Below are 56,570 nucleotides of genomic sequence, written 5' to 3'. Positions count from 1 at the left end.
CCTAACGGTCACCAGGGTGGCCGTTATTTCGCGATGCGGAGCGGGTGTTCGGAGGACGGAACGACGACGGGCCGCCCCACGGTGTGTGGGACGGCCCGTTCGGTGCGGCGTTCAGCGGTGCGTCACGGCTGCTGGTTGTTCACCGTGGCGGTCGTGAGGGCACCGGCGGAGAGGTCGTGCTTCGCCAGGATCTCGGCGTACGTGCCGTCGTCGATGATGCTCTGCACCGCGGCCTGGTAGGCCCGCACCATCTCGACGTCGCCCTTGAGGAACCGGAACCCGAGCGGCGTCGGGTTGATGATCTCGGTGTTGGCCACCTGGAAGATGTCGCCCGAGCCGACCTGCTTGGCGTTGTAGGCACCCGTCGACCACTGGGTGAGCTCCGCGTCGGCCTTGCCCGCCTGGACCTGCGCGAGCGCGTCGGCGTCGGTCTCGAACGTCAGCACGTTGACCGGCTTGGCCTGGCACTGGTTGGCGTTCAGCGCCGCCAGGGCCTCCGCCTGCGTGGTCTCGACGAGGACCGCGACCGGACGGCCGCACAGGTCCTTCAGGTTCTTGATGCCCTCGGGGTTGCCCGCCGGGACCATGATCGCGTCGCTGTCGTTGTAGTAGTCGACGAAGTCGGAGTCGGCCTGCCGCTCGGGGGTGTCCGACATCGCAGCCGCCACCACGTCGACGTTGCTCGCGTACAGCTCGTCGACCAGCGAGTCCCAGGGCATGTCCACGAAGTTGTACTTCAGGCCCAGGCGCTTCGACGCGGCGTCGAACAGATCGATCTCGAAGCCGACGATGCGGCCGGCCTCGTTCGTGTACTCGAAGGGCGGGTAGCCCGACTCCGTACCGACGGCGATGCGGGCCGACTCGGCCCGCAGCTCGCCCGGCAGCAGGGCGCGCAGCTCCGGGCGCACCTCCACCGCGGTGCTCTCCGCCGACTCGGCAGAATCGGTCGCGCAGCCGGTCAGCAGGCCGCCGAGCGCGGCCAGCGCCGCGATCGAGCCGGTGACCGCGCGTGCACGGTGTCCACGCACGCGATGTCCGAGTGCCATGCGGTGTCCTCCACGAAACGACATGATGAGCGGGTTACGCGGGTGGAGCCTATACGGTCCGGGTGAGTTGCTGTGAATTCGAGTTTCACCTATCCCACGGACGCGAGGCCTGGGGTCACGAGCGTGTGCCGACCTTAGCGGCAGCCGCCACGTCCGCCAGAATCACCGCGTCGATGAGGCCGCGGGCCCACTCCAGCACCTCGGTCCCGCGCAGCGGGCGCCCGCCGATCCGCGCCGTCGTCGGGAACGGCACGAGGATGGCCCGGATGGCCGGCTTGAGGATGGTGCCCGGGTAGAGCCGCTTGAGCCGGAGCTGCGCCGACTCCGGCAGGTTGACCGGCGCGAACCGGATGTACTTGCCCTGCGCCGTGATGTCCGAGAGCCCGGCCTCCCGCACGTGGTTGCGGAAGTCGGCGACGTCGAACAGCGCGTCCGCGACCTCGGGCAGGACGCCGTAGCGGTCGGTGAGCTCGGCGCGGACCTCCGCGAGCGCCCCGGCGTCGTGGGCGGCGGCGATCTTCTTGTACGCCTCCAGCCGCAGCCGCTCGGTGGCGATGTAGGCCTCGGGCAGGTGCGCGTCGACGGGCAGCTCGATGGTGACCTCGGGTGCCTCCTCCTCGGTGTCGCCACGGAACGCTGACACGGCCTCGCCGACCATGCGCACGTAGAGGTCGAAGCCGACGCCGGCGATGTGGCCGGACTGCTCGCCGCCGAGCAGGTTGCCCGCACCGCGGATCTCGAGGTCCTTCATGGCGATCTGCATGCCCGCGCCGAGGTCGGTGTGGGCGGCCATGGTGGCGAGTCGGTCGTGGGCCGTCTCGGTGAGCGGCTTCTCGGGCGGGTACAGGAAGTAGGCGTAGGCGCGCTCGCGCCCGCGGCCGACGCGCCCGCGGAGCTGGTGGAGCTGGGACAGGCCCAGCATGTCGGAGCGCTCCAGGATCAGGGTGTTGGCGTTGGAGATGTCCAGGCCGGTCTCGATGATCGTGGTGCACACCAGCACGTCGAGCTCCTTCTCCCAGAAGGCGCGGATGACCTGGTCGAGCTGGTGCTCGCTCATCTTGCCGTGGGCCACGCCGATCCGGGCCTCGGGCACGAGCTCGTTCAGGCGGGACGCGGCACGCTGGATGGTCTCCACCTTGTTGTGCACGTAGAAGACCTGGCCCTCGCGCAGCAGCTCGCGGCGCAGCGCGGCCGCGATCTGCTTCTCCTCGTAGGCGCCCACGTAGGTGAGCACGGGGTGGCGCTCCTCCGGGGGCGTGGCCAGCGTGGACATCTCGCGGATGCCGGTCACCGCCATCTCCAGCGTGCGCGGGATCGGGGTGGCGGACATGGCCAGCACGTCCACGTTGGTGCGGAGCTGCTTGAGCGTCTCCTTGTGCTCGACGCCGAAGCGCTGCTCCTCGTCGATGACCACGAGGCCCAGGTCCTTGAAGGCGACGGACCCGGTGATGAGGCGGTGGGTGCCGATCACGATGTCGACGCTGCCGTCCTTGAGCCCGGCGAGCGTCTCCTCGGACTCCTTGGCCGACTGGAAGCGGCTGAGCGCCCGCACGGTCACGGGGAACCCGGTGTACCGCTCGGAGAAGGTCTCGAAGTGCTGCTGCACCAGGAGCGTCGTGGGCACCAGCACGGCGACCTGCTTGCCGTCCTGCACCGCCTTGAAGGCGGCCCGGATGGCGATCTCCGTCTTGCCGTACCCGACGTCGCCGCACACCAGGCGGTCCATCGGCACGGACTTCTCCATGTCGGCCTTGACCTCGTCGATGGTGGCGAGCTGGTCGGGCGTCTCGACGTAGGCGAACGCGTCCTCCAGCTCGCGCTGCCACGGGGTGTCGGGGCCGTAGGCGTGGCCCTCGGTCGCCATGCGCGCGCTGTAGAGCCGGATCAGCTCGCTCGCGATCTCGCGCACGTGCTTGCGGGCCTTGGCCTTGGTGTTCTTCCAGTCGGCGCCGCCCATCTTGGAGAGCGACGGCGACTCGCCGCCCGTGTACTTGGTGACCTGGTCGAGCTGGTCGGTGGGCACGAACAGCCGGTCGCCCGGCTGGCCGCGCTTGCTGCTCGCGTACTCGATCACGAGGTACTCGCGGGTGGCCCGGTTGCCGCCGGTGCCCATGGTGCGCTGGGCCATCTCGACGAACCGGCCGACGCCGTGCTGCTCGTGCACCACGTAGTCGTCGGCCTTGAGCTGGAGCGGGTCCACGACGTTGCGGCGCCGGCTCGGCATCCGGCGCATGTCGCGGGTGTTCGCGCCGGCGCGTCCGGTCAGGTCCTGCTCGGAGAAGACGGCGAGCTGGAGCTCGGGCGCCACGAAGCCCTTGCCCACGCCGCCGGCCAGCACGTGCACGACGCCGGGCTCGGGCTCCTCCTCCAGCGACACCGCCAGCCGGGCCGCGGTGCCGGCCGCGGAGAGCTGCTCGGTCATGCGCTTGGCCGGGCCGTGGCCCTCGGTGGTCAGCACGAGGCGCCAGCTCGCGACCTGCAGCCCGTGCACGTCGTCCAGCGCGCGGGCGAGGTCGCCGCGGTAGGACTCGACGTCGCGCGCGCTGATCGTGAACACGGACTCGCCGACGCCCGACGACGCGTCGTCCGACTCCTCGGTGAGCTCCGTGTCCTGCGTGAAGGAGGAGAGGGTCCACCAGCCCAGGCCGCGCCGGGCCGCGATCTCGCGCACCTCGGCGAAGGTCTCGAAGGACGCCGCGGACAGGTCGATGGGCGCCGCTCCGCCGGCGACCGCGCCGGTCCAGGCCGCGGCGAGGAACTCCTCGGTGGTCGCCACGAGGTCGTGCGCGCGGCGGCGCACGCGCTCGGGCTCGTTGACCACCAGCAGCGCGTCGTCGGGCACTAGCTCCAGCACGGGGACCATGCGGTCCACCAGCACCGGGGCGAGCGACTCCATGCCCTCCACGGCGACACCGGCGGCGAGCTTGTCGAGCATCTCGACCGCGCCCGGCAGCGTCTCCACCAGCTCCGCCGCGCGGGCCCGGACGGCGTCCGTCAGCAGGATCTCGCGGCACGGCGGCGCCCAGACGCCGTGCTCCGCGATCTCCAGGCTGCGCTGGTCGGCCACGGCGAACCAGCGGATCTCCGTGACCTCGTCGCCCCAGAACTCGCACCGCAGCGGGTGGTCCTCCGTGGGCGGGAACACGTCGAGGATGCCGCCGCGCACCGCGAACTCGCCGCGCCGCTCCACCATGTCCACCCGGGTGTAGGCGGCGGCGGTGAGCCGCTCGGCCACGTCGGTCAGGTCGGCGGTGGTGCCGGTCTCGAGCTGGACCGGCTCCAGCTCCCCCAGGCCCTCGACGACGGGCTGGAGCAGGGCCCGGACCGGCATCACCAGCAGCCGGACCTCGCTCGCCTGCCCGTGCCCCTCGGCCGGGTGCGCGAGCCGGCGGAACACCGCCAGGCGCTTCGCGACGGTGTCGGCGCGCGGGCTGAGCCGCTCGTGCGGCAGCGTCTCCCAGGCGGGGAGCACGGCGACCTCGTCGCCCCGCTCCTCCGGGAGGTAGCCGCGGAGGCTCGCGGCCAGGTCGTCGGCCTCCCGGCCCGTCGCGGTCACCACCACGAGGGGACGCCGCTCGGCCGCGGCCACCAGCAGCGGCGGACGGACCCCCACCGGGCCCACCACGTCCGCGAAGCCACGGGTGCGCACGTGCTCCACGGCGGCGGAGGCGCCGGGATCGCGCAGGAGAGTGGGGAGGAGGCCGGTGAGGTTCATAGATCTGTTCCTTCGAGGGCGCACGACGACGGGCCCTTCACAGGCATGACCCGGGGAGGGTCAGGGGGTGAGGGGCTGGGTCCCAGGCTACTCCTGGGCACTGACACCGCAGTTTGCGGTGCCTTCCGTCCCGCTCTGTCCTACGATGACCGGCAATGTTCACCCCCTCCGGTCCCCCGCGGCACGGCACGCCCGCGGTGCGGGACGCCGCTCTCGCGCGCCGCGGCGCCTTCCGCCTCGCCTGGCCCGACGCCGCGCGCGGCCTGGCCATCTCACTGGTCGTGCTCTACCACGCGACCAACTGGACGTGGTCCACGGGGTACGAGGTGAGCGTCCTGCGCGAGGTCAACGAGACGCTGCGCAGCCTGCGCATGCCGCTGTTCTTCGCGGTCGCCGGCATGTTCGCCGGCAAGTGGACGGCGGTGCCGTGGTCCCGGCTGGCCCGCGGCAAGCTGCTCCACTTCGCCTGGGTCTTCGTGCTGTGGGAGCCGGTCTCCCTGGTGGTGCGCCTGCTCACGGGCTACTACCAGGTGGCGGACGCCGACTGGGGCACCCTCGCGCACGACCTCGCCTGGTCGCTGCTGGTCCCCCGTTCGGAGCTGTGGTTCCTCTGGACGCTGGCCGCGTTCTTCGTCCTCGCGCGCCTGCTGCGCCCGGTCCCCGTGCCGGTGCAGCTGCTGGCGGCGGCGGCCGTGAGCGGGTGGGCGCTGGCCGGCTGGGAGCCGGAGAGCATCGCGTGGCGCGGCACGGCGCAGTTCGCGGTGTTCTTCCTGGCGGGCCTGCACCTGCGGCCGCTGCTCGAACGGTTCGCCGAGCGCGTCACCTGGCTCTGGGCGCTCCTCGCCGTCGGCCTCTGGCTCGGCATCCAGATCGCGGTGCGCGACCTCGGCCTGGCCGACATCCCCGGGCTGTACCTGCTGGCCAACGTCGCCGGCGTGCCGGCCGGGGTGGCGGTGAGCGTGCTGCTCTCCCGGGTGCCCGGCGCGCTCGGGCTGCGCTGGATCGGCGCGCGCACGCTGCCGGTCTTCGTCACGCACACGTCGGTCGTCCTCGCGCTGCTCTGCCTGCTGTACCGCAACGCGGTCTGGGTCCCGGCGCCGCAGTCGCAGTGGCTGCCCGTGGTCCTCTGGGCGGCGGCGATCGGCGTCGGGCTGGGTCTGGGCGCGCTCGCGCCCCGGATCGGCGCGCGCTGGCTGTTCGCGCCGCCGCGCTGGCTGGCCGGGTCAGGAAGGGTGCCGACGTCGACCCGCCGGGCAACCGCCTCACCCGGGTGAGAAACCCAGTTCACCCCTGCCTGACCGGTCGTGACCCGGGGCCCCGGTCGTAGCCTGAGCCACATGTCAGGGCTCCTCCGCGCTGCTCCGGGAGGGACCGGCACACCGACCGGAACTCCGTCCCCCGAACGGCCGGGCACGCGACCAGCCGCCCGGTCGGACGCCGCGCGCCGCCGCGCCGGGCGGGTCTCCTCCACGGTCGTGACGCTCGGCGTGGTGAGCTTCCTGACGGACGTCTCCTCCGAGGCGGTCACCGCGATCCTGCCCCTGTACGTCACCGCCGCGATGGGCCTGTCGGTGGTCGCGTACGGGGTGGTCGACGGCCTCGTCCAGGGCGCCGGCGCCCTGGTCCGGGTCGCCGGCGGCTGGGCCGCGGACCGGACCGACCGGCCCAAGTGGGTCGCCGCCGTCGGCTACGGGCTGTCCGCCCTGACCCGGGTCGGCCTGCTGTTCGCCGCGGGCCTCCCGGCCATCGCGAGCCTCGTCGTCACCGACCGGATCGGCAAGGGCGTGCGCACGGCCCCGCGCGACGCCCTCATCGCGGCGTCCGCCAACCCGCGCAACCTCGGGCGCTCCTTCGGGGTGCACCGCGCGCTGGACACCGCGGGGGCGGCGCTCGGCCCCCTGCTCGCGTTCGTGGTGCTCTGGGCCATCCCGGACGGGTACACGACGGTCTTCGTGATCTCGCTCGGCGCCGCGGTGCTCGGCGTCGGCGCCCTGGTGCTCCTCGTCCCGGACCTCCGGCCCCGGCAGGCCGCCTGGCTGAGGACCCACCGCACCCGCGAGTCACGCGGGCTGCCCAAGTGCAAGGGCTGCTCGTGCGAGGCGCCGGGCGGCCTGGAGCTCGCCGGGCGCCCGTTCTCGTGGAGCTTCCTGCGCGGCGGCGCCACGGTGCGCCTCCTCGTCGTCGCCGGGCTCCTGGGCCTGCTGACCGTGGGCGACGGGTTCGTCTACCTCGCGCTCCAGGACCGCGACGGCTTCGCGACGCAATGGTTCCCGCTGCTGTACGTCGGCACCAACGCCGTGTACATGCTGCTCGCGGCGCCCGTCGGCCGGTTCGCCGACCGCTTCGGCCGGGCCCGCGTGCTGGTCTGGGGGCACGTGCTGCTCGCCGCCGCGTACGTGTGCGCGGCCGCGCCGTTCGCCGGCACGACGACGACGGTGGTCGCCCTGGTCCTGCTCGGCGCCTTCTACGCCGCGACCGATGGCGTGCTGTCCGCGCTGACCAGCGCGCTGGTCCCCGCGGCCGTGCGTGGCACCGCGATCGGCACCGCCCAGACGGTCACGGCCGTCGCGCGGATGGTCGCCTCCGCCGGGTTCGGCGTGCTCTGGTACGCGACCGGCCGGGTCGACGCGCTGTGGATCGCGACGGCGGCGCTCGCGCTCGCCGTCCCGGTCTGCGCCTACCTGCTGCGGAAGTCCCCCGCATGAGCCCGCACGCGACCCGGCGCACGGCGTTCGGCGCGCTGGCCGTGGTGGTGCTGGCCGGCACCGGCTGGTACGTCACCACCGAGGTGCTGCGCGCCCGGGCCGAGCAGGCCGCCCCCAGCGCGGTCGAGGTGGCCGAGGACGTGCTGGACGGCCCGCACGTGCTGTTCCGCGGCACGGCGCCCGGCGAGCTGTACGGCCGGGTGTCCGCCGTCGCGCTCGACGACCTCTCCGGACCCCGCGAGGTGACGCCGGCCGTCTGCGACCGCGTCGACTCCGACGGCGAGACGACGGTCTGCCTGCACACCCGCCGCGGCGTCGTCACCACCTACGAGGCCGAGGTGCTCGACGACGCGTGGGAGCCCACGGCGAGCTGGCCCCTGCCCGGCGTCCCCAGCCGCACGCGGCTGTCGCCGGACGGCCTGGTGGCCACCACGGCGTTCGTGACCGGCCACTCGTACGCCACGACGGGCTTCTCCACGGAGACGACGGTGCACCGCGCCGACGGCTCCGACGTGTCCGGCAACCTCGAGGACTTCACGCTGCTCGTCGACGGCGAGCCCGTGGCACCCGTGGACCGGAACGTGTGGGGCGTGACCTTCGTGGACGAACGGACCTTCTACGCGACGGTCCAGTCGCAGTCGCTCGGCCGCACCTGGCTCGTCCAGGGCGACCTGGACGACCGCACCCTCGTCACGCTGCTCGACGGCGTGGAGTGCCCCTCGCTGTCGCCGGACGGGACCCGCCTGGCGTTCAAGCACGACGCCCGGGAGCCCGGCGCGGCCACGCCGCACTGGACCCCGGCGGTGCTCGACCTCGACACGATGGCGGTCACCGTGCTGGACGGCGAGGAGCGGAACGTCGACGACCAGATCACCTGGCTCGACGACACGACGATCCTGTACGGGCTGCCCCGCGCCGACGCGCCGGGCACCACCGACGTCTGGGCCCTGCCCGCGGACGGCTCGACGGCTCCGGCCGTCGCGATCCCGCAGGCCTGGTCCCCGAGCGTGGTCAGGGGATGACACCATGCGCACGAACCGTAGGAGCACCGCGGCCCGGAGTACTGCGGCCAGGAGTACCGCGGCCGCCGCACCGCTGCTGGCCGCGGCCCTGGTCCTGACCGGCTGCACCGGCACGCCCGAGGCGAGCCGGACACCCGACGACGGCACGGCCTCCGCGACGAGTCCCGGCACGGCCTCGGCCACGCCGTCGGACGAGCCGGACGACGCGGGCACCGGGTCGGCCGAGCCCAGCACGGAACCGGGCACGAGCGCGGGGCCGAGCACCGAACCCGAGACCGAGCCGACGAAGACGGGGGCCACTGCGCCCATGCCGGACGGCGGCAGCGACGGGCAGAGCGGCGGCGACGGCAGCGAGGTGATCCCGCCCGTGGCGCAGGACGGGTCGCCGGCGAACGGCCTGGGCAACGCCACCGGACCGGCCGCCGGCCGGCTCGGCGGCGGCCAGCGGACCGGCAGCGCCGCCGGCCTCGTCGCGGGCTTCCCCGACGACGTCGTGCTCGTGCCGAAGGGGGCCGACGTCGAGTCGAGCTCCGTGACCGGGGCGGACGGCCGCTTCCAGGTCACGCTCGACGCGACCGTCGACGCAGCGTGCACCGACGTGCTGCTCGACTACCGCTCCTGGTTCACCTCCGGCGGCTTCGCCGAGAAGGACACGACGAACCGGCCCCGCCGCACCGTCGTCGACCTGAACCGCAAGGGCGACAGCGTGGTGCTCACCACCGTCCGCGCCGGCGACGGGTGCGCGGTCACGGTGTTCGCCACGCTGACGGCGCGCTGAGCCCGGCCCGCTGAGCCGCCCGCACGAGAGAGGCGGACGCCGCCCGCACGGCGGCGTCCGCCTCTCCGGCGTCGTCCCTACTGGTCGGTGAACACCGGGTCCACCCAGTACCCGGAGCTCTGCCAGGTGTACTGCGGGAACCCGCCGCCGTAGAGGTAGGTACCGGCGTTGGCGGGCGCCGTCAGCGGGCCGACGGTGCGCGCCTGGGAGAAGTAGCCCGACCCGGCCGCGTAGCCGCCGTTCGGCGCGAGGTAGGACACGGTGTAGGTGCTCCCGGCGGTGACCGCCACCCGCTGCGCCAGCGTGACCGTCTGCCAGCCGTCGCTCCCGCCCGACGCCGCCTGGGCCGTCGCCAGGCGCGTGCCCGCGGAGTTCCACACCGACACCGTCTGGGTGCCCGTGTTCGCCGGCCCCCGGTAGAAGCGCACGGCCGTGACGAAGCCGCTGCGGCTCGCGGTGAACCGCGTGCCGAGCTCCACGGCCGCGCCGTCGTCGGCGGACGCGAGCGGCGGCACGTCGGCGCCGAAGATGGTGCACGGGCACTGACCGTCGGCCGCCTTCGTGGTGAACGACCACGACGTCGGGCCGAGCGTCTGCCCGCCGGTCGTCTTCCCGGTGAACGCGGCCGTGTAGGACGCGCCGGCCGTCAGGGCGCTCCCGGGCGTGAACGTCACCGTCGTGCCGGAGACGGCCAGCGTGCCGGTCACCGCCGCCCCGCCGGGGCCGGTCAGCGTCAGCGTCGTGCCGGAGGTCGCGAGCGTCTGCGAGGCCGTGACCGAGACCTTGGTGCTCGTCGCCACGTCGACCGCGGAGGCGGACGGAGTCCGAGACGTGATGGTCGGGGCCGCGGCGGCCGGCTCGAACTGCACGTCGACGAGGTAGGACGAGGACGTCTGGGTCGTCGGGCGGCCGGAGCCGTAGAGGTACACGCCGGCGTTCTGCGGCGAGCTCAGGTCCCCGACCGTCCGGGTGGCGCCGAGCGCACCGAGCGTCACCGGGTAGCGGCCCGTCGGCGCGCGGTAGCCCACGGTGTACTCCTGGCCGCCGGTCACGTCGGCGGGCGTGTCGAACGTGACGTCCTGCCACCCCTGCGGCACCGGGTCCGAGACGGTCTTCTGCGCGACGACCTGCCCGTTGCTCCCCCACAGGGTGGCCACGAACGGCCCCGCCATCTGGGTCGACTTCCAGAACTGCAGCCCGGAGACCTTGCCGGACACGCGCGGCGTGAACCGCATGCCCAGCACGACGGCGGCGTTGTCGGCCGCGGCCGTGACGCCCGGCACCATCGTCTCGTCGAACAGGCCGCACGGGCACGTCGTGGACGGCGGGCGAAGCGTCCGGAAGCTCCAGGTGCCGCCGTCGGACAGGGTGGTGCCGTCGGCCGTCTTGGCGGAGGCCACCATCTTGTACGTGGCGAACCCGGCCAGCGGCGACGACGGCGTGAAGGTGGCCGTGCGGGTGGCCGCGTCGTAAGACACGGTCCCGGGGGCCGCCGTGCCGGCCTGGTCGGTCAGCGCCATGGTGATCGACGACGCCACGACGCTCTTGGAGAACGTGATCCGCACCGGGGCGTCCAGCCGCACGCTGACCTCGCCGGGGACCGGGGTCCGCGAGGAGGCGACCAGCGGCGAGCTGTCGTTCGTCGTGTAGACGGCGTCCACCCAGTAGTTGGCGTTGTCCCAGTTCTGGTTCGGGACCGTGCCGGGCGAGCCGTACAGACCGGCCGGCGGAGCGCTGAACCCGCCCGGGACCGTGAGCGGCCCGGCCTCGCGCCCCGTGGTCTGGAAGGCCCACGGGGTCGACGTGTACCCGCCGTTGGGCGCGGTGTAGGACACCGTGTACGCCTGCCCGCCGACGACGGGGACGGGAGTCGTGAACGACGCCTCCTGCCAGCCGGTCGATGTCTCACCGGTGAACTGCACCCGGGCGAGCTGCTCGCCGGACGCGCTCCACAGCGCGCCGAAGTGCGTGCCCGTGTTCGCCGCCGTCTTGTGGAACCGCACGCCGCTCACGTAGCCGCTGTCGGTGGGCACGAACCGCATGCCCAGCTCGACGGCCGACGAGTCGTCGGCCGGGCCGGTCGGCGGCGTGGTGGTGCCGAACACTGTGCACGGGCAGGTCACCGTCGCGCCCACCGTCGCCACCGCCCCCATGTTCGCGGAGTCGTCGATCGCCCGGGCGCGGAGCTGCGTCGCGCCGGACCCGAAGGCCTGGCCGGTGTACTTCCAGCTCGCGCGGCCCTCGGCAGGGTGCCAGGACTTGCCGCCGTCGAGCGACACCTCGACGCCGGCCACCTTGCCCGCAGCGTCCGTGGCCGTGCCCGTGACGGTCACGCTCGCCCCGCCGCGGTAGGTCTGCCCCGCGGCCGGGCTCGTGATCTGGGTGGTCGGCCCGGTGGTGTCCGTCGTCTTGCTCGCCGGGGTGATGCCCGAGGCCAGGGTGCCCGGCTGGATGCCCATGTCCGCGAAGAGGTTGACCGTCGCCTGGCGCATCCGCGAGTCGGCGGGCGCGCCGTTGCCGTCGTGCTCCTGGTCCAGGCCCCAGGCCCACTGCACCGTGCCGGCGGAGAACACCAGGGCGCCGCTCGTGGCCTTGTACAGGGTGATGGTGTGCTTCGTGACGCCGGGCGCCACCGTGTTGCCGAAGTCCTGCAGGTACTCGGGGACGTTCCCGACGGTCGTCGACATGCGGATCAGGCCCGCCGGTCTGAAGCCGTTGTCGAGGTCCTCGTTCGACTCGTACCCGACCGTGTGCTGCGCGAGCGCCTGCGAGGTGCCCGCGGGCAGGCTGTTCAGCGTCGTGCCGCGCCAGATGCGCAGCTTGCCGTCCTCGGACGTCACCGTGAGCGGCAGGTCCGAGTAGTTGGTCGTGTACAGGGTGCCGATCACGCCGTTCTCGGGCTTTCCGGCGCCCGCGGCCGAGCTCGCGTACCGCGGGTCGCGCCAGGTCCCGGTCCACTCGCTGGACGGGTCGATCTTGGCCCGGCCCCAGGTCTCCTTGTAGGACACCAGGGTGCGGTGGTCGGACGGCGTGCCGACGGCGGACGGCTCCCAGCGCGTGTGCCAGTACATGTCGTTCCCGGCGAAGAAGCCGAGGTGCACCCCGGCGTCGCGGGCCCGTTCGACGGCGGTCCGCTGCGCGGCAGACCAGTACTCGTCGTGCCCCACGGACAGGAAGGCCTTGTGGTCGAGCAGCCGGGCCCCGTCGCGGTCGGTGTCGACGCCCGAGATATAGGTGACGTCGTAGCCGTTCTGCTCCATGAACCGGACCATCGCGTACTCGGCGCTGAAGTAGAAGTCGCGGCCGTTCTCCAGGCCGCGGGTCGCGAAGGGGCGGTTGTAGCTGAGCTTGTAGGCGCGCCCGTTGGCGCCGCCGGTGTAGAAGCTGGACCCGCCGTAGGTGTTGTACGCCTGCCACGTGGTGTCCGACGTCTGGAAGACGACGTCGGAGGTGGACCCGTCGTCGCGCACGACGAACGTGATGTGGCTCTGGCCGCCGGTGTCGGTCCGGGTCAGCAGGGCGATGTACACGCCGGACACCGCCGTGGTCGGCACGTCCCAGCCCGCGGAGACGCCCCAGCCGCCGCAGTCGACCAGCTCGGTGGTCACGTCCCAGGCGCACTCCGGCTGCCGCTGCGGCAGCGTGGCGCTCGGCGTGACCGACGCGATCTTGCGCGCGCCGAGCCCCTGGTACCAGCCGGTGCGGTAGATGTCGATCGTGTAGGCCCGGGCGTCGGTGTCGATCTTGAACGAGACCCGCTTGCCCGTGTCCACGCTCATCTCGGTGGCGAAGCCCTGGATGCTGGCGTCGCCGGACCGGTCGATGTCCCACACGTCGGGGGACGTCCCCGGCTTCGAGTTCTCGCACATGACCGGGTTGCTCCCGGGTGCGCACGGGTCGGCCGCGGACGCCGCGGGAACCACCGCCAGCAGTGCTGACGAGGCCGCGAGGACGGCGACGACGAAGGCCGCGAGGGGCCGACGGCCCCGGCGGGTCCGGTGTGACGAAAGTGCGAAGGTGCTGCCCACATCGCCACCCTAGGAGCGCCCGTGCCGGTTGGGCCCGGCCAGGACGGCATGATCACCCGCGGTTCACCCGGTTGCCTACAGCGCTGTCAGAACCCGCCGGGAACGACGGATCCCCAGGTCAGCGAAGCGACCTGGGGATCCGGAGACACGCGGTGCGGGACGTGCGGCGCGGGCGGGCTCAGGCCTTGGCGACGTGGTACTTGCCCTGGGCCGCGAGCAGCCCCTCGGTGAGCAGCATCTCGACGGCGTCGGCGGCGTCGTCCACGAGGATCGGCAGGTCCTTCTTCTCCGTGCCGCTGAAGTCGCGCAGCACGTAGTCCGCCGTGTCCATCCGCCCGGGCGGGCGGCCGACGCCGACGCGCACCCGGTGGTACTCCTTGGTGCCGAGCGCCTTGGTGGTGTCGCGCAGGCCGTTGTGGCCGCCCTCGCCCCCGCCGACCTTGAGCTTGATGGTGTCGAACGGGATGTCCACCTCGTCGTGCACCATGACCACGTGGTCGGGCTCGACGTCGTAGTACTTCGCGAGCGCGCTGACCGGGCCGCCCGAGGTGTTCATGTACGTGGTCGGCTTCGCCAGGATCACGCGGGGTCCGGGGGCTCCGCCGGGCAGCACCCCGAGCCGGGCCTCCGCGACGACGGCCTGGGCCCGGGCGTGCTTCGAGAAACGCGCGCCGGTGCGCTCGGCCAGCAGGTCCAGCACCATCTGCCCCACGTTGTGCCGGTTGCCGGCGTACTTGGGGCCGGGGTTGCCGAGCCCGACGACGAGCCAGGGCCGGTCACTCATGTCATGTTCCCTTCACGACGGCGTTCACGGGGCAGGGCTGCCGCACCGCGCCGGGGACGGCACGGCGGAGGCCGCACGGCGGAGACAGGTCAGGCCGAGGTGGAACCCGCGCCGCGCACGATCCTCTCGTGCGCGCGTCAGGACGTTCCACCTCGGCCCGTCATACCTCGGCCCGGTACGTCCGGCTCAGGCCGGGACGCTCCGGGGTACGGGAGGGGCTCAGCCCTCCGAGGACGCCTCGGCGGCCGAACCGGCGGACTCCGCCGACTCCTCGGCCTCGTCCGGGCTGGCCTCGCCGCGCGGCTCGGTGATGAGCACGACGACCGCGTTCGGGTCGGTGAGCAGCGTCGAGCCCGCCGGGAGGGTGACCTCGCTCGCGTGGACCTGCGCGCCGGTCTCGAGGCCCTCGATGGAGACCTCGACCGACTCGGGCAGGTGCGTGGCCTCGGCCTCGACGGAGAGGGTCTGCTCCTCGACCAGGTGGATGGTGCCCGGGGCCGACTCGCCCACGATGTTCACGGTGATGTCGACGGTGATCTTCTCGCCGGCGCGCACGACCTGCAGGTCGATGTGCTCGATGACGTTGCGGACCGGGTCGCGCTGGATGTCCTTGGCGACGGCCAGCTGGCCCTTGCCGTCCAGCTCGATGGAGAACAGCACGTTGGCCTGGCGCAGCGCCAGCATCGACTCGTGGCCCGGCAGGGTCACGTGCACCGGGTCGGTGCCGTGCCCGTACAGGACAGCGGGGATCTTGTTGTCGCGGCGGATGCGGCGGGCCGCACCCTTGCCGAACTCGGTGCGGGGCTCAGCGGCGAGCTTGATCTCGGCCATGGGAACTCACTCCTGGAAGATATGTGTGCAACTCGAAGATGGCGGCTGCGTCGGCGCGGGACACGTGACGGGCGCGGAGCGGGCACGCGGGGCGAGGTGCTGGAGGGGTACTCCGCCCGGGGCCGCCGACGGCCGCCCAGTCGATCACGGACGCCGGCCGAGTGCTTGCGGGATCAGGTCCCGCCGCGGCCGTCAGACGTCCCTCGCCGAGGCAACCTGACTACTGTACCCGCTCGTCGGCGCGATCCGCACCGAGAGGCGGTGTGACTCCGATCGCCGGCTGCGTGCGCCGGGGCTTGTAGACCACCTGGACGTGGAAGACGAACCGGAGCAGGAACGCCACGACGAGCGTCACCGCCTGCACCAGGACGGGCCACATGCCCGTGTGCTCGACCAGCCACCACAGCACGGGCAGCCGGATGGCCGCCTCCGTGCCGTTGAACGCGAACGAGTGCGCGAACCGCGACCAGACGCCGCGGCCCTCGTCGCGCAGGTCCCGGAACACGAAGCGTTCCTGCAGCAGGAAGTTGATCAGGATCGTCACGACGGCAGAGATCACCGCCGCCTGCACGTAGTGCACGCTCAGCGCGGTGAGCAGCCACAGGATGAGGATGTTGAGCACGGCCCCGAAGCCGCCGATGATCGCGAACCGCGACATCCGCCCGAACCGCAGCGCCGCGAGTTGCTCCAGGTAGCGCAGCCCCGTCCTGAAGGTCGCCTTGGAGTGCCCCGCGTACCGCTCGCCGAACACGAACGGCTCCTCGCCCACGGCGAGGGTGTTGCGCGCCAGCAGCTCGAGCAGGATCTTGAAACCGCGCGGGTGCAGGGCGTCGAGGTCCAGGCTCTCCACGCGGGCGGCGAAGAAGCCGGTGAGCGGGTCGGTCACGTTCCGCAGCCGGACCGGGAACATGGAGCGCGCCAGCAGGGCCGAGGCGATCGAGACACCGTGCCGCCACCAGCCGTCCAGGCCCCCGGCGTCGCCGTCGCCCGTGTACCGGGACGCCACGACGAGGTCGAGGCCTGCCTCCCGCCCGCGCGTGACGAGCGCGGGCACGAGCTCCGGCGGGTGCTGCAGGTCGCCGTCCATCACCACGGCCCACTCGGTGTCCACCGTGCGCAGCCCCGCCACGACGGCGCCGCTGAGCCCGCCCTGCGGCGTGTCCCGGTGCAGCAGCCGCACCGGGACGGGTGCGGTGGCCGCCACCTCGCGGATCCGGTCGGGGGTGTCGTCGTCCGAGTCGTCGACGAAGAGGATCTCGGCCAGCTCCGGTGCCCCCACCGGAGCGGGGCCGCCCTCGGGTCCCTGCGGGACGCCGGGGCGGCGACCGTCGTCGGGCAGCACCCCGAAGGCGGCGCAGAGCCGCTCCGTGAGCGCGGCGACGTTGGGTCCCTCGTTGAACGTAGGGACCACGACGGTGACGGTCACTGACCCTCCCAGATCGATGTCAAGACACGGTCCTCCGTTGACCGTGTCCGAGTCAAGTGCCCCGCTCGGCGGCTCGGCTCAGGAGTTGCCGTCGAACAGCGAGGTGACGGACCCGTCGGAGTGCACCTCGTTGATCGCGGAGGCCAGCAGCGGCGCGATCGAGAGCACCTTGAGGTTGGGGAACCGGCGGTCCTCCTCGATCGGCAGGGTATCGGTGACCACGACCTCGCGCGCACCGCACTCGGTGAGGCGCTGCGCGGCCGGGCCGGACAGCACGCCGTGCGTCGCCGCGACCGTCACGGACTTGGCGCCCGCCGCCATGATCACCTTGACGGCCTCGGCGATGGTGCCGCCGGTGTCGATCAGGTCGTCCACCAGCACGCAGTCCTTGCCCTGGACGTCGCCCACGACGCGGTTGGCGACCGACTGGTTGGGTCGCGTGACGTCGCGCGTCTTGTGCACGAACGCCAGCGGGCCGCCGCCCAGCTTGGAGGCCCAGATCTCGGCGACGCGGATGCGGCCGGCGTCGGGCGACACGACGGTCACGTTCTCGACGTCGACGCGGGTGCGCACGTAGTCGACCAGGATCGGCATGGCCCACAGGTGGTCCACGGGCCCGTCGAAGAAGCCCTGGATCTGCGCGGTGTGCAGGTCCACGCTCATCAGGCGGTTCGCGCCCGCCGTCTTGAACATGTCCGCGATGAGCCGGGCCGAGATCGGCTCGCGGCCGCGGCTCTTCTTGTCCTGCCGGGCGTAGCCGAAGAACGGCGCGACCACGGTGACGGAGTGCGCCGAGGCGCGCTTGGCGGCGTCGACCATGAGCAGCTGCTCCATGATCCACTGGTTGACCGGCATGGTGTGGGACTGGAGCAGGAACAGGTCCATGCCGCGTACCGACTCGCTGAAGCGGACGTACGTCTCGCTGTTCGCGAAGTCGTACGCGGACACGCCCAGGAGGTCGATGCCCAGCTCCTTCGCGACGTTCTTCGCCAGCTCAGGATGCGCTCGGCCCGCCGCCAGGACGAGCGGGTGGCGGTTGGGTCCGGGAACGGTGCTGGACATCAGTGCGACTTTCCTTCCTCGTCGGCCCCGGGTTCTGGGGCCTGGTCGGCCGGTCCGGCCTGGGTGGCCGCGGCCTGCGGGACCGTGGGGGTCCCGGCTGCGTTCTGCTGGGCAAGCTGTCGCTGTGCCTGGTCACCGAGGCCGGACGGCGCGCTGGCCGACGCCGCGGCGTCCGCCGCGGCCGTGCCCGGCCTACGACGGCCGACCCAGCCCTCGATGTTGCGCTGCTGCCCGGCGGTGACCCCGAGCGCGCCCGCGGGCACGTCCCGGCGGATCACGGACCCGGCAGCGGTGTACGCGCCGTCACCCACGGTCACGGGTGCGACGAACATGTTGTCCGCGCCGGTGCGCGCGTGCGAGCCGATCACCGTGCGGTGCTTGTGCACGCCGTCGTAGTTGACGGTCACCGACGCGGCGCCGATGTTGGTGTGCTCGCCGATCGACGCGTCACCGACGTAGGAGAGGTGCGGGACCTTGCTGCCCTCGCCGATCTCGGCGTTCTTGGTCTCGACGAAGGTGCCGATCTTGCCCTTGCGGCCCAGCTTGGTACCGGGGCGCAGGTAGGCGAACGGGCCCACGGAGGCGTCGTCGCCGATGACGGCGAGCGTGCCGTGCGTGCGGATCACCGTGGCGCCGGCGCCCACCTCGACGTCGGTCAGCGTGGTGTCCGGGCCGATCGTCGCGCCCGTGGCGACCACGGTTGCGCCCTTGAGCTGCGTGTTCGGCAGGAGCGTGACGTCGGGGGCGAGCTCGACGTCGACGTCGATCCACGTGGTGGCCGGGTCCTGGACCGTGACGCCCGCGCGCTGCCACTCCTCGACGACGCGGCGGTTCATCTCGCGGGCGAGGACGGACAGCGCCACGCGGTCGTTGACCCCCTCGACCAGCATCGGGTCGTCGGCGAGCAGGGCCCGCACGTGCAGGCCCTCGGACCGGGCGAACGCGACGACGTCGGTCAGGTAGACCTCGCCCTGCGCGTTCTTGCTGTCCAGCCCGTTCAGCCCGCGGCGCAGGGTGACGGCGTCGAACACGTAGACCGACGAGTTGATCTCCAGGATCTCGAGCTGGTCCGCGCTCGCGTCCTTGTGCTCGACGATCTCGAGCACGTCCCCCGTGTCCTTCTCGCGGACGATCCGGCCGTAGCCGGTCGCGTCGGCGACCTCGGTGGTGAGGATGGTGACGGCGTTGCCGTCCGCGTGGTGCGCGGCGAGGAGCTGGCCGAGCGTGGCGCCGTCGAGCAGCGGGACGTCGCCCGCCACGACGACGACCGGCCCCTCGATGCCCTCGCCCACGACCTCGCCGTCGGCGAGCCCCGCGGCGGCGGCCGCGGCCTGGGCCTTGGCGTCGAGCGCCGCCAGGGCGCACTGCACGGCGCGGCCTGTGCCGGGGATGTCGTCCTGGTCCACGAGGATCGCGCCGGGATCGAGCTGCGCGACGGCCTCGGCGACCAGGTCGCGCTCGTGCCGGACCACCACGGCGACCTGCGCGGGCTCGAGCTCGCGAGCCGCGGCCAGCGCGTGCCCCACCATCGGCTTGCCGCCGAGCGGGTGCAGGATCTTCGGCAGCGCTGACTTCATGCGGGTGCCCTGGCCGGCGGCAAGAACGATGACTGCTGCCGGCTGAGGTGTCTCGGTCACGAGTGCTCCGATCGGTGGGTTCGTCAGATCCGGATGGCTCCGCCCCCAGGATTCGAACCTGGACTAAAGGCACCAAAAACCTCTGTGCTGCCGATTACACCAAGGCGGACCGGGCGCGCGGGAGGCTCCGTCGTGACCCGAGGCGGGCGTGTGCCACCGTCGCACGTCCGTGAACAGTCTGCCAGGTCCCGGGGCATGCCCCATGCCGGACGGGTCGAGTCGTCAGCCACATCCGCGGCGCGGGCCGCCCGGCCGCGACACGCCCCGAACCGGCACTCGGGCACAATGAACCCCATGGCCGCCGAAAACCGACGTACCCATCGACCTCGCATGACGGCCAGCCAGCGGCGTGAGCAGCTGCTCACGGTGAGCCGCGGCCTGTTCGCCCAGAAGGGCTTCGAGGGCACGAGCGTGGAGGAGATCGCGGCCCGGGCCGAGGTCTCCAAGCCCGTCGTCTACGAGCACTTCGGCGGCAAGGAGGGCATCTACGCCGTCGTCGTGGACCGCGAGGTCCAGGCGCTGACCCACGCGCTGACCGGAGCCCTCGGCTCCGGCGGCCACCCGAAGGTGCTGCTGGAGCGGACGGCGCTGGCCCTCCTCGACTACATCGAGTCGTCCGAGGACGGGTTCCGGATCCTCGTGCGCGACTCCCCCGTCGCCCAGGCGACGGGCACGTTCTCCAGCCTGATCGGCGACGTCGCCACCCAGGTCGAGGCGATCCTGGAGCCGCAGTTCCGGGAGAACGGGCTGGACACCAAGGCCGCCCCGCTCTACGCGCAGATGCTGGTCGGGATGATCGCGCTCACGGGCCAGTACTGGCTGGACGCGCGCAGCCCCCGGAAGACCGAGGTGGCGGCGCACCTGGTGAACCTGGCCTGGAACGGCCTGCACAACATGGAGAAGAAGCCGGCGCTGACAAAGATGTCGCGCTGAGCCTCTGGCCCTCCACACACTGACGCAACGTCAATATCGGGCGGCGAATTGCCGCGGACCACTGAAATGCCCGAAGTCGTCAAGTCAGCTTGCGCGGACGCAACAATGTCTGCGCCAGCGCAAAAGAACGAACGCCCCCTGCGTTGAATACGCAGGGGGCGTTCGCTTTGGCTGGGGATGTTGCTCACGCCGCTATAGCGGCGTATTCCCTGCTCAGAGACCCAGAAGGACGCGGATCTGCGCCAGGGTGATGCCGAGGGAGTCGAGCAGGGTCGAGACGATGTCAACAACAGACATGGTGCTTTTTCCTTCCGGAAAACGGGAATCACAGGATGATCACCTGCGAGCGGAACAGTGTTCGCGTTCCATACATTAAGCACACGACACGGACTCTGCAACGGGAAATGGATATTCGGCTTTAATGCGCACCCTGTTTCACCCTGTGATATTGGGGGTGAAACTGAACCATGGTCCGCCATGAAGCGGACATATTCCTGAACGAGAGTCAGTTGGCCCTGGAGGAGCCGGCCGACGTCGCAGGGAAGTACCGACCTCGCCGGGGAGCCGAACAAGCACTGACGCTTGCCGCCGGTGTCGATCTAGGCTGCGGCGCGTGACGTCCTCCGAGCAGCTTGCGACCGTGCGCGACGACTACGACGACAAGGCCGAGGCCTACACCGCGTTCATCGGCGAGGCGTTCGCCGGCCAGCCCCTGAACCACGTCATGATCAAGGCGTTCGCCGACCTCGTCCGGCAGTTCGCCGGGCAGGCGGACGGCGGGCAGCCAGCCGGCGAGCAGGCGGCCGGCGGGCAGTCGGCCGGCGGGCAGGTGGCCGACGTCGGCTGCGGGCCCGGGCACGTCACCGGCCTTCTCCGGGAGCGGGGCGTCGACGCGTTCGGCGTCGACCTGTCGCCCCGGCTCGTGGCGGCCGCCCGCGCGGCCCACCCGGGCGTGCGGTTCGACGTCGGCGACATGGGCGACCTCGGCGCGCTCGGTGTCGCCACGGGTGGCCTGGCCGGGGTGGTGGCGAACTACTCCGTCATCCACACGCCGCCGGACGCGCTCCCGGCGACGCTCGCCGAGCTGACCCGAGTCCTGGCCCCGGGCGGGTATCTCCTGCTGGCGTTCCAGGCGCTCGACGCCACGGACGCGGCGGCCGAGCCCTTCGACCACAAGGTGTCGCCCGCCTGGCGGTACTCGCCCGACCACGTCGTCGGCCTGCTGGGCCGGAACGGCGTGACCGAGGTCGCGCGCCTGGTGATCGCGCCGGGCGAGGACCCGGCGCGGGGATTCCCGCAGGCGCACCTCCTGGGCCGCCGGACGGCCGACTGAGACACCAGCTCACCACGCGGCGAGCAGCAGCTCCTCCACCGCGTCGGCGGTGACCTGGCGCGGGTTCGGGTAGGGGTCGTCCGCCACCCGCTCGGCCACCTCGCGCAGCGCGGTGCGGGGCAGGCCGAGCGCGCCGAGCGTCGTCGGGCCGTCGTGCCGGGCCGCGAGCGCCGCGACCGCGTCCGCCGGGTCACCGTTCGCGACGCGAGTCAGGCGCGCGGCCGCGTCCGGGGCGGCGACCAGGTCGAACCGCATGACGTGCGGCAGCAGCAGGGCGTGCAGCTCGGCGTGCGGCAGGCCGTAGGTGCCGCCGAGCACGTGGGCGAGCTGGTGGTGCAGCCCCATCCGCGCCTGCGCCAAGCACGCGCCCGCCAGCCACGCCGCCTCCTGGAGGCGGGCCCGCGCGTCGACGTCGGACAGCCGGTCCAGCACCAGCGGGAGCGCGGACAGGATGCCGTCCGCGGCCTCGACGCCGTAGGCGCGCGTCGCGGCGCTCGCCCCGGTGTCCCACAGCGCCTCGACGGCGTGGGCCAGCGCGTTGAGGGCGGAGGTGAGCGTGAGCCCGTGGGGCATCGACAGCGTGAGCTCCGGGTCGTAGACGACGGTGCCGGGCGCGAGGGCGGGGTCGCGCCGCGTCGTCTTGACGCCGTGCTCGGTCTCCCCGAGCACGGGCGTGGCCTCCGAGCCGGCGTAGGTGGTGGGCACGGCGACCTGCGGCATGCCGGTCCGGATCGCGAGCGCCTTGGCGAGCCCGATCGCCGACCCGCCGCCGATCGCGACGAGCGCGTCGGCGCGCACCTCCCGGGCCACGGCGAGCGCGTCGGCGGTCACCTCGACGGGGGTGTGCTGGGCCGGGCGCCCGAAGGTCGCGGCATGCCGCTCCCCCAGGTTCGTGGCCAGGTCCTGCGCCACCTCGGCCGACGACGGCGCCGCGACCACCAGCACCCGCCGCGCCCCGAGCCGTTCGATCTCGTCCGGCACGAGGGCTCGCGCCCCGGCACCCTGCAGCACTCGTCCGGCGTAGACCTGGTGCACCCTGATGTCTGTTCCCACGATGCCTGAGCCTACGGTCGGCGCGGTGTCGCCCACCACGCTACGCACGCCACGCGTCCGGTCGAGATTCTTGATATCGAGACATCCGGTAGCCTCTCGCCATGGAGCACACAGGTCCCGCCGACGAGGTCGACCGCATCGTCGCCGCGTGGCACCACGTGCGCCCGGACCTCGAGCTCGAACCGCTGACGGTGTTCAGCCGGGTGTCCCGGCTGGCCCGGCACCTGGACCTCGCCCGCCGCACGGCGTTCGCGCGGCACAGCCTGGAGACGTGGGAGTTCGACGTGCTCTCGGCGCTGCGCCGTGCCGGCGAGCCCTATCGCCTGTCGCCGGGCACGCTCGTCACCCAGACGCTGGTCACGAGCGGCACCATGACCAACCGGATCGACCGGCTGGAGTCGCGCGGGTTCGTCCAGCGGCACCGCTCCCCGGACGACCGCCGCGGCGTGCTCGTCGAGCTCACCGACGAGGGGCTGGCTCGGGTCGACGCCGCGATGAGCGACCTGCTCGACATCGAGGCCAAGGTGCTGACCGCCCTGTCCCCGGCGGAGCGCCCGCAGCTCGCTGCGCTGCTCCGGACGGTCACCGCTCAGTTCGACGAGTAGTGATCAGCGGTCCCGGCTCACCATGATCTTCTCGCGGCCCACCTGGTCCGGCAGGAAGAAGAGGTCGTCGCCGTCGGCCACGTACAGGGGCAGCTCGCCCAGCTCGGCCGGCATGCCGTCAGCGTCGGTGACCGTCAGCTCGACGTGGTCCGCGGAGCTCTTCGAGTTGTACTTCCAGGTGCCCTCGATCTCGGCGGGTACGTCGCTGCCCGCGCCGTCGAGCAGCTCGTCCGGGACCCCGACGGCCGTGAACGTCCGGTCCTCGCCGAGCGCCACGACGGTCCCTGCGCCGTCACCCACCCAGAAGCCGACGAACTCGGGCTCTGTGTAGTCCACCTTGCCGAGATCGAACCCACATCCCGACAGCATGAGGACGCCGACGAGTGCTCCCACCGCGGGGAAGACCTGCCGCTGATTCATTCCACACCTCAGTTGTTCCAGTCGTGACCGGTCGCCCAATCTAGCGGGAAAGCCGCAATCCCTCCTGGGGGAACCGAGGTGTCGAGCAGCACATCGTGTGGTGATGCGATGGACGCCCGACGCAACCAACTGCCCCCGTCGCGCACAATGAACGCATCATGAGCAACATCCGCGCTGCGGCGGGCGGCTCCGCGCTGCTCGTCGCGGTACTCGTCTTCGCCCTGAACCTCCGCACCCCCATCACCTCTCTCCCGCCGGTGATGTCCGACGTCGCCGCCGGGCTGGGCCTCGACCAGACCCTGGCGGGCCTGCTGGTGGGCATCCCGGCGCTCTGCTTCAGCGTGGTGGCTCCCGCGGCGTCGACCCTGATCGCCAAGGTCGGGCCGTACGCGGCGGTCACGGTCGCCCTGGTCGGGGTGATCGTGGGCACGCTGGTCCGGTCGGCCGGGTCGGGCACCGTGGGCGTGGTGGCGGCCTTCGCGGGGACCGTCGTGCTGGGCTCGGCCATCACGGTGGGCAACGTGGTGGTCCCGGTGATCATCGCGCGGGACTTCCCGGCACGGACGGCGCCGGCCACCGGCCTGTACTCGTCGGTGATGAACCTGGGGTCGGTGTTCGCGACCTCGCTCACCGCGCCCCTGGCGGCCCTGCTCGGCTGGCGGGGCGCCATCGCGTCGTGGGCGATCGTGGCGGTGGTCGCACTCGTGTGGTGGAAGATCACCACCCGCCGCCTGGTCGACCGGCCCGCCGCCGTGCACGCTCCGCCCGTGGCGGAGCGGCCCGAGGAGACCTGGGCCGGTGTGCTGCGCCGTCCGATCACCTGGGTGCTGGTCGTCGCTTTCGCGGGCCAGTCCTTCTCCTACTTCGCGGTGACCGGCTGGCTGCCGGAGCTGCTGCGCGACCTGCTGGGCGTGTCGGTGACCACTGCGGGCAACGCCGCCGCGCCGTTCCAGGGGCTCGCCATCGCGGGCAGCGTGCTGGTGCCGCTCGCGCTGGCCGCCCGGGTGCCGATGCGCGGAGCCGCGGTGGTGATGGCCCTGCTCTGGGTCTCGCTGCCGGCGGGCCTGCTGCTCGCGCCGCAGTGGTGGCTGCTGTGGGTGAGCCTCGCGGGGATCGCCCAGGGCGGGAACTTCGTGGTGATCTTCACCGTGGTCGCGCAGCGGTGCCGCACCGTCGCGCAGACCCGGCGGACGGTCGCGGCCGTGCAGGCCTTCGGCTACGCCGTGGCGGCGTCCGCGCCCGCGGTGATCGGCGCGGTGCACGCGGCGTCGGGCGGCTGGACCGCGGCGCTCGTGGTGATGCTGGGGTCCACGCTGGCGCTCGGGACGGCCGAGCTGGTCGCGACCCGGCGGCGCGGCCCCGCACGGTCGTAACAGGAACTTTTCCATAGTCGTTGAAACTTGGCAGGATCATTGCCAATCTTTCCAGCATGACGACTCACCTTGAGCCCACCGCAGTGCTCCCCACCCTTCGCGAGCACCTCCTCGTCGACGGGTTCGACCTCGTCCTCGACCTCACCCGGTCGCACGGCTCCACGCTCGTCGACGCGCGGGACGGCCACGAGTGGCTCGACCTGTTCACCTTCTTCGCCTCCTCACCCCTCGGCATGAACCATCCCGCCCTGGCCGACGACCCGGCCTTCCGCGAGGAGCTCGCCGCCGCCGCGATCAACAAGCCGTCGAACTCCGACATCTACACGGTCGAGATGGCGCGGTTCGCCGACACGTTCGCGCGGGTGCTGGGCGACCCCGCCCTGCCGCACCTGTTCTTCATCGACGGCGGCGCGCTGGCCGTCGAGAACGCGCTCAAGGTCGCGTTCGACTGGAAGTCTCGCCACAACGAGGCGAACGGCCGGTCCCCGGAGCTCGGCACCCAGGTGATGCACCTGGAGCACGCGTTCCACGGCCGCTCGGGCTACACGATGTCGCTCACCAACACGGAGCCGGGCAAGGTCGCCCGCTTCCCCAAGTTCGACTGGCCGCGCATCCCGTCCCCCTACCTCGCCGAGGGCAAGGACATGGACGCCGCCGAGGCAGCGGCGCTCGGTGCCGCCCGCGCGGCGTTCGAGGCCAACCCGCACGACATCGCGGCGTTCATCATGGAGCCCATCCAGGGCGAGGGCGGCGACCACCACTTCCGCCCCTCGTTCCTGCAGGGCATGCAGGCGCTGTGCCAGGAGTTCGACGCCCTGTTCGTCATGGACGAGGTGCAGACCGGCGCCGGGATCACCGGCACCACGTGGGCGTACCAGCAGCTCGGCGTCACGCCCGACATCGTCGCGTTCGGCAAGAAGACGCAGGTCTGCGGCATCATGGCCGGCGGCCGCGTGGACGAGGTGCCGGACAACGTGTTCGCCGTCTCCTCGCGGATCAACTCCACCTGGGGCGGCAACCTGACCGACATGGTGCGCTCCCGCCGGATCCTGGAGACCTACGAGGAGGAGGGCCTGGTCGACCGCGCCCTGACCATGGGCAAGCAGCTCCAGGACGCCCTCACCGAGCTCGCCGCGCGGCACGACGGCGTGACCGACGTGCGCGGCCGCGGCCTCATGTGCGCGCTGACCCTGCCCTCGCGCGAGGTGCGCGACCGGGTGCTGGCCGCGCTCACCGAGCGGAGCGTGCTGCTGCTGGGCTGCGGCGAGCGGTCGGTCCGCTTCCGCCCGGCCCTGACGGTCACGAACGAGGCGCTGGAGGCCGGCGTCCAGGCCCTCGACGAGGCGCTCACGGCCACCCTCTGACGGGCCGGCCGCCCGCTCAGGGGCGGCCCCTTGACTGACCGGTCAGGCGCTCGGGTGCCCAGAAGACCCGGGCGCCCGGCCGGTCACTCGTCCTCGGCCGCGACGCTGTCCGCGATCCGGAGCAGCTCGGCCACCGAGGGCCCCGCGTTGGCCGTCGGCGTGCGGCCGATCGTGGCGAGCAGCAGGTAGGAGCCCACGTCGTCGGTCCACTCCACCCGGACCGGGCCGAACCCGTTGTTGTCCACGCGGGTCACGCGCGCCTCCAGGCCCGACTCCTTCAGGTCCTGCCACTCGACCGTCACGGTGTCGCCGGACAGCTTGCCGGACAGCTCCTGCGACCCCGGGTACGCCACGTAGAGGATGGCCGACGCCGGGTGGAACGCCCCGCTGCGGACCTCCTCCTCGGACCACCCGGCGCCCGGCCGGCCGGGGAACGTCTCCGCGTTCTCGGCGCCGTCGAGGGGGTAGGTGATCCAGGTGCCGAGGTGGTCCTCCGCCGTCGTGCGGCCCATCCCCGCCGAGATCTCGGCGGGGCACTCCGCCACGGCCTTCAGCACGTCGTCGGGCACCCAGTGCGGCTGGCGCAGGTCGGCGGCACAGGTGTTCGCCGTGAGCTCCGTGGCGTCCGCCGGGACTACCACGGGCTCGTCCTCCCCCGCGCCGAGCACCATGGTGACCACCACGATGATGATGGCGCCCAGCAGCGTCACGGCCCCGCCGAGCAGCCACTCGGGCCGGATCTTCGGCTCGTCGATGGTGGTGACCACGTCAGCCCCCGCACTCGATCTCGGTGACCGCGTCCCGCGAGAGCGCGATGACCTTGTTCGAGGTGACCGGGCTCCGCGCGACCCCGGGCAGCACGTAGGAGCCCCAGTCGCAGTCGTTCTCCGCGAGGTAGGCGTCCCGCGCCCCGCCCGGCGCGGCGTAGCGGATGCGGTGGTCCGGGCCCTGGCAGCTGTAGTCCGGGTCGCAGAGCGAGACGGCGAGCGCCCGCATGGTGACCCACGTGGTGGTGTCGACGCAGCCGTCGACGGGCAGCCCGTTGTACGCCTGGAACGCCCTGGTCGCGGCCTCGGACTGGCTGTCCCAGGTGCCGTCCACGGTCTCCAGCCCGGTCGCGGCCGACAGCACGTTCTGCGCCGCGACCACCTGGCCGCCGGACGTCTTGCCGCACTCGCCGACCGGGTCGTTGGACACCCAGGTCGCGCTCGAGTTGGCCGCCTGCACCACGGCGGCGACGATCAGGGCGAGAACCACGGTGCCCCCGCCCGCCTGCAGCCAGGTTCGGGTGGTGGGCATCTCCTCGCGCTCCTTCGTGTGCCCGACGGCGGAGCCGGGCGCTGGTGCTTGCTAACCCGAGCGTAACAATTCGCACTTACACGACGGAAGCGGCGCACCGGTAGAAACCGGATTGCATGCCTTTCGATGGGCTACCGGGTCGTGTGCGCGCCGCCGTTCACGTGCAGCGTCTGCCCGGTGATGTGCCGCGCGGCCGGCGAGGCGAGGAACGCGACCAGCCCGGCGACGTCGTCCGGCGTGCCGGCACGCTTGTCGTGCGTGGCCGCGACCAGCCGGCCCAGGCGCTCCTGGGTGAGCCGGCCCTTGAAGTACCCGGTGTCCTCGATGTACCCCGGCGCCACGCAGTTCGCGGTGATCCCGCGCGGCCCGACCGTCGCGGACAGGCCGGCCGTCCACGCCTGGACGGCCGCCTTGGCCACGCCGTAGGACGTGCCCGCGTACTCGGCACCGATCGAGCCGACGGTGACGACCGCGCCGCCCGCCGGCATCCGGTCGAGGACGGCGGTGGCGACCAGCACGGTGCTGATCAGGTTCGCGTCGAGATTGGCCCGCCAGCCGTCGGCCACCTGGGCGAGGCCCGCCGGCTCGCGCCCGTCGAAGTCCGTGTTGCCGCCGGCCATGGCCACCAGCACCTCGACGGGCGCGTCGAGCTGCGCCACGAGCGCCTCGACGTCGTCCGCCCGCCCGACGTCGCAGCGCACCCCGCGCGCGCCCGTCGCCGCCGCGGCCCGGTCGAGCCGCTCGGCGTCGCGGCCGGTGATCACCACCTGGCGTCCCTCCTGGACGAACCGGCGCGCCACCGCGCTCCCGATGCCACCCGATCCACCGCTGACGAGTACGAGTCCGGACATGCCGCTACCTCCTGGGGACGTGTACGTTTAGACCTAAACGTACAGGAGGCGAGCGTGACCGAGTATCCCTTCGACACCACGGCGGCCGTTTCGCCCGAGGCCATCGCCGCGGCGTGGGAACGTGAGCTGCCGGGTGTCCCGGTGGCCTCGATCGGCGTGATCACGCCGCTGTGGCGCGCCGCCAAGACCCTGGCGGACGAGCGCCGCCGGACGCTGCGCCGGATCGGGATCGACCCCGCGACGCTCGACCTGCTCAGCACCCTGCGCCGGTCCGGGGAGCCGTGGTCGCTGACCACGCGCGAGCTCGCGGCGCACACGCTCGTCACCGCCGGCGCCATCTCGCAGCGCGTCGCGCGGGCGGAGCGCGAGGGCCTGGTCGTGCGCTCGTCGTCCGACGCCGGACGGCGGGCCGTCGCCGTGACCCTGACCGACGCCGGGCACGCGCTGGTCGAACGCGCCGTGCGGGAGCTGCTCACCCACGAGGAGGCGCTGCTGGCCGGGCTGCCGGCCGAGGACCGCCTGCTGCTGTCGGGACTTCTCGCCCGGCTCACGACCGCCCTGCGGGGCCAGATCTCGGAAGAGATTTCAGATGAGTGAAAGAAAGCACCACCAGCAGGCGGACGACGGGCCGGCAGGTAGTGTCGGCGGCATGCTGCGGCCCCTGATCAGCCCGCCGCGACTGCGCCCGGGGGACACGGTCGCCGTCGTCGCCCCGTCCGGCCCCGTCCCGGCCGACCGGCTCGACGAGGGCGTCGCCCACCTGCGGTCCTGGGGCCTCGACGTGCAGGTGATGCCCCACGTGCTGGACACGCACCCGGACCACGCCTACCTCGCGGGCCACGACGAGGCGCGGGCAGCGGACTTCCAGGAGGCCTGGCTCGACCCGGACGTGCGGGCGATCGTCGCGGCGCGCGGCGGCTACGGCGCGGCGCGGATGGTCGAGCTCGTCGACTGGGACGCGCTCGCCGCCACGGACCCCAAGGTGCTCGTCGGGTACAGCGACTGCACGGTGCTGCACCGGGCGGTCGCCGCGCGGCTCGGGCTGGTGTCGCTGCACGGGCCGATGTCCGGGACCATGTCGTTCCTCAAGTCCGACGTCGCTCGCGAGCACCTGCGGCGCACGCTCTTCGAGCCGGCGGCCACGCAGGTGCTGACCGGCCCGGACGCGCACACCCTGGTGGGCGGCACGGCCCGCGGCGTCACGACCGGCGGCTGCCTCTCGCTCCTGACGACGTCCGTCGGGACCGGCCCCACGACGCCCTCGGCCGCGGGCGGCATCGTGCTGCTGGAGGACATCGAGGAGAAGGCCTACCGGATCGACTCGTTCCTCACGCACCTGCTCCGTGCGGGCTGGTTCGACGGCGCGGTGGGCATCGTGCTCGGGTCGTGGCAGGACTGCGAGCCGGTCGAGCCCGTGGTCCTGGACCTGCTCGGCCCGCTCGGCATCCCGATCCTGGGCGAGCTCGGGTTCGGCCACGGCCCCGACCCGCTCACCGTGCCGTTCGGCGTCGCCGCGGAGCTGGACGCCGACGCCGGCACGCTCACGCTGGACCACCCGGCCCTGGCGCCGCGCTGAGCTCAGTCGAGCTCGGCCGTCTGTCCCTCGAAGTACGTCTGCAGCACCACCGTCGTGCGCGTCGAGACCTTCGCCGTGCGCCGGATCTTGCCGAGCAGCTCCTCCAGCGCCCGCGGCGACGCGACCCGGGCGGTGAGCAGGTAGTTCGCGTTGCCCGCCACCGAGTAGCAGGACTCGATGCCGGCCATGCCGCGCAGCCGCTCAGGCGCGTCGTCCTCCTGGGCCTGGTCCAGGGGCGTGATCTCGATGAAGGCGGAGAGCGGCAGCCCCACCGCCTCCGGGTTCACGACCGCCCGGTACCCCGTGATGACGCCGCGCGCCTCCAGCTTGCGCACCCGCACCTGCACGGCGGACAGGGAGAGGCCCGAGATCTCGGACAGCACCGCCAGCGTGGTGCGCCCGTCCTTGCGCAGTGCGTCGACGAGCGCCCGGTCGACGCCGTCGAGCGGTGTCAGATCGTTGTCGGTCATCCCGCCACCTCCGCAGCTTCCAGCCAGGCCGCCTCGAGCTCGTCCCGTTCGCTCACCAGGTCGCGGAGCTCCGCGTCCAGCCGCGCGACGGCCTGATAGTCCGTTGCCTGCTGCGCGATGTGCTCGTGCAGCTCGGCCTCCTTCTGGGCAATCTTCGCAAGTTGCCGCTCAATCCGGGAGACCTCCTTCCTCGCGGCGCGGATGTCCCGCTGGGAGAGCTCCTCGCCGCCTCCCGTGCCGGCCGACGCCGGAGCACCCGCCGTCGCCCCGGCCGCACCCGCGCCGGACCCCGGGGCGGCCCCGGAACCGCCGCCCGAGCCGGACGCGCCCGCCGCCTTGGCCGCCGCCCGCAGCCGCAGGTACTCCTCGACTCCCCCGGGCAGGTCGCGGATGGTCCCGTCGCCGAGCAGGGCGACCTGCCGGTCGGCGACCCGCTCCAGCAGGTACCGGTCGTGCGAGACGACGATGAGCGTGCCGGGCCAGCCGTCCAGGAGGTCCTCGACGGCGGCGAGGGTGTCGGTGTCGAGGTCGTTGGTGGGCTCGTCGAGCAGCAGCACGTTGGGCTCGGAGACCAGCAGCCGCAGGAGCTGGAGCCGGCGCCGCTCGCCGCCGGAGAGGTCCCGCACCGGTGTGTACGCGCGCTCGCGCGTGAAGCCGAGCTTCTCGGTGAGCTGCGACGCGGTGAGCTCCTTGCCGTCGACGACGACCCGGCCCTTCTCCTGCTCGATCACCTCGACGGCCTTCAGGGTCCCGAGCTCGTCGAGCTCGGCGACGTCCTGCGAGAGCTCCCGCACGTGGATGGTCTTGCCGCGCTTGACACGGCCGGAGTCGGGCTCGCGCCGGCCCGCCAGAAGTGCGAGCAGCGTCGTCTTGCCGGCGCCGTTGACGCCCACGATGCCGTACCGGTCGCCCGGTCCGAGGCGCCAGGTCACGTCGTCGAACAGGACCTTGCCCGGCACGGCGACCGACACGGACTCGAGGTCCAGCACGTCCTTGCCGAGCCGCCGCGTCGCCATGCGCGTCAGCTCCATCGAGTCGCGCGGCGGCGGCTCGTCGTCGATCAGGGCGGACGCGGCGTCGAGCCGGAACTTCGGCTTGGACGTGCGGGCCGGCGCCCCGCGGCGCAGCCACGCGAGCTCCTTGCGCAGCAGGTTGTCCCGCTTCTCGGCGGCCGTCGCGGCCTGCCGGGCCCGCTCCGCCCGCGCCAGGATGTAGGCCGCGTACCCGCCCTCGTACCCGTCGACGGCGCCGGTCCCGTCGCCCCGCACCTCCCACATGCGGGAGCAGACCTCGTCGAGGAACCAGCGGTCGTGCGTCACGACCACGAGCGCGCCCGTCGTGCCCGGGCGGCCGTAGCGCTCGCGCAGGTGGGCGGCGAGCCAGGCCACGCCCTCGACGTCGAGGTGGTTGGTGGGCTCGTCGAGCAGCAGCACGTCCGGGTCCTGGACGAGCAGGGCCGCGAGCGCGACCCGGCGACGCTGGCCGCCCGAGAGCTTCGCGACCGGGGCGTCCCAGGCGAGGTCGGCGATCAGGCCGTCGTGCACCTCGCGGACGCGGGCGTCCGAGGCCCAGACGTGCGTCTCGGCGTCGCCGTGCACGAGGTCGAGCACGGTGGCGTCCTCGGGCAGCTCGTCGCGCTGGTCCAGCAGGCCCAGGGTGGAGCCGCCCACCCGGGTGACGCGGCCGCCGTCGGGCAGCGTGGCGCCCGCGAAGATGCGCAGCAGGGTGGACTTGCCCGCGCCGTTGGGGCCCACGATGCCGACGCGGTCGCCGTCGTCGAGCCCCAGCGAGACGTCCGCCAGAAGGGTCCGGGTGCCGATGGTCAGCGCGATGCCGTCTGCGCCGAGAAGATGTGCCACCTACCAAGGGTAGTCGCGCGCTACGCTCACCCCGGCCGACGGAGACCGCGCAGGAAAGACTTCGCCGCCGGCACAGCAGAACACGACGCCGAGGAGCACAACGTGGCCCAGTTCGACATGCCGCTGCCCGAACTCGAGAAGTACACCCCGGAGGTCGACGAGCCCGCCGACTTCGACGAGTTCTGGTCGACCACCCTGGCGGAGGCCCGCACCTTCGACGACGCTCCGCAGGTGGAGCGCATCGACGTGGGGCTCACCGAGATCCTGGTCGACGACGTCACGTTCGCCGGTTTCGGCGGGCACCCGGTCAAGGCATGGCTGACGCGCCCCGCGCACGCGCCCGGCGACCTGCCCGTCGTGGTCGAGTACCAGGGCTACGGGGGCGGGCGGGGCCTGCCGCACGAGCGCATTCACTGGGCCGCCGCGGGCTACGCGCACCTCATGATGGACACGCGCGGCCAGGGTTCTGGCTGGGGCGCGGGCGGGGACACGCCGGACCCGGTGGGCTCGGGCCCCGCGTCGCCCGGGTTCATGACGCGCGGCGTGCGCGACCCGCGCGACCACTACTACCGGCGCGTGTTCACCGACGGCGCCCGCGCCGTGGACGCGGTGCGCGCGATCCCGGGCCTGGACCCGGCCCGGGTGGCGCTGAGCGGCGGCAGCCAGGGCGGCGGCATCACCATCGCGGTCGCCGGCCTCGTGCCCGACGTCGTGGCCGCCATGCCGGACGTGCCGTTCCTGAGCCACTACCGCCGCGCGGTGTCGATCACGGACAACGCGCCGTACAGCGAGATCACGAAGTATCTCTCCGTGCACCGCGACCCGGCGGTCGAGGAGCAGGTCTGGCGCACCTTCTCCTACCTGGACGGGGTGTCGTTCGCCCGGCGCGCCCGCGCGGCGACCCTGTTCTCGGTGGCGCTCATGGACGCCACGTGCCCGCCGTCCACCGTGTACGCGGCGTACAACGGGTGGCGCCCGGGCGGGGCCGGCGCGGCGAGCAAGGAGATCGACGTGTACCCGTACAACAACCACGAGGGCGGGGGCGACTACCGCTTCCCGCGCAAGCTCGCATGGCTGAACAAGATCATCTGACGGCCGGGGGCCGTGGACCGGCGACCGGACTGTCGGACACGGGCGGTACGCTCCGAGCGCACGCCCAAGACCCGGAGGTACCGCCCGTGCCCGAGTACGACCTGCCGCTCGTCACGGTGGCACCGGCTGCTCCGCCCGCCACCGACGAGCCCACGGACTTCGACGCGTTCTGGGCGGCGAACCTCGCCGCCCACCGGGACATCGAGGTCGCGCCGGACCTGACCACGACGTTCGCCCACTCCCAAGACCTCAACGCGGAGACCGTGACGTTCGCCGGTTTCGAGGGCCGACCGGTGACGGGCTGGCTCGTCATGCCGGTCGGCGCCGCCGCGACGCTGCCCGGCCTGGTCGAGCTGCGGCCGGCCGGCAGGGCCGCGGCGCGCGACCTGGAGTGGCTCGCGTCCGGCGGGTTCGCCCACCTGGTCGTCGAGATACCGCAGGACGACCTGGACGACCCGTACAACCGCGGCGTCTTCACCGACGCGTTCCGGGCGGTGCAGGCCCTGCGCACGCTGGAGAGCGTGGACCCGTCGCGCATCGCGGTGCTCGGCACGGGCCCGGTGGCGGCCGCGGCCGTCGCCGCGGCCGGCCTGCTGCCCGACCTCGCGTGCGCCCTGGTCGAGGGTGACATCCCGGCGGCGCACAAGGACTCCCTGGTCGCGTTCGCCCGCCGGGCGAGCACCCCGCTGCAGCTCACGCAGGGCGCGGGCGCCCAGGTGCTGCTGGAGGAGTGGGGCCGCAACGCCGCCCTGGCGCTCAGCGCGATGACGGGCACCGTGGAGCGGGTGGTCGAGTGCGTGCTGACCGCCGAGAGCAACCTGCCGACGCGGCGCACCCGCTGGATCACGCGGCACACGCACCTGACGAACGTCTTCGTGCCGCAGGTCGCGTACTGACCCGGTGCGCGCCGGCCCGGTGCGCGCTCAGGCGCGCATCGGGGTCACGACCTGGGTCCCGGGAGCGGGTCCGGTAGCGCACCAGACCGCGTCGACGACGTCGGACGCCGTCCACGCCGCGCCCAGCGCCAGCGCGTGCTGCCGGGACCGGCCGAGCGCCGCGACCGTGGGACCGGACCCGGACACGAGGACGCCCAGCGCCCCGGACTCCGTGGCGACCTCCAGCACGTCGGCGAGCTCGGGCCGCAGGTCGAGGGCAGGACCCTCCAGGTCGTTGTGCAGCGCCTTGCCCAGGGCCACCGCGTCGCCGGCGCGCAGCGCGTGCATGATCGCGGTGTCGTCGGCGGGGGCCACGCGCGGCGTCGACGGCCCGGCGAGCTCGTCGAACCGGCGGAACACGCTGGGCGTCGAGAGACCCTCCCGCTGCGTCGCGAAGCACCAGTGGAACTCGCCGCGGGTCATCGCGGGCGTGAGCAGGTCGCCCCGCCCCGTGCCGACGGCGGTGTGCCCCAGCAGCGAGAAGGGCACGTCGGCGCCGAGCTCGGCGGCCAGCTCCACCAGGTCCGGGCGGGGGATGCCTGCCTCCCAGAGGGCGTCGCAGGCCACGAGCGCGGCGGCGGCGTCGGCCGAGCCGCCGGCCATGCCGCCGGCGACCGGCACGCCCTTGGTGATGTGCAGCTGGACGTCGTCGGGCAGGCCCGTACGCTCGGCCAGCAGCGCGGCGGCGCGCCAGGCGAGGTTGGTCTCGTCGGTCGGGACGGCGTCGGCCTGCGGGCCGGAGACCGTCAGCGAGATGCCGGCGCCGGGTGCCGCCTGGGTCGCCGTCACCTCCTCGTACAGGGAGACGGCCTGGAAGATCGTCGCGAGCGGGTGGTAGCCGTCGTCGCCGACGGGACCCACGCGCAGCCCGAGGTTGACCTTGCCGGGCGCGCGGACGCGGACCGACGGCGGCGGGGCCGCTGAAAGACGCGGGATCACTCGTCCCCCTCCTGCTCTGCGGTACCGGACGCGGGGGTCGCCCCGGCAGCCTCGGTGTCCGGGAGCTGCTCCGCGATGCGCGCGAACTGCTCGACGACGAGCGTCTCACCCCGGGCGCCCGGGTCCACGCCGGCGGCCCGGAGCGCCGCCTCGGCGGCGGCGCCGGAGCCGAACACCCCGGACAGGGCGGCGCGCAGCGTCTTGCGGCGCTGCGCGAACGCGGCGTCAACGACGGCGAAGACCTGCTCGCGCGAGGCCGTGGTCGACGGCGGGTCCCGGCGCTCGAGGTACACGAGGGCGGAGTCGACGTTGGGCGCGGGCCAGAAGACGTTGCGCCCGATGGTCCCGGCGCGGCGGGCCGACGCGTACCACGCGGCCTTCACCGACGGGATGCCGTAGATCTTGGAGCCAGGGACGGCGGCGATCCGGTCGGCCACCTCGGCCTGCACCATCACGAGCACGCGTTCGAGCGAGGCGAACCGCTGCAGCATGGTGAGCAGCACCGGGACGGCCACGTTGTACGGGAGGTTTGCGACGAGCGCCGTCGGCGGCTCACCGGGCAGCGCGGTGACGTCCAGCGCGTCGGAGAGCACCACCTCGAAGTCGGCGCCCGGGACCCGGGTCCGCACGGTGTCGGCAATCTGCCCGGCCAGGACCGGGTCGATCTCGATCGCGACCACGGAGGCGCCGGCCTCCACGAGGCCCAGCGTCAGGGAGCCCAGCCCGGGCCCGACCTCGACCACCCGCTCGCCGGGCCGGAGCCCCGCGGTGCGCACGATCTTGCGGACGGTGCCGCCGTCGTGCAGGAAGTTCTGGCCGAGCGTCTTGGTGGGCCGGACGCCCAAGCGCCCTGCCAGGTCGCGGATCTCCGCGGGACCGAGCAGGGCGCTTGAGGTGTCGTTCATGCAGGTGAGCCTAACTGGATCAGTACCAACCCACCGACTCCGAGTGGCCCCACGCACCGCACGGCGTGCCGTAGCGGTCCGCGATGTAGCCGAGGCCCCACTTGATCTGGGTGGCCGGGTTGGTGGCCCAGTCCGAGCCCGCCGAGCCCATCTTGGAGCCCGGCAGCGCCTGCGGGATGCCGTAGGCGCCCGACGACGGGTTGGCCGCCTGGTAGTTCCAGCCGGACTCGCGCTCCCAGAGGGACTCGAGGCAGGTCCACTCCGAGCCGGTCCAGCCGCGGGCGGCGGCCAGCTGCTGGCCGATCTCCTTGACGGAGCCGGACGGCGCGGGGGTACTGCTCCCGGTGCTGGTCTCCTCGACGGTGGCCTTCTTCTCCACCGGGCGCTCCTTGGTGCCCTCGACGATCACGCCGGTGACCGGCTTCGTGGTCACCTTGTTCGAGAGCTCCTTGCGGGCCACGACCTCGCCGTCGACCGTACGGAGCTGGACGATGCGCGTGCGCACGCCGTCCTTGCCCGCGGTGCGGACGTGGTCGCCCTCGTCCTCGTAGCGGTTCTTGTCCTGGACCGTCTTCACCTCGTGGTCCACGTCGAACTTCTGCGTGACCTTCTTGGTCTCGACGCGCTGCACCTGGACGGCGACGTCGGCGCCGGCCTTCGTGGCGGCCTTGGCGGACTTCGCGTCGATCGCCTTGTCCTCGGCCAGCGTGGCCACGGGGACGATGTTCACGAGGTCGTCCTTGTCGAGCTCGACCTTCAGGCCGTTGAGCACGCTGTCGACGCCGTCGGCGTGGTCCTCGACCACGCGGGTCCTGCCGTCCGCCACGACGGCGACGGGGCCGTCGTCGTTCAGGCGGAGCGGGAGCGAGGCGCGGTCGCCGGAGCGGGACGCCACCAGGGAGACGTCGCCGCCGCGCTCGGCGAGGGTCGTCAAGGCCTCGCCGGCGTCGGTCACGGTGACCCAGACGTCGCGCTCGTCGCCGCCGTCGGACATGGTGACCTGGCGGGCGTAGCGGACGACCACCTGGTCGCCGTCGGAGAGCTTCGCGTCGGTGCCGGGGGCGACGACGTCGCGCTCGCCCAGACGGACGCCCTGCGACTCGAGCATGCCCTGCACGGAACCGGAGTAGGTGGTGATGGTCTTGGTGGTGCCGTCGACGTCGAGCGTGACGGTCTTGCGCGCCTCCGCGAAGGCGACGGAGCCGGAGGCGGCGATCGCCACGGCTGCGAGGCCGGCGACCAGGGGCCAGCGACGGCGACGCTTCGAGAGGGTCGTCTGAGGGTTCGGGGCCTCGGACTCTGAGTTGATGCTGGGGATGGAGCCAGAACTCTGCTGCTCAGAACGGGGGTTCACTCGTGTCCAGTCGTCGGACGTCCCGGGCACGGGCGGCGAGCCAGGGGCCGCCCGCTCGCGCGAGCGTCCCCACCACGATTCGGCCTGGGGGCCTAACGACTCTTGCGAGCCGTCGCGGTCTCGACCGGCCGATCCGGCGGTCTCGCACTGATCACGAGGTTCCGTTCTCAGTGCTGCCCTGCCACCGTTCGGGCGCTGTGGCCTACACCACTTCGCGCCCTCCCGCCAGCGAGGACAACCGAACGTAACTGATCCGTTATCGTCCGGCCAAGTTTCTCGGTGCTATCGGGCTGTGTTGTCGGTCACTCGTCTAGGACAACCGTCCAACTCACTCCCCGTGTCAGACGCACAGGCCACTCGGGTGACCTGTACGTCTGACACGTGGGGAGGAGGTCAGAGCAGGCCGAGCTTCGCGGCACAGCCAGGCCACTGTCCCCAGCCGGACTGCGCCTGGAGCTTCTGGGCCCGCATGGTCTGCTCGGCGGCCGAGGCGTCCGACGGGAGGCCGGAACCACCCATCGCCACCCAGGTCTGCTGCGAGAACTGGTAGAGGCCGTAGTAGCCGTTGCCCGTGTTGGTGGCGGGGTTGCCGCCTGACTCGCACTGCGCGAGCTGGGCCCAGACACCGCCGGTCGCGACCACGGGGGCCTTCGGCTCGGGCGCGGCCTTCTGGGCCGGCTCCTTCGCGACAGGCTGTGGCTCGGGTTCCGGTGCCGGTTCGGGCTTCGGCGCCGGCCGGTCCTTGGTGCCGTACACGGTCACCTGGTCGACGGGCTTGCGCACGACCTCCGAGGAGCGCTTGTCCCGCTTGACGACCTCGCCGTCCACGGTCGTGACGTCCCACTTCGTGACGCGCTTGCCCACGACGCCCTCGGTCGCCACGTACGGGTCGAGGTCCTCGTACCGGTCCGGGTCCGCGGTCCGCACCTTGTCGAAGGACAGCCGGGTCACGGTCTTCTGGACCGAGCTCCGGACCTGCTCGACGACGACGGACAGCGTCGCGACGCTCGGGTCGGCCGACGCGTCGTCCGACCTCTCGACGTGGACCCGGTCGTCCGCGTCGACCGTGACGTCGTGCTCGGCGAGCAGGTCGTCGAGCTGCGCGGCGCCGTCGGCCACCCGCTGGGTCTTGCCGCCGACGACCAGGTTGATCGGGCTGTCGGCGTCGAGCCGCAACGGGAGGGTCACGCGACCGCCGGAGCGGGACGGGACCAGCGCGACGTCGCCGGCCCGCTCGGAGAGCGTGGCGAGCGCCTCGTCGGCGTCGAGCGCGGTGACCCACGTCGTGCGCCGCTCGCCGTCGGCCTGGAGGGTGACCTCGTGGCCGTAGCGGACCACGACGGTGCCGCCGTCCCGGAGGGTGCCTCCGGGCGTCACCGCGTCGCGGTCGGTGACGTCGACGCCCTCGTCGGCCAGGAGGCCGGCGACGTCGCCCTGGAAGGTCTCGACGGTCGTGACCTTGCCGTCCACGTCCAGCGTGACGGTCTTGTGGGCCGATCCGTAGGCGGTGATGCCGCCGGCGCCGGCGACCGCGATGGCCGCGGCCCCCGCGAGGAGGGCGGCTCTGCGGTGGCGCTTACGGGGCGGGGCCGGGTCGGGGGAGCCCGGCGGGGTGAGGGGGTGAACCGTTGACAGCGGTTCGAAGATCTCGGTGATGCCGGCGGTGGCGCCGGTCTCAGGGGTGGGGGGCAGTTCGTTGGGGATGCCCTGAGCTGGGTGGGGAGATGACACGCGGGTCCAGTCCTCGCGCGGTCCGGGCACGGGGGCCGGGACGGTGCGAGTCGCACGCACCTCCCGCGCGGGGGCGCGGGCCCGACCGGCCGATCCGGCGGTCCCAGAGACCGTAACCCTGCCGTTATCAAATGCAAGCCTATCCGCGAAATACACATTCGAAACGTCGGGATAGATCCTTAAATATCCCAAATCTTCCAGGGTGAAAAACGGCCTGCTCAGTACCAGCCGATCTCCACCGAGTGCGCCCACGCACCGCACGGCGTGCCGTAACGACCCGAGATGTAGCCCAGCCCCCACTCGATCTGGGTGGCCGGGTTGGTGAGCCAGTCGCTGCCGACCGTGGCCATCTTGGAGCCCGGGTTCGCCTGGGCGATGCCGTACGCCTGGCTGCTCGGGTTGTCGGCGTTCCAGCGCCAGCCGCTCTCCTTCTGCCAGAGCTGGTCCAGGCAGGAGAACTCGTCGGCGCCCCAGCCGCGCTCGGCGGCCATCGCCTGGCCCAGGGCCCGCGCGGAGCCCGGGTCCACGGGCGCGGTGGCCACGTCCATGGTCCCCACCACGAGCACCTCGTTCACGGGCTCGCGGGTGACCTTGCGGTCCACCACGGTGCGCTCGACGACGGCGCCGCCCACCGTCTTGACCTCGTACGTCACCGTCGCCTCACCGGCGACGCCGGCGGTGCGGATCGACTCGTAGCCCTCGGGGAGGCTCGGGTCCTCGACGGTCTCGGTCTCGAACGGCACCACCTCGGTCACCGTGCGCGACGACGACGCGTCGCGGCTGACCATGATGATCATCCCGTCCACGGCGGCGGCGTCGAGCGGCACGGACGTGACGTCGCCGTCGGCCAGCGCGATCCCGGCCTCGTCGAACACGGAGCGCACCGTGGACCGGGTGGTGCTGAACTCCAGCACCGAGCCGTCCACGGCGATGTTGACCTTCTTGACCGTGGAGAACCGGACTGGGTCGCGGTCGAGCCGCGTGGTCCGGGAGGCCGTGGCGAGGGCGCCGTCACCGCGCGGCCCGAGAGCCGCGAGCAGCTCGCCGACCGTGCCCGCGGTGGTGCGCAGCGTGATCATCTGGCCGTCGAGCTCGACGGTGACGTTCCGGCTGGTGCGGACCACCACGGTGTTGCCGGAGCCGACGCCGGACGTCGCGGACGGCTGCACCACGTCGTCGGGCTCCAGCTCGATGTGCTGCGACGCCAGCGCCTCGGCGACCGTGTCGCCGTAGACCCCGAGCGTGCGGACGTCACCGTTGTAGTCGATCGTCAGGGTCGTCGCGTTGGCCGTGTACATGCCGGCGACGCCGGCGAGCACGCCGACGACGGCACCACGAACCAACCAGCGGGCCGGTCTGCTCGCGAGCCACGGCCGTGCGTACCTCACCACGAGCACCAGACCGTAACGGAACAAACCTCGCAGCAAAAGGCGTGGGGATATGAAATCAAATGCCGCTTTCTTCGGCCCAATGCGCCGTTCTTACCAGGTGCCGTAGACGCGCTCCGAGTTGGCACCGATGTCAGCGCACAGCACCCCGAGGTCTTCTCCCAGGTGGGCCGCCATGCCGCGCGCCGTGTGGGCCGCCGCGAAGGGGGCGTTCGGCTGCCCCCGGAACGGGTGCGGCGTGAGGTACGGGGCGTCGGTCTCCAGGAGGATCAGCTCACGCGGCGCCACGGCCAGGGCCGCGCGCAGGTGGTCGTTGGCCTTGAACGTGACCGGTCCGGCGAACGACAGGTACCAGCCGTGCTCGGCGCAGACGCGGGCCATCTCGGCGTCGCCGCTGTAGCAGTGGAAGACGGTGCGCTCGGGCGCGCCGTCGGCCAGCAGGACCTCGATGACCTGGGCGTGCGCGTCGCGGTCGTGGATCTGCAGGGCCAGGCCCAGCTCCTTGGCCAGCGCGATGTGCGCGCGGAAGGCGTCCCGCTGGGCCTGCTCTCCGCGCGTGCCCGTGCGGAACAGGTCCATGCCCGTCTCGCCGATCGCGCGGATGCGGTCGTTGCCCTTGGCCAGGTCGGCGATCTCGGCGACGGCGTCGTCCAGCCCCACGGCGTGCCGCTCCTCGGGCTCGGGTGTGAGCCCGTCGGGCCCCACCTCGAGCACCCCGGCGTGCAGCGTCGCCTCGTTCGGATGGATCGCCACGGCCCCCACCACCCGCGCCCCCCGTTGAGTGCTGGGTATCTGTTGCGATTCCGGGGTCTCGGCCAGCAGATACCCAGCACTCAACGAGGTGAGGAGGGCGTCCGTCCAGCGGGCCGACGGCAGGTCGCAGCCGACCTGGACCACCCGGTCGACGCGCGCGGCCGCGGCTCGCGCCAGGTGGTCCGCGACGGACGGCGGCCAGGGGCCCTGCTCCCCGTCCGGCGCGACGTCGGGCAGCACCGCCGCGATGTGGTCGAGGTGGGTGTGGTTGTCGACGACCGGGACGGGCAGCGGCTCGGGGTCGGCCGGGAACCCGCGCTCGCGTGTGCGCTTCGCCATCGCCGGGCTCAGGCCGCCGTGTCGTCGAGGCGCGGGAACAGGGCCGCGCCCTTGGTCACGGTGGTGCCCGCCGGGAGCGCCCCGAACGTCGCCGCGCCGCCGAGCGGCTGGGCGTCGAGCGCCCCGAGCGAGGCCTCCGCGCCGAGCAGCTCCCAGAGCCCGGCCGCCGCCTTCGGCGTGATCGGGTTGAGCAGCACCGCGAGCGACCGCAGCGCCTCCGTCGCGGTGACGAGCGACGTCGCGAGGCGGCCGCCGTCCACCCCCGCGCCGGCCTCGTCGGTCTCGCCCGGCTCCTTGGCGAGCTTCCAGGGCTGCGTGTCGGCGAGGTATCCGTTCGTGGCGTCCACGAGCGTCCAGACGGCGGAGACCGCGTCGTGGATGGCCAGCCGGTCGATCGCCGCCTCGGCGTCGGCCACCGCCTGGGCCGCGACCCGGGCGAGGGCCGCCTCGGCGTCGGTGGGTTCCCCCGGGGTGGGCAGCGAACCGCCGAAGTACTTGCCGATCATCGCGGCGGTCCGGGACGCGAGGTTGCCGAACCCGTTGGCGAGCTCGCCGTTGTAGCGCGCGGTCATGTCCTCCCAGGAGAACGAGCCGTCGCCGCCGAACGCGATGGTCCGCATGAAGTAGTAGCGGAACGCGTCCGAGCCGAAGGTGTCGATGATGTCCGACGGCGCGATGCCGGTGAGCTTGGACTTGCTCATCTTCTCGCCGCCCACCAGGAGCCAGCCGTGCGCGAACACGGTCTTCGGCAGGGGCAGGCCGGCGGCCATGAGCATCGCCGGCCAGATCACCGCGTGGAACCGCAGGATGTCCTTGCCCACGAGGTGCACGTCGGCCGGCCAGGTCCGGGCGAACTGCTCCTTGCGCTCCGGGTCGTCGCTGTCGAGGCCCACGGCCGTGGCGTAGTTGAGGAGCGCGTCGAACCAGACGTAGAGCACGTGGGAGGAGTCCCACGGGATCGGCACGCCCCAGTCGAACGTCGAGCGCGAGATCGAGAGGTCCTGCAGCCCCTGCCTGACGAAGCTCACGACCTCGTTGCGGGCCGACGCCGGCTGCACGAACTCGGGGTGCTCCTCGTAGAGGGCGAGCAGCCGGTCGGCGTACTCGCTCATCCTGAAGAAGTAGTTCTGCTCGGAGAGCATCTCGACGGGCGTGCCGTGGATGGCGCACACCTTCTGCCCCTCGTAGTCCCCCGTGCCGTCGAGGAGCTCGCCCGGCAGCTTGTACTCCTCGCAGCTCACGCAGTACGGCCCCTCGTACGAGCCCTCGTAGATCCCGCCCTTGTCGTACAGGTCCTGGAGGAAGGCCCGGACGGCCTTCTCGTGCCGCTCCTCGGTGGTCCGGATGAAGTCGTCGTTGCGCACGTCGAGGGTCTGCAGCACCGGCTTCCAGGCCGTCTCGACCAGCCGGTCCGCCCAGTCCTGGGGGCTGACGCCGTGGGCCTCGGCGGTGCGCAGCACCTTCTCGCCGTGCTCGTCGGTGCCGGTGAGGAACCAGACGTTCTCCTGCCGCTGGCGGTGCCAGCGCGTCACGACATCGGCGGCGACCGTCGTGTACGCGTGCCCGATGTGCGGGGCATCGTTCACGTAGTAGATCGGCGTCGTGAGGTAGAAGGTCTTCTCGGCTTCCGGCATGGGTCCATCGTAGGTGTGCGGTCCAGCCCGATTGCTGCGCCCGATCGCCGCGCCCGGGGCGCTGCGGCGGCGCCGAGGGGACGCCACGACGGCGCGCTCAGCGGACGACGGCGGGGTCGATCTCGTCGGCCCAGTCGAGGAAGTGCTCGACGATCTCCTTCCGCCAGTCCTCGCCCACCTCGTACGCCTCGAACGACTCCGGGCTCTTGCCCCGGACCGAACGGAACCGATCTGCCAGCATCGCCCGGTCGAACGGCAGCGACTCCTGCTCGTCGCCGATCGCCAGGACCTCGTCACGAGCGAAGCGCCCGGAACCCACCACCGCGTCGATGTCGATGAAGTCACGCGTCTCGCCCCGGGACCACAGGGCGCTCATCTTCCCGGCGACGGCGTCGCGGACGTCGAGCACGGGCCCGACGGCCAGCTGCGAAGGCTGGAACGCGCGGTAGTTCGCGCCGAGCTGGACGTCGCTCGACTCGCCCGTGACCGGATCGGTGACGTTGACGTCGGCGAACGTCCGCCCGATCAGGTTGTCGCGCACGTCCAGGCCGGCGGCCAGGAACGCCGCCCGGAGCTTTGCCACCGAGACCACGAAGACGTCGGGCTCGAAAACGTTCGTGAACAGGTCCACGTCGTTGGACGGCCGGTCGCCGATGCCGTTCGCGGAGATCGCGTAGCCGCCCGCCAGCGCGAAGCCATAACTCTCCAACGCCTCCAGGCCGATCGTGGCGAGGCGCTCGTGAAAGGGGAGCATCAGGCGGCTCCAGCGACCTTCGAACGGGCCGCCAGCTCCGGGAACCTCGACTCCCAGACCGCACGGCACCGGCCGGGGAGATTCAGGGACGGCCAGAGGCGCAGCAGCTCGGACCGGTTCAGGACGGCTCGGTGGTCCGGCACGAAACCGTCGCGGACGGTCGCGCTGTACAGCTCGAGCTTCCGCGCTCTCCGGCCGAGGTCGTACGTCGGGTCCAGGCTCGTGTCGATGTGCGGCCCCACGGTGACGATCCCCGTGCTCGGCCCTCGCAGCTCCTCCAGGGACTCCGGGGTGACGTACGGGATGTGGTCGGCGTAGACGTAGCCGCGCGGCACCGTCCGGTACGCGCCAGGTTCTGCGGACATCCTGTTCACCCCTCTCGATCGGCAGTGGTTCGAGCCTACGACGAGGCCTCTTCCGGGCAGCCAGGATATCCACAGCCCTAGACGTCTGCCAGTGGACAGCGCCGATGGACAGGCCGGTGGGCAGCGCCGGCGGCTACCCCGCCGGAGTCAGCGTGACCCGCAGCAGCCGGTCGTCGACGAGCCGGCCGTCCTCCGTCGCCGGCTCGCCCCGGCCGTCCGTGTTGCCGGTCAGCACGAACAGCTCGCCGTCGTCCCCGGCCTGGACCGCGCGCAGCCGCCCGTACTCCCCCGCCAGCAGCTCCTGCGGCTCCCCGAAGCCCGGGCTCGTGCCGTCGGCGACGTCCTGCGCGGTGCCGAGCAGCGGCACGCGCCAGAGCCGCTCCCCGCGCAGCGCCGCCAGGTACACGGCCTCGTCGGTGACGGCGATGCCCGACGGCGAGGCCTCCGACGTCGGCCACCAGGCGACCGGGTCGACGAACCCGGCCCGCTCCCCCGGACCCTCGACGTCGGGCCAGCCGTAGTTGCCGCCCGCCTCGATCACGTTCAGCTCGTCCAGCTCGTCCTGCCCGAACTCGCTCGCGAACATCCGGCCGCTCGCGTCCCAGCCCAGGCCCTGCACGTTGCGGTGCCCCAGGGACCACACGGGCGAGCCGGGGTCCGGGTTGCCGGGCGCGGGTTCGCCGTCGGTCGTGACGCGCAGGATCTTGCCGCCCAGCGACTCCGGGTCCTGCGCGTTCGCGGGGTTGCCGGCGTCGCCCGTCGCGACGTACAGGTACCCGTCCGGGCCCAGCGCGATCCGGCCGCCGTTGTGGTTGGACGCGCTCGGGATGCCGTCGAGGATCGTGGTGACGTCGCCCAGCGTCATCCCGTCGAGGTCGAGCTCGGCGCGCAGCACCGCGTTGTCCTCCGCGCCGGTGCGGTACAGGAAGACCGTGAAGGTCGGCCCGGTGTCCTCCGGGTCGACGGCGACGCCAAGCAGGCCGCCCTCACCGGCCGGCATCGTCTGGTCGGCCAGCTCCTGGGCGCCGCCGGACGCGTCGAGCGGTTCGACGTCGCCGCTGGGGTGCACCACGGCGAGCGCCGCGTCGTCCCGCATCGTCACGAGGAACCGCCCGCCGGGCAGCGGGGCGATGCCCCACGGGACGGGGAGCTCCTGCGCCATCACCTCGGCCTCGGCGGTCACCTCGCCGTCCCAGGGATCCGTCCCCTCGGCGTCCGACGGCGCCGTCGTGCCCGACGACGCGGACGGGCTCGGCGAGGCGGACGGGCTCGGCGACACGACCCCGGGCTCGGCCGACCCGCTGCACCCACTCACCCCCGCGACCAGCACGAACGCAGGCAGAACCCAGGTCAGCAGGTGCCGGCGCACCCCGGCGTCAGTATCCACTCCCCCATCCAAGCACCGCACGAGGCAGCGTGGTCGGTGGTACGTCAGCTGATCGCCATTCCGGGGTGCCGGTCATGTGACGAACGACCGATCGCCGCGGGCTACCTCGGCAACCGGCGGAGTGGAAGAGTGAGATGCATGAGCCTTGCCGAGTCCTCGCCCGAGCTGCGGGCCCTCATCGTCGTCGACGTGCAGCCCACGTTCTGCGAGGGGGGTGAGCTCGCCACGGAGGGCGCGAACGAGATCGCGCACCGTGTCGCCGCCTACGCCGCCGCCCACCGGGACCGGTACAAGACCGTGGTGACCACCCAGGACTGGCACATCGACCCGGGCGAGCACTTCAGCGACACCCCGGACTTCGTCGACTCGTGGCCGCCGCACGGCGTCGCCGGCTCGCCGAACGCCGAGCTCCATCCCGCGCTGGCCGACCTCGTCCCGGACGCCAGGCTGCTCAAGGGCCAGTACTCGCACGGGTACTCCGGCTTCGACGGCGCGGACGAGCACGGCCGCAGCCTCGCCACCGTGCTGTCGGAGGCGGGGGTCACCGCCGTCGACGTCGTGGGCCTCGTGCAGTCGCACTGCGTGAAGCACACCGCGCTCGACGCTCGCCGTGCGGGCCTGCACGCCCGGGTGCTGACCGACCTGACGATCCCGGTCTCGCCGGAGCAGGGCGTGGCCGCCGAGAAGGAGCTGACGGCCGCGGGCGTGGATCTCCGCGACTCCTCGGCCCTCTAGCCCCGGCCCTCTGCCGCCCGGGCTAGATCCAGCTCGGGAGCAGCATGAGCCGCTGCCAGTACTCGTACGGCACCGCCATCGCCGTCCAGATCGGGTAGTAGAGCACGCTCACGCCCACGATCAGCACCACGAGCACCGCGGCCAGCCAGCACACGATCCGCCGGTCCGCGCTCCGGCGCGGCGTCCGTTCCAGCCCGACGGCCAGCACGTACACGAGCGTCAGGATCACGAACGGCGTGAACACGATCGAGTAGAACGTGAAGATGGTGCGGTCCGCGAGCGGCCACGAGTACAGGAACCACGGCAGCCAGCCGGCCGCGATGCCCACGAGGGCCGCGGTGCCGCGCCAGTCCCGGAACTTGATCACGAGCACCAGGACCACGGGGATCGCGAGCGCGCCCAGCCACCACAGCAGCGGGTTGCCGAGCGACGTGACGGCGGTGGCGCAGTCGCCCACGGAGTCCGCCGGGCACGGGCCCTGGCCCGGGGCGAACTTCTCCCAGAAGAACGACGTCGGCCGCCACTGCACGATCCAGCCCAGCGGGTGCGACGCGTAGTTGTGGTCCGAGTCCAGGTTGGTGTGGAAGTCCCACATCATGTGGTGGTACTCCCACAGCGACCGGCCGGCCTCCCAGGCGCCCTGCGCCCAGCCCCAGTCCGGCCACCAGCCCGGCGGCGTCACGCCGTTCACCACCGCCCAGTCGCGCAGGTACGACTTCGGGTGCGCGAACCAGGCCGACCACGACGCGATGTACACCGCGACCACGGTGGGCAGCATGACCAGGGCGGCCGGAAGGGCGTCGACCACCAGGGCGTCCTCCCACCAGCGCCCGATGCCGGCCGTGCGGCGGGCCGTGAGGTCCCAGACCACGGTGAGGATGCCGAACGCCGCGACGAAGTACAGGCCCGACCACTTCACGCCGCAGGCGAGACCCAGCGACACGGCCGCCGCGAGCCGCCACCACCGGAAGCCCAGCCGTGGCCCGTACCGGCCGATCGCCCCGCCCGCCTCGACGATCTGCGCCACCCGGTCGGCGAGCCGGCGTCTGGCCCACTCGCGGTCCATCACCAGACAGCCGAAGCCGACGAGCACCCAGAACATGAGGAACTGGTCCAGCAGGCCGGTGCGCGAGTGCACGATCGCCTCGCCGTCGACCGCGAGCAGCAGGCCCGCGACCAGGCCGAGCAGGGTGGACGAGAACATGCGGCGGGCGATCCGCACCATGAGGAAGACGGCCACCACGCCGATCACGGCGCTGGCGATGCGCCAGGCCATCGGGTCGGTCGCGCCGCCCATGAGGCGCATCCCGATGGCGATCATCCACTTGCCGACGGGCGGGTGGACCACGTACTCGGCCTCGTCGGTCTTGTACGAGCTGACGTCGCCGGCCTCGAACGCCGGGTTGGGCTTGTCGGGCCACGCGGCCTCGAAGCCGAGGCTGGCCAGCGACCAGCCCTCCTTGACGTAGTACGTCTCGTCGAAGACCAGCTTGCCCGGACGGCCCAGCGCGTACAGCCGCGCGCCGGCAGCGATCGCCGTCACGATCAGCGCGCCGAAGATGCCCCAGAACCGGTCCGAGGCACGGCGGCCGAGCGCGAGGCGGCGCTCGCCCAGCAGGTCGCGCAGGAGGCGGTCGCGCACCGGCGGCTCGGCCGGGGCGACGGCGGGGAACGATCCCGTCGGCGTCATCCCGCCGCCGACCGCCTCGCGGCGCACGTGCGCCCCGTAGGTTCCAGGCAGAGCCTGCTGCACTGCGGCGTGATGCGCTCCGGTGGCTTCAGGCTGCTGAGACACCGGGCCAGCATAGAGCGTGGGACAGTGTGCTTCATGACCGACTCGTCCCCGGTTCCCGGGCCCGCGCCCGAGGCCGGCACTCTCGTCCTGGCAGCCACCCCGATCGGCAACGCGGAGGACGCCTCGCCGCGCCTGGTCCGCCTGCTGGCCGCCGCCGACGTGGTGGCCGCCGAGGACACGCGCCGCCTGCACGCCCTCGCCGGACGGCTCGGCGTCGAGGTGCGCGGCAAGGTGACCAGCTACCACGAGCACAACGAGACGGCCCGCGCGGACGAGCTCCTCGACGTCGTCGCCGACGGCGGCACCGTGGTGGTCGTGACCGACGCCGGCATGCCGTCCGTCTCCGACCCGGGGTACCGCGTCGTGGAGCGGGCGATCGAGCGCGACCTGCGCGTCACGGCCGCGCCCGGGCCGAGCGCGGTGCTGACCGCGCTGGCGCTCTCCGGCCTGCCGACCGACCGGTTCACGTTCGAGGGCTTCCTGCCGCGCAAGGCCGGCGACCGCGCCCGGACGCTCGCCGCGCTGACCGCCGAGCCGCGCACCATGGTGTTCTTCGAGGCGCCGCACCGGATCGCCGAGACGCTCGGCGCCATGGCCGCGGCGTTCGGCGACACCCGCCCGGCCGCCGTCGCGCGCGAGCTGACCAAGACGTACGAGGAGGTGCTGCGCGGCCCGCTCGCGGACCTCGCGGAGCGCGCCGCCGCCGAGCAGCTCCGCGGCGAGATCTGCGTGGTGGTCGGCGGGGCCCCGGCGGTGCAGGCGAGCGTGGACGACGTCGTGGGCGAGGTGCTGGAGCGGGTCGCCGCGGGCGAGCGGCTCAAGACGGCGGTCGCCGAGGTCGCGGACGCCACGGGCGTCACGAAGCGAGACCTGTACGCGGCAGCCCTGGCAGCCCGCCCCTCCCCACCTCGTTGAGTGCTGGCTATTTGTTGGGAATCCGGGCTCGGACCGACAAATAGCCAGCACTCAACGAGGTGGGATCGGGGGTTACCAGTCGATCTGGGGGGTCGGGTGGTAGCTGGCGCCGTCTCGGCGCCAGGCGCCCGCCTCGACCGCGATCCGGCCCCGGAACGACTCCCAGTCCTTGACGCCGGGCTGCGACCACGCGGCCTCGGCCACCGCCGCGAGCCGGGGCAGCAGCATCGAGAACAGGTGGTCGCGGTTGAGCAGGGTCTCGGTCCAGACGGCGGCCGAGACGCCCTCGATCGCCGACTCGGGCAGGCCCTCGACGAGGGTCGCCGGGTCCCAGTCGTAGGAGTCGTGCAGCTCGACGAACGCGGCCCACTGCTGGCCGAGCGGGTGCTCCGGCGTGTACTTCATGTCGAGGTAGGCCCGGTCGGCCGGGGACATCACGAACTTCGCGCCGGCCTGCGCTGCGCGCAGGAACGGTGCCGGGTCGGGCCGGGTGTCCCAGTACTGGAGCACGGTGCCGGGTTCGACCAGGGCGGGCGCCTCGCCGTGGTCCGCCACGGCGTCGACGCCGTCCGCGGACCCCTCCTCGGAACCGGCGTCCGAACCCGCCAGCGCCGCCACCGCCGCCTGGTCGCCGTGCGCGGAGCCGGCCGCCTCCTGCCACGCGACGGGGATCTTGCCCGCGCCCGCGATGATCTGCTGGCAGAGCACCACGAACCGGCCGAACTCCTCGGGCTGCATCACCAGCACCTCGTCGCCGCCGAAGTGCACCCACGGCCCCAGCGTCATGCGCGCGACGTCGGTGAACACGTCCCGCAGGAACGGCTCGGTGGTCGGCAGGTCGAAGTGCAGCTTCGAGAAGCCCACCTCGATCCCGTCGTAGGCGTCGGTGGCCTCGCCCGACGGCGTGAGCTCGCCGTAGGCGTGGGTCGCCGCGTTGACGTGCCCCGGCACGTCGATCTCCGGGACGATCACGATCTCCCGCTCGGCCGCGTACTCCTGCAGCTCGCGGTACTCGTCGGCGGTGAGGAACCCGCCGGTCGCGCCCGACACCGCACCCTGCGACGACTTCTCCGTCAACGCGGGCCGGGACGGGATCTCCAGCCGCCAGCCCTGGTCGTCGGACAGGTGCAGGTGCAGCCGGTTCATCTTGTACGAGCCCACGAGGTCCACGACCGCCCGCAGGTCCGCGGGTCCGAACCAGTGCCGCACCACGTCGAACGACAGCCCGCGCCAGCCGTACCGCGGCTCGTCGCGCACGACGACGGCGCGCACCTCGAGCGGCGCGTCCGTCGCAGAGCCGTCGCCGTCGGCGCCGAACCGGCCGGCGTTGGCGAGCTGGCGCAGGGTCCGGACGCCGTGCAGCAGGCCGGAGCGCTCGGGAGCCGCGACGGAGACACCCTCGGCGGTCACGGCGAGCGTGTAGCGCTCGGGGTTCCGTGAGCCCGCGGGGCCTGCGGCGGGGTCGACGGTCAGCGTGACGGCCGCCCCGGGACCGCCGTCCGCCCCGACGGCGCCGTCCGCCACGACCGCGGCGCCCGCGCTCGTGAGCAGCTCACCCGCGAGGCGTTCGGTCACGGCGTCGGGTGCGTGCACGGTGACCGACCTGAGGTCCAGCACCCCCTCGCCGGCGACGAGCTCGACAGGTACGGGGATGATGGCGTCGGCGACGACGGCCGCGCCGCTGCTCACGGTGGTCACGATTGTTAGGGCCCCTTCGCTCCGATGGATGCCCGCAGTTTGGCAGGTTCAGCCGGCGGAGACCAGGCCCAGGAGCGGTTCGGTGGGCAGGATGCTGGTCGCGTCGGCGGGCACCTCGCTCGGCGCGGACCAGCCGAGCACCGCGTGGGCGGGCAGGTCGTTCGCGACGTCGGCCCAGACACCGCCGGCCGTCGCCTGGCCCGCGGCCGGGCCTGCGGCGGTGAAGACCACCGCGACCTGCGACGGGATCCGCAGGTCCGACCGGCCCACGACGGACGCCGCCGTGGACTGGTGCACCTCCAGCATGATCTGCGGAAGGCCCTGCGCGGTGGCGATCCGGGCGAGCCGGTCCACGACCTCCTGGAGCTCCGCCGCGGGGACCGACCCCGACTCCGCGCCGTTGCCCGCGACCCGGAACTCGGGGTGCACGGACAGGCCGACGCCCGGCTGCTTCAGCAGCGGTTCGAGGTCGTCGAGCTGCGCGGCGAGCGGCTGGACGCCGGGCGCGACGTCGAGCAGCACGATCTGCCCGGCGTCGCGGATCGCCTCGACGGCGGGCGTGAGCAGCTCCAGCGGCTGCTCGTCCACGTAGTCGCCGTCCTCGCCGGGCGCGCTCGACCGCACGCTCGCCGTGACGGTCACCAGGGGCGAGCCGCCCAGCAGCTCGCCGTTCGTGGTGGCCGCGTTCACGGCGCGGACGGCGTCCGCCGCCGGGTCGGCGATGCCCGCGGGCACCGTGTACGACGTCGAGACATAGCGGCCCGGGAAGAGCTGCAGCGAGCCGTCCGGCAGCGTCGCGCCCGACGTCGCCACCGCGACCTGCCAGCCCAGGTCGTCCGCGGCGCCGAACTCGGCGCCGATCCCGACCACGCCGAGCGGCTTGAGGGCACGGATCGTCTCGACGGTGCCCGCGTCGGCCGCGATGTCGCCGCCGGGCACCTCGACCGGCACGGCGCCGGCCGCCAGGGCCGTGCCGATGGCGGCCTCCTGCCCCGGCCTCGGGTCGACGGCGACGAGGACCTCCTGCAGCAGCTCCGGGTCGCTGACGTCGGGGATGTCCGCGCGCAGCCCGGCCAGGTCGGCCGCGTGGAGGCGGTCGGCGGTCGGCAGCTCGACCTTGTCGTCGCCCTTCGTGCCCGCGCCGTCCTTCCCGGGCTCACCCTTGCCCGCGTCGCCCTTGCCCGCGGAGGCGGCGGCCTCGGCCGCCGCGCTCAGCGCGCCCGGGTCGAAGCGGACCACCTCGGCGTCGCCCGCAGCGGGGCCCACGTCCGCGACTGCCTGCTCGTCGCCGACGACGACGACCGTGCCCGCCCCGAGCCGCTCGAGCTCGGCCACGACGTTGGTGTCCGAGACGCCGCCGTCGGTCAGCAGCACCGGCGCGGTGACTGCGGCGCCGGTGGCCGCGGCGGTCGCGCGCGCGTCGACGTCGTCCGCCGAGGCGATGACCGCGATCGGGGAGGCGTGGAAGAAGGCCTGGCTCGCCGTGAGGGCCAGCTCGGCGGGGTCGGTCGAGTCGAGCACCAGGGCCGGCCCGGAGGGGTCCCTGACCTGGAACTTCTCCCCCGTCTTGCCGTCATCGCCCTCGGCCGTCGGCACGGTACAACCGGCCAGGACGAGGGCGCCGACCGCGAGCAGAGCCGCGACGGACACAGGTCGGTGGTGCGGGACGAATCGGGCGTTCCGGATAACCACGGATGTCATTCTCCCCCACCGGACGGCGAAGTGGAAACCCCGGGGTGTGGGCCGACCGAGGTAGACGAACCCGTCAGTACACCTCCGGGTAGACTCTTCTTCTCAGATTGTCGGAACGAGTACGGAGGCAGGTGCGCACATGAGCACGACGTCGGCCCCATCCACCCGGGACCGCATCCTCGACGCGGCCACCGAGCTGTTCTACGCCCACGGGATCCGGGCGGTCAGCGCGGACAAGATCATCGAGCGCGCCGGGATCACCAAGGTCACCTTCTACCGGCACTTCCGGACCAAGGACACCCTGGTGGTGGCCTACCTGGAGCGGCAGGCGGCCAGGGAGCGCGGCGCGCTCGACGGGCTGCGCGCGTCCGCCGGCGACGCCGAGGCGCTCCGCCGGTTCGCCGCGACCGTCGGCACCGAGGCGTGCAAGCCCGGCTTCCGGGGCTGCTCGTTCATCAACGCCGCGGCGGAGTACGCCGAGCCCGGCAGCGAGGTCCGCAAGGTGGTCGCCGGGCACCGCACCTGGTACCGGCAGACCTTCGCCGCGATGGCCGCAGAGCTGGGCGTGACCGACGCCGAGCAGGCGGCCGAGGAGCTGATGATGCTGCGCGACGGCGCCATGCTGTCGGGGTACCTCGATGACCCCGCCCACGTCGGCGGCGCCCTGGAGCGTGCGTTCTTCGCAGTCATCGACGCGGGTCAGGCCGCCGGTTCCCGGGTGTAGCCGCGCCCGCCCCACGTCCGCTCAGGCCGCACCAGAGCCCGTCGCCACCTCACCGTGGCGGCGGGCTCTCGTCGTCGCTCGTTCGAGCCGGCCTGATCGGGTGCTAATGTAGACGTACTAGTTCGTCTACATGGCCCGGGCGTTCGGTTCCCGGCCTCGAGAAGGAGCGCATCCCATGGCTGACAGCATCTACACCGCCGTCGCGACGTCCACCGGCGACGGCCGCGCGGGAGGCCGCGCGGTGAGCGACGACGGCGTGCTGGACCTCAAGCTGGCGATCCCCGCCGACATGGGCGGTCCGGGCGGCGCCACCAACCCCGAGCAGCTGTTCGCCGCGGGCTGGGCCTCGTGCTTCCACAGCGCGCTCAAGGCCGTCGCCGCGGCGCAGAAGATCACGGTCAGCGACTCCGCCGTGGTCGCCGAGGTGAGCATCCACCCCGCCGACGGCGGCGCGTTCAACCTGAGCGCCGCGCTGCACGTCGAGCTCTCCGGTGTGGACCAGGCCACCGCCGACGGCCTGGTCCAGGCCGCGCACGCGGTCTGCCCGTACTCGAACGCGACGCGGGGCAACATCGAGGTCACGGTCGACGCGACCGTCGACTGACTCTCGCCGCCCCGGCAGTGTCAGACGCTCAGGCCACCATGGTGACCTGAGCGTCTGACACATCCCGAGCAAGGAGCCCCATGCCGTTCGCCGACGAGCTCATCAGCGACACCACCGCCGCGGCCCTGACCCGTGCGGTCCGGGCGGCCGCCCCGGACGCCACGCTGCGGGCGCTGCCGGCGACCGCGGGCCGGCTCGCCGACCTAGCGCTGCGCGAGCGGGCGGACCTCCTGCGGGACGCGCTGCTCACCGACCTGCCGGGCACGTACGCGGACCTCGCGGCGGTGGTGCGCACCGCGCGCGACGGCGCGGAGCCGTTCGGGGGCTGGCTGATCTGGCCGGTCACGAGCGCCGTCGCGGCCCGGGCCGTGGAGGAGGGCACGGACGTGGCCTTCGACGACGCGATGACGCTCCTGGCCGACCTCACCGGCCGGCTCACCGCGGAGTTCGCCGTCCGCACCCTGCTACGGCACGACCTGGACCGCGCCCTCGCCACGGCCACGGCCTGGGCCGGGTCGGACGACGTCGACGTGCGCCGCCTGGCCAGCGAGGGCACCCGCCCGTACCTGCCCTGGTCGGTCCGGGTCCCGGAGATCCTCGCCCGTCCGGGGGTCACGGTGCCGGTGCTCGACGCCCTGTACCGGGACGAGAGCGAGTACGTGCGCCGTTCGGTGGCCAACCATCTCAACGACCTCAGCCGCGACCACCCGGAGCTCGTGGTCGCGACGGCGGGCCGCTGGCTCGCGGACCCTGCGCCCACGACGCCGGCCCTCGTGCGGCACGCGCTCCGCACGCTGGTCAAGCGCGGGGACCCGGGCGCCCTCGCTCTGCTGGGGTTCGGCCCCGCGACGCTGGAGATCGACGGTCCGCTGCTCGACGCCGCCCGCGTGCCTTTCGGCGGCGCGGTCCGGTTCACCGCCGCGGTGCGCAACGTCGGGGCCGAGGAGGCGCGGCTGGCCATCGACTACGTGGTTCATCACCAGAAGGCCAACGGGGCGCGGACGACCAAGACCTTCAAGCTGACGACCCGCACGCTCGCCCCGGGCGAGCAGGTCGAGCTCAGCCGCGAGCACTCGTTCCGGCCGATCACCACGCGCCGCTACTACCCGGGCCCGCACGCGGTGACGCTCCAGGTCAACGGGGTCGCGACCGACCTGGCGGAGTTCGAGCTCGAAGCGCCGTCGAACGACTGAGCGGCGCTCAGCGCAGCGACGTCCGGACGATCCCCGCGACCACGTCCGCGAGGTCCGCCGGGATCGGCCGGCCGGCGCTCAGGTACCGCCGCACCGCGGCGTAGGGGAGGTCGACGACGACCAGGAGCAGCTCGGTGGTCGAGACCGAGGTCTCGGCGCGGACCCGTCGGGTCAGGCCGCGGATCGCGTCGTTCCAGCGCGCGCTCTCCGTCGCCTCCGTGTCGCGGGCCGCCTCGGGCCAGGCCTCGGCCTCGAACCGCGCGCGGCCCGCGAGGAGCGCGTGCGCGTGGGCGGGCTCGGCCTGGCACCACCGCACGGTGTACGCGGCGAGCGCGGCAGCGGCGTCGACCGGGTCCCCCTCGAACAGCGGGTACGCGTCCCGGTGGTAGCTCTCGATCGCGCCGTTCCACAGGGCCGCGAGCAGGGCCGGGCGGTCGGGGAACCGGTAGTAGAGCGACCCGCTGGGCACGCCCGCCTCGCGGATGACCGCCGCCATGGTGACCTTCGCCGGCCCGCCCTCGCCGAGGATCCGGCCCGCGGCGTCGAGGATCGTCGAGGTGTCGTGGGTGGGCCGGGCCATGCGTTGACGGTACTGCAGCACGTCGTTAGAGTCCGGTCTCTAGAGAGAGATCTCTACAACCGTGCGCCGAGAGGAACCACCCCATGACACTGACCGCGGACGAGGTCTACGCGGCTGCACCGTTCGTCAGGACGCTCGGCGTCGAGCTCGACCGGATCACGCCGGAGGCCGTCGTCGCGCGGCTGCCGTACTCGCAGCCGCTGTCGACGGTCGGCGGCGGCCTGCACGGCGGGGCTCTCATGGGGCTGGCGGACGGCACCGCCGCCGTCTGCGCCGCCGCGAACGGTGGGCCCGGCGCCCTGCCCGCGACGGTCGACTCGACCACCCACTTCCTGCGCCCCGTGCAGGGCCAGGCCACCGCCACGGCCGTGCCCGTCCGGGCGAGCAGCCGCCAGGTGCTCGTCGAGGTCCGGGTGACCGACGAGACCGGCGAGCTGTGCGTGCACGTGCTCCAGACGGTGCGCCTGGTCCACCCGTCGTGACAGCACCGGACCGGGCGAGCCCCCTGCGCCCTCCCGGTCCGGTGCGGTCACGCCGGCGCAGCCGTCAGCCGAACGTCATCGTGAAGACCTGCACGCCGGCCGGCACCTTAAGGTCGACGAGGCCCTCGGTCGGCTCGTCCCCCTCCAGGACCGGGTAGAGCCGCGGGTTGCCGGAGACCTCGATGTCGCGCGTCTGCTCCTTGCCGTCGGCCGTGACCGTCGCCTCGACGGTCCCCTCGCCGCCGAGCACCACGAAGACGTCGGTCGACCGGTACGCGAGGCGCACGCGGGCGTCGTCGGACACCGCCTCCGCGCCCTGGAAGTCGACGTCCCACGTGCCGCCGAGCGAGAACGTGTCCTGCTTCTGGTCGTCCGCGAGCGTGAACTCCTTGCGGCCCGCCGCGTA

At 72.9% G+C, this 56,570-nt stretch carries 49 protein-coding genes and 1 tRNA gene (1 of these 50 cut by a window edge); 19 read left to right on the top strand and 31 right to left on the bottom strand.

The features are described from left to right. Positions 1–122 precede the first annotated feature (122 nt). Complete coding sequence (locus ACFV9Q_RS23415; protein WP_377236399.1) at positions 123–1,046, bottom strand: ABC transporter substrate-binding protein; 924 nt, start codon at positions 1,044–1,046, stop codon at positions 123–125. Positions 1,047–1,161: 115 nt separating this feature from the next. After that, positions 1,162–4,761 carry a transcription-repair coupling factor gene (mfd, locus tag ACFV9Q_RS23410; protein ID WP_377236398.1) on the bottom strand — a complete coding sequence of 1,200 codons (3,600 nt, stop codon included), beginning with the start codon at positions 4,759–4,761 and terminating at the stop codon, positions 1,162–1,164. A gap of 155 nt (positions 4,762–4,916) precedes the next feature. Here mfd and ACFV9Q_RS23405 point away from each other — a divergent pair, with 155 nt between their 5' ends. From ACFV9Q_RS23405 to ACFV9Q_RS23390, 4 genes are all read left to right on the top strand, one after another. Continuing rightward, a complete protein-coding gene (locus ACFV9Q_RS23405; protein WP_377236397.1) occupies positions 4,917–6,035 on the top strand; it encodes an acyltransferase family protein in 1,119 nt (372 codons plus the stop codon). 201 nt (positions 6,036–6,236) lie between these two features. After that, positions 6,237–7,466, top strand: coding sequence for an MFS transporter (locus ACFV9Q_RS23400; RefSeq protein WP_377236407.1), 1,230 nt, complete (start codon positions 6,237–6,239; stop codon positions 7,464–7,466). Continuing rightward, on the top strand, positions 7,463–8,488 hold the full coding sequence (locus ACFV9Q_RS23395) for a hypothetical protein (protein ID WP_377236396.1): 1,026 nt from the start codon (positions 7,463–7,465) through the stop codon (positions 8,486–8,488). Before ACFV9Q_RS23400 ends, ACFV9Q_RS23395 begins: the two co-directional genes overlap by 4 nt. Positions 8,489–8,492: 4 nt before the next feature. Next, positions 8,493–9,266, top strand: a complete 774-nt coding sequence (locus tag ACFV9Q_RS23390) for a hypothetical protein (RefSeq protein ID WP_377236395.1) — start codon at positions 8,493–8,495, stop codon at positions 9,264–9,266. A gap of 77 nt (positions 9,267–9,343) precedes the next feature. Here ACFV9Q_RS23390 and ACFV9Q_RS23385 read toward each other — a convergent pair whose 3' ends face one another. The 7 genes from ACFV9Q_RS23385 to ACFV9Q_RS23355 all read right to left on the bottom strand — a co-directional run bounded on the left by ACFV9Q_RS23385 (position 9,344) and on the right by ACFV9Q_RS23355 (position 19,143). Further along, positions 9,344–13,294: a DUF4082 domain-containing protein gene (locus ACFV9Q_RS23385; RefSeq protein WP_377236394.1), complete on the bottom strand. Its 3,951-nt coding sequence runs from the start codon at positions 13,292–13,294 to the stop codon at positions 9,344–9,346. 178 nt (positions 13,295–13,472) lie between these two features. Further along, on the bottom strand, positions 13,473–14,078 hold the full coding sequence (gene pth / locus ACFV9Q_RS23380) for an aminoacyl-tRNA hydrolase (protein WP_285105733.1): 606 nt from the start codon (positions 14,076–14,078) through the stop codon (positions 13,473–13,475). Between the two features lie 219 nt (positions 14,079–14,297). Beyond that, positions 14,298–14,909, bottom strand: coding sequence for a 50S ribosomal protein L25/general stress protein Ctc (locus ACFV9Q_RS23375; protein ID WP_377227813.1), 612 nt, complete (start codon positions 14,907–14,909; stop codon positions 14,298–14,300). Between the two features lie 220 nt (positions 14,910–15,129). Next, positions 15,130–16,335 carry a GtrA family protein gene (locus ACFV9Q_RS23370; protein ID WP_377227814.1) on the bottom strand — a complete coding sequence of 402 codons (1,206 nt, stop codon included), beginning with the start codon at positions 16,333–16,335 and terminating at the stop codon, positions 15,130–15,132. Positions 16,336–16,413: 78 nt separating this feature from the next. Next, on the bottom strand, positions 16,414–17,397 hold the full coding sequence (locus ACFV9Q_RS23365; protein WP_377236393.1) for a ribose-phosphate diphosphokinase: 984 nt from the start codon (positions 17,395–17,397) through the stop codon (positions 16,414–16,416). After that, positions 17,397–18,974 carry a bifunctional UDP-N-acetylglucosamine diphosphorylase/glucosamine-1-phosphate N-acetyltransferase GlmU gene (gene glmU / locus ACFV9Q_RS23360; RefSeq protein WP_377236406.1) on the bottom strand — a complete coding sequence of 526 codons (1,578 nt, stop codon included), beginning with the start codon at positions 18,972–18,974 and terminating at the stop codon, positions 17,397–17,399. Before glmU ends, ACFV9Q_RS23365 begins: the two co-directional genes overlap by 1 nt. A gap of 94 nt (positions 18,975–19,068) precedes the next feature. Further along, positions 19,069–19,143 (bottom strand) — tRNA-Gln (locus ACFV9Q_RS23355). Positions 19,144–19,364: 221 nt separating this feature from the next. On the opposite strand from ACFV9Q_RS23355, the gene ACFV9Q_RS23350 reads away from it, so the two are divergent. After that, positions 19,365–19,967 carry a TetR/AcrR family transcriptional regulator gene (locus ACFV9Q_RS23350; protein WP_285105724.1) on the top strand — a complete coding sequence of 201 codons (603 nt, stop codon included), beginning with the start codon at positions 19,365–19,367 and terminating at the stop codon, positions 19,965–19,967. A gap of 613 nt (positions 19,968–20,580) precedes the next feature. After that, complete coding sequence (locus tag ACFV9Q_RS23345) at positions 20,581–21,300, top strand: class I SAM-dependent methyltransferase (RefSeq protein WP_377236392.1); 720 nt, start codon at positions 20,581–20,583, stop codon at positions 21,298–21,300. Between the two features lie 9 nt (positions 21,301–21,309). Here ACFV9Q_RS23345 and ACFV9Q_RS23340 read toward each other — a convergent pair whose 3' ends face one another. Beyond that, entirely contained in the window at positions 21,310–22,353 is a 1,044-nt protein-coding gene (locus tag ACFV9Q_RS23340) for a maleylacetate reductase (protein ID WP_377236391.1), read from the bottom strand. 101 nt (positions 22,354–22,454) lie between these two features. Here ACFV9Q_RS23340 and ACFV9Q_RS23335 point away from each other — a divergent pair, with 101 nt between their 5' ends. Beyond that, entirely contained in the window at positions 22,455–22,958 is a 504-nt protein-coding gene (locus tag ACFV9Q_RS23335; RefSeq protein ID WP_377236390.1) for a MarR family winged helix-turn-helix transcriptional regulator, read from the top strand. 3 nt (positions 22,959–22,961) lie between these two features. Here the strand turns inward: ACFV9Q_RS23335 and ACFV9Q_RS23330 are convergent, their stop codons facing one another. Continuing rightward, a complete protein-coding gene (locus ACFV9Q_RS23330) occupies positions 22,962–23,378 on the bottom strand; it encodes a hypothetical protein (protein WP_377236389.1) in 417 nt (138 codons plus the stop codon). 158 nt (positions 23,379–23,536) lie between these two features. On the opposite strand from ACFV9Q_RS23330, the gene ACFV9Q_RS23325 reads away from it, so the two are divergent. Beyond that, on the top strand, positions 23,537–24,751 hold the full coding sequence (locus tag ACFV9Q_RS23325) for a CynX/NimT family MFS transporter (protein ID WP_377236388.1): 1,215 nt from the start codon (positions 23,537–23,539) through the stop codon (positions 24,749–24,751). A gap of 56 nt (positions 24,752–24,807) precedes the next feature. Further along, positions 24,808–26,115 carry an L-lysine 6-transaminase gene (gene lat, locus ACFV9Q_RS23320; RefSeq protein WP_377236387.1) on the top strand — a complete coding sequence of 436 codons (1,308 nt, stop codon included), beginning with the start codon at positions 24,808–24,810 and terminating at the stop codon, positions 26,113–26,115. 83 nt (positions 26,116–26,198) lie between these two features. Here lat and ACFV9Q_RS23315 read toward each other — a convergent pair whose 3' ends face one another. The 3 genes from ACFV9Q_RS23315 to ACFV9Q_RS23305 all read right to left on the bottom strand — a co-directional run bounded on the left by ACFV9Q_RS23315 (position 26,199) and on the right by ACFV9Q_RS23305 (position 28,265). After that, positions 26,199–26,882 (bottom strand): hypothetical protein, encoded by a 684-nt coding sequence (locus tag ACFV9Q_RS23315; RefSeq protein ID WP_377236386.1) that lies wholly within the window; start codon positions 26,880–26,882, stop codon positions 26,199–26,201. Between the two features lies 1 nt (position 26,883). Next, positions 26,884–27,414 carry a peptidoglycan-binding protein gene (locus tag ACFV9Q_RS23310; protein ID WP_377227823.1) on the bottom strand — a complete coding sequence of 177 codons (531 nt, stop codon included), beginning with the start codon at positions 27,412–27,414 and terminating at the stop codon, positions 26,884–26,886. A 131-nt stretch (positions 27,415–27,545) separates the two neighbouring features. Further along, positions 27,546–28,265, bottom strand: coding sequence for an SDR family oxidoreductase (locus ACFV9Q_RS23305; RefSeq protein WP_377236385.1), 720 nt, complete (start codon positions 28,263–28,265; stop codon positions 27,546–27,548). 54 nt (positions 28,266–28,319) lie between these two features. Here ACFV9Q_RS23305 and ACFV9Q_RS23300 point away from each other — a divergent pair, with 54 nt between their 5' ends. Together ACFV9Q_RS23300 and ACFV9Q_RS23295 are read left to right on the top strand one after the other, a co-directional pair. Continuing rightward, positions 28,320–28,862, top strand: coding sequence for a MarR family winged helix-turn-helix transcriptional regulator (locus tag ACFV9Q_RS23300; RefSeq protein WP_377236384.1), 543 nt, complete (start codon positions 28,320–28,322; stop codon positions 28,860–28,862). After that, positions 28,855–29,841 carry an LD-carboxypeptidase gene (locus tag ACFV9Q_RS23295; RefSeq protein ID WP_377236383.1) on the top strand — a complete coding sequence of 329 codons (987 nt, stop codon included), beginning with the start codon at positions 28,855–28,857 and terminating at the stop codon, positions 29,839–29,841. Before ACFV9Q_RS23300 ends, ACFV9Q_RS23295 begins: the two co-directional genes overlap by 8 nt. A gap of 2 nt (positions 29,842–29,843) precedes the next feature. On the opposite strand, the gene ACFV9Q_RS23290 is transcribed toward ACFV9Q_RS23295, so the two are convergent. Beyond that, the gene (locus ACFV9Q_RS23290) at positions 29,844–30,311 is read right to left on the bottom strand and encodes an Lrp/AsnC family transcriptional regulator (protein WP_377227827.1); all 468 of its coding nucleotides are present in this window, start codon (positions 30,309–30,311) and stop codon (positions 29,844–29,846) included. Next, positions 30,308–32,170 carry an ABC-F family ATP-binding cassette domain-containing protein gene (locus tag ACFV9Q_RS23285; protein ID WP_377236382.1) on the bottom strand — a complete coding sequence of 621 codons (1,863 nt, stop codon included), beginning with the start codon at positions 32,168–32,170 and terminating at the stop codon, positions 30,308–30,310. Before ACFV9Q_RS23285 ends, ACFV9Q_RS23290 begins: the two co-directional genes overlap by 4 nt. A gap of 102 nt (positions 32,171–32,272) precedes the next feature. Between ACFV9Q_RS23285 and ACFV9Q_RS23280 the strand changes: the two genes are divergently transcribed. Then, positions 32,273–33,262: an acetylxylan esterase gene (locus ACFV9Q_RS23280; protein WP_377236381.1), complete on the top strand. Its 990-nt coding sequence runs from the start codon at positions 32,273–32,275 to the stop codon at positions 33,260–33,262. A gap of 86 nt (positions 33,263–33,348) precedes the next feature. Continuing rightward, positions 33,349–34,158: an acetylxylan esterase gene (locus ACFV9Q_RS23275; protein WP_377227830.1), complete on the top strand. Its 810-nt coding sequence runs from the start codon at positions 33,349–33,351 to the stop codon at positions 34,156–34,158. Between the two features lie 27 nt (positions 34,159–34,185). Here ACFV9Q_RS23275 and ACFV9Q_RS23270 read toward each other — a convergent pair whose 3' ends face one another. The 10 genes from ACFV9Q_RS23270 to ACFV9Q_RS23225 form a co-directional block, all read right to left on the bottom strand. Continuing rightward, entirely contained in the window at positions 34,186–35,136 is a 951-nt protein-coding gene (locus tag ACFV9Q_RS23270; RefSeq protein ID WP_377236380.1) for a 4-(cytidine 5'-diphospho)-2-C-methyl-D-erythritol kinase, read from the bottom strand. Beyond that, positions 35,133–36,041 (bottom strand): 16S rRNA (adenine(1518)-N(6)/adenine(1519)-N(6))-dimethyltransferase RsmA, encoded by a 909-nt coding sequence (rsmA, locus tag ACFV9Q_RS23265; RefSeq protein ID WP_377236379.1) that lies wholly within the window; start codon positions 36,039–36,041, stop codon positions 35,133–35,135. Before rsmA ends, ACFV9Q_RS23270 begins: the two co-directional genes overlap by 4 nt. A gap of 19 nt (positions 36,042–36,060) precedes the next feature. Continuing rightward, a complete protein-coding gene (locus tag ACFV9Q_RS23260) occupies positions 36,061–37,263 on the bottom strand; it encodes a ubiquitin-like domain-containing protein (RefSeq protein ID WP_377236378.1) in 1,203 nt (400 codons plus the stop codon). Between the two features lie 525 nt (positions 37,264–37,788). Further along, a complete protein-coding gene (locus ACFV9Q_RS23255; RefSeq protein WP_377236377.1) occupies positions 37,789–39,126 on the bottom strand; it encodes a transglycosylase family protein in 1,338 nt (445 codons plus the stop codon). Positions 39,127–39,344: 218 nt separating this feature from the next. Continuing rightward, positions 39,345–40,517: a ubiquitin-like domain-containing protein gene (locus ACFV9Q_RS23250; RefSeq protein ID WP_377236376.1), complete on the bottom strand. Its 1,173-nt coding sequence runs from the start codon at positions 40,515–40,517 to the stop codon at positions 39,345–39,347. A 90-nt stretch (positions 40,518–40,607) separates the two neighbouring features. Beyond that, positions 40,608–41,606, bottom strand: coding sequence for a TatD family hydrolase (locus tag ACFV9Q_RS23245; RefSeq protein ID WP_377236375.1), 999 nt, complete (start codon positions 41,604–41,606; stop codon positions 40,608–40,610). A gap of 8 nt (positions 41,607–41,614) precedes the next feature. After that, a complete protein-coding gene (metG, locus tag ACFV9Q_RS23240; RefSeq protein ID WP_377236374.1) occupies positions 41,615–43,240 on the bottom strand; it encodes a methionine--tRNA ligase in 1,626 nt (541 codons plus the stop codon). Between the two features lie 97 nt (positions 43,241–43,337). Continuing rightward, on the bottom strand, positions 43,338–43,994 hold the full coding sequence (locus tag ACFV9Q_RS23235) for a nucleotidyl transferase AbiEii/AbiGii toxin family protein (protein WP_377236373.1): 657 nt from the start codon (positions 43,992–43,994) through the stop codon (positions 43,338–43,340). Further along, the gene (locus tag ACFV9Q_RS23230; RefSeq protein ID WP_377236372.1) at positions 43,994–44,359 is read right to left on the bottom strand and encodes a hypothetical protein; all 366 of its coding nucleotides are present in this window, start codon (positions 44,357–44,359) and stop codon (positions 43,994–43,996) included. Before ACFV9Q_RS23230 ends, ACFV9Q_RS23235 begins: the two co-directional genes overlap by 1 nt. A gap of 133 nt (positions 44,360–44,492) precedes the next feature. Next, positions 44,493–45,746: a PQQ-dependent sugar dehydrogenase gene (locus ACFV9Q_RS23225; RefSeq protein WP_377236371.1), complete on the bottom strand. Its 1,254-nt coding sequence runs from the start codon at positions 45,744–45,746 to the stop codon at positions 44,493–44,495. 138 nt (positions 45,747–45,884) lie between these two features. Between ACFV9Q_RS23225 and ACFV9Q_RS23220 the strand changes: the two genes are divergently transcribed. After that, the gene (locus ACFV9Q_RS23220; protein WP_377236370.1) at positions 45,885–46,481 is read left to right on the top strand and encodes an isochorismatase family protein; all 597 of its coding nucleotides are present in this window, start codon (positions 45,885–45,887) and stop codon (positions 46,479–46,481) included. Positions 46,482–46,503: 22 nt separating this feature from the next. Here ACFV9Q_RS23220 and ACFV9Q_RS23215 read toward each other — a convergent pair whose 3' ends face one another. Then, the gene (locus ACFV9Q_RS23215; RefSeq protein WP_377236369.1) at positions 46,504–48,276 is read right to left on the bottom strand and encodes a dolichyl-phosphate-mannose--protein mannosyltransferase; all 1,773 of its coding nucleotides are present in this window, start codon (positions 48,274–48,276) and stop codon (positions 46,504–46,506) included. A 33-nt stretch (positions 48,277–48,309) separates the two neighbouring features. Between ACFV9Q_RS23215 and rsmI the strand changes: the two genes are divergently transcribed. Further along, a complete protein-coding gene (rsmI, locus tag ACFV9Q_RS23210; RefSeq protein ID WP_377236368.1) occupies positions 48,310–49,191 on the top strand; it encodes a 16S rRNA (cytidine(1402)-2'-O)-methyltransferase in 882 nt (293 codons plus the stop codon). A gap of 72 nt (positions 49,192–49,263) precedes the next feature. Here rsmI and ACFV9Q_RS23205 read toward each other — a convergent pair whose 3' ends face one another. Together ACFV9Q_RS23205 and ACFV9Q_RS23200 are read right to left on the bottom strand one after the other, a co-directional pair. Continuing rightward, positions 49,264–50,889 carry a family 20 glycosylhydrolase gene (locus tag ACFV9Q_RS23205; protein WP_377236367.1) on the bottom strand — a complete coding sequence of 542 codons (1,626 nt, stop codon included), beginning with the start codon at positions 50,887–50,889 and terminating at the stop codon, positions 49,264–49,266. Between the two features lie 48 nt (positions 50,890–50,937). Beyond that, positions 50,938–52,539: a hypothetical protein gene (locus ACFV9Q_RS23200; RefSeq protein WP_377236366.1), complete on the bottom strand. Its 1,602-nt coding sequence runs from the start codon at positions 52,537–52,539 to the stop codon at positions 50,938–50,940. Between the two features lie 181 nt (positions 52,540–52,720). On the opposite strand from ACFV9Q_RS23200, the gene ACFV9Q_RS23195 reads away from it, so the two are divergent. The 3 genes from ACFV9Q_RS23195 (at position 52,721) to ACFV9Q_RS23185 (ending at position 55,102) form a co-directional block, all read left to right on the top strand. Beyond that, a complete protein-coding gene (locus tag ACFV9Q_RS23195) occupies positions 52,721–53,305 on the top strand; it encodes a TetR/AcrR family transcriptional regulator (RefSeq protein WP_377227846.1) in 585 nt (194 codons plus the stop codon). Positions 53,306–53,480: 175 nt separating this feature from the next. Then, entirely contained in the window at positions 53,481–53,909 is a 429-nt protein-coding gene (locus tag ACFV9Q_RS23190; RefSeq protein ID WP_377227847.1) for an organic hydroperoxide resistance protein, read from the top strand. Positions 53,910–53,989: 80 nt separating this feature from the next. After that, positions 53,990–55,102: a DNA alkylation repair protein gene (locus tag ACFV9Q_RS23185; RefSeq protein ID WP_377236365.1), complete on the top strand. Its 1,113-nt coding sequence runs from the start codon at positions 53,990–53,992 to the stop codon at positions 55,100–55,102. 7 nt (positions 55,103–55,109) lie between these two features. Here the strand turns inward: ACFV9Q_RS23185 and ACFV9Q_RS23180 are convergent, their stop codons facing one another. Further along, the gene (locus ACFV9Q_RS23180; protein WP_377236364.1) at positions 55,110–55,682 is read right to left on the bottom strand and encodes a TetR/AcrR family transcriptional regulator; all 573 of its coding nucleotides are present in this window, start codon (positions 55,680–55,682) and stop codon (positions 55,110–55,112) included. 83 nt (positions 55,683–55,765) lie between these two features. Here ACFV9Q_RS23180 and ACFV9Q_RS23175 point away from each other — a divergent pair, with 83 nt between their 5' ends. Continuing rightward, on the top strand, positions 55,766–56,164 hold the full coding sequence (locus tag ACFV9Q_RS23175) for a PaaI family thioesterase (protein WP_377230718.1): 399 nt from the start codon (positions 55,766–55,768) through the stop codon (positions 56,162–56,164). Positions 56,165–56,228: 64 nt separating this feature from the next. Here ACFV9Q_RS23175 and ACFV9Q_RS23170 read toward each other — a convergent pair whose 3' ends face one another. Continuing rightward, on the bottom strand, positions 56,229–56,570 hold the 3' end of the coding sequence (locus tag ACFV9Q_RS23170; RefSeq protein WP_377236363.1) for a cytochrome c biogenesis protein CcdA. The gene runs 1,479 nt beyond the window's last position; only the last 342 of its 1,821 coding nucleotides appear in the window; its start codon lies beyond the right edge, outside the window; it ends in the stop codon at positions 56,229–56,231.

Source organism: Promicromonospora sp. NPDC059942 (genome assembly GCF_042731755.1).
Lineage (GTDB): Bacteria > Actinomycetota > Actinomycetes > Actinomycetales > Cellulomonadaceae > Promicromonospora.
The sequence above is the reverse complement of the archived record's forward strand: the minus strand, read 5'-3'. Positions and strand labels throughout refer to the sequence as shown.

Coding starts and splice junctions, on each gene's coding strand:
- ACFV9Q_RS23415 (WP_377236399.1), bottom strand. CDS start 1,046: ATGGCACTCGGACATCGCGTGCGTGGACACCGTGCACGCGCGGTCACC.
- ACFV9Q_RS23330 (WP_377236389.1), bottom strand. CDS start 23,378: ATGAATCAGCGGCAGGTCTTCCCCGCGGTGGGAGCACTCGTCGGCGTC.
- rsmA (WP_377236379.1), bottom strand. CDS start 36,041: ATGAACGACACCTCAAGCGCCCTGCTCGGTCCCGCGGAGATCCGCGAC.
- pth (WP_285105733.1), bottom strand. CDS start 14,078: ATGAGTGACCGGCCCTGGCTCGTCGTCGGGCTCGGCAACCCCGGCCCC.
- ACFV9Q_RS23395 (WP_377236396.1), top strand. CDS start 7,463: ATGAGCCCGCACGCGACCCGGCGCACGGCGTTCGGCGCGCTGGCCGTG.
- ACFV9Q_RS23295 (WP_377236383.1), top strand. CDS start 28,855: ATGAGTGAAAGAAAGCACCACCAGCAGGCGGACGACGGGCCGGCAGGT.
- ACFV9Q_RS23405 (WP_377236397.1), top strand. CDS start 4,917: ATGTTCACCCCCTCCGGTCCCCCGCGGCACGGCACGCCCGCGGTGCGG.
- mfd (WP_377236398.1), bottom strand. CDS start 4,761: ATGAACCTCACCGGCCTCCTCCCCACTCTCCTGCGCGATCCCGGCGCC.
- ACFV9Q_RS23350 (WP_285105724.1), top strand. CDS start 19,365: ATGACGGCCAGCCAGCGGCGTGAGCAGCTGCTCACGGTGAGCCGCGGC.
- ACFV9Q_RS23180 (WP_377236364.1), bottom strand. CDS start 55,682: ATGGCCCGGCCCACCCACGACACCTCGACGATCCTCGACGCCGCGGGC.
- ACFV9Q_RS23325 (WP_377236388.1), top strand. CDS start 23,537: ATGAGCAACATCCGCGCTGCGGCGGGCGGCTCCGCGCTGCTCGTCGCG.
- glmU (WP_377236406.1), bottom strand. CDS start 18,974: ATGAAGTCAGCGCTGCCGAAGATCCTGCACCCGCTCGGCGGCAAGCCG.
- lat (WP_377236387.1), top strand. CDS start 24,808: ATGACGACTCACCTTGAGCCCACCGCAGTGCTCCCCACCCTTCGCGAG.
- ACFV9Q_RS23290 (WP_377227827.1), bottom strand. CDS start 30,311: ATGACCGACAACGATCTGACACCGCTCGACGGCGTCGACCGGGCGCTC.
- ACFV9Q_RS23365 (WP_377236393.1), bottom strand. CDS start 17,397: ATGTCCAGCACCGTTCCCGGACCCAACCGCCACCCGCTCGTCCTGGCG.
- ACFV9Q_RS23335 (WP_377236390.1), top strand. CDS start 22,455: ATGGAGCACACAGGTCCCGCCGACGAGGTCGACCGCATCGTCGCCGCG.
- ACFV9Q_RS23195 (WP_377227846.1), top strand. CDS start 52,721: ATGAGCACGACGTCGGCCCCATCCACCCGGGACCGCATCCTCGACGCG.
- ACFV9Q_RS23245 (WP_377236375.1), bottom strand. CDS start 41,606: ATGGCGAAGCGCACACGCGAGCGCGGGTTCCCGGCCGACCCCGAGCCG.
- ACFV9Q_RS23230 (WP_377236372.1), bottom strand. CDS start 44,359: ATGTCCGCAGAACCTGGCGCGTACCGGACGGTGCCGCGCGGCTACGTC.
- rsmI (WP_377236368.1), top strand. CDS start 48,310: ATGACCGACTCGTCCCCGGTTCCCGGGCCCGCGCCCGAGGCCGGCACT.
- ACFV9Q_RS23390 (WP_377236395.1), top strand. CDS start 8,493: ATGCGCACGAACCGTAGGAGCACCGCGGCCCGGAGTACTGCGGCCAGG.
- ACFV9Q_RS23175 (WP_377230718.1), top strand. CDS start 55,766: ATGACACTGACCGCGGACGAGGTCTACGCGGCTGCACCGTTCGTCAGG.
- ACFV9Q_RS23375 (WP_377227813.1), bottom strand. CDS start 14,909: ATGGCCGAGATCAAGCTCGCCGCTGAGCCCCGCACCGAGTTCGGCAAG.
- ACFV9Q_RS23220 (WP_377236370.1), top strand. CDS start 45,885: ATGAGCCTTGCCGAGTCCTCGCCCGAGCTGCGGGCCCTCATCGTCGTC.
- ACFV9Q_RS23305 (WP_377236385.1), bottom strand. CDS start 28,265: ATGTCCGGACTCGTACTCGTCAGCGGTGGATCGGGTGGCATCGGGAGC.
- ACFV9Q_RS23235 (WP_377236373.1), bottom strand. CDS start 43,994: ATGCTCCCCTTTCACGAGCGCCTCGCCACGATCGGCCTGGAGGCGTTG.
- ACFV9Q_RS23190 (WP_377227847.1), top strand. CDS start 53,481: ATGGCTGACAGCATCTACACCGCCGTCGCGACGTCCACCGGCGACGGC.
- ACFV9Q_RS23310 (WP_377227823.1), bottom strand. CDS start 27,414: ATGCCCACCACCCGAACCTGGCTGCAGGCGGGCGGGGGCACCGTGGTT.
- metG (WP_377236374.1), bottom strand. CDS start 43,240: ATGCCGGAAGCCGAGAAGACCTTCTACCTCACGACGCCGATCTACTAC.
- ACFV9Q_RS23185 (WP_377236365.1), top strand. CDS start 53,990: ATGCCGTTCGCCGACGAGCTCATCAGCGACACCACCGCCGCGGCCCTG.